The sequence below is a fragment of the Rhodococcus sp. NPDC056743 genome, assembly GCF_042790355.1.
In the GTDB taxonomy this organism is placed as follows: Bacteria; Actinomycetota; Actinomycetes; order Mycobacteriales; family Mycobacteriaceae; genus Rhodococcus_F.
In genome coordinates this window covers 747,142-802,949 of the sequence record NZ_JBHTZI010000001.1, presented here as the reverse complement: position 1 = coordinate 802,949, position 55,808 = coordinate 747,142, and the positions used below count along the sequence as shown (strand labels likewise).

At 62.5% G+C, this 55,808-nt stretch carries 58 protein-coding genes (2 of these 58 only partly in view); 13 read left to right on the top strand and 45 right to left on the bottom strand.

Features of this window, described 5'->3' with window-relative positions:
- On the bottom strand, positions 1-617 hold the 5' portion of the coding sequence (locus tag ACFRFQ_RS03605) for a lysophospholipid acyltransferase family protein (RefSeq protein ID WP_378653144.1). It extends 121 nt beyond the left edge of the window; 617 of the gene's 738 nt are visible here — the first part of the coding sequence; the start codon lies at positions 615-617; the stop codon falls past the left edge of the window.
- Positions 618-710: 93 nt separating this feature from the next.
- Here ACFRFQ_RS03605 and ACFRFQ_RS03600 point away from each other — a divergent pair, with 93 nt between their 5' ends.
- The gene (locus ACFRFQ_RS03600; RefSeq protein ID WP_378653141.1) at positions 711-1,247 is read left to right on the top strand and encodes a GNAT family N-acetyltransferase; all 537 of its coding nucleotides are present in this window, start codon (positions 711-713) and stop codon (positions 1,245-1,247) included.
- Here ACFRFQ_RS03600 and ACFRFQ_RS03595 read toward each other — a convergent pair.
- Together ACFRFQ_RS03595 and ACFRFQ_RS03590 are read right to left on the bottom strand one after the other, a co-directional pair.
- On the bottom strand, positions 1,213-2,316 hold the full coding sequence (locus ACFRFQ_RS03595) for a PLP-dependent cysteine synthase family protein (protein ID WP_378653138.1): 1,104 nt from the start codon (positions 2,314-2,316) through the stop codon (positions 1,213-1,215). The two genes, ACFRFQ_RS03600 and ACFRFQ_RS03595, sit on opposite strands and share 35 nt — an antisense overlap.
- Positions 2,313-2,651 (bottom strand): DUF4229 domain-containing protein, encoded by a 339-nt coding sequence (locus tag ACFRFQ_RS03590; protein WP_378653527.1) that lies wholly within the window; start codon positions 2,649-2,651, stop codon positions 2,313-2,315. The genes ACFRFQ_RS03595 and ACFRFQ_RS03590 overlap by 4 nt, the downstream gene beginning before the upstream one ends.
- A 285-nt stretch (positions 2,652-2,936) precedes the next feature.
- Here ACFRFQ_RS03590 and ACFRFQ_RS03585 point away from each other — a divergent pair, with 285 nt between their 5' ends.
- Together ACFRFQ_RS03585 and ACFRFQ_RS03580 are read left to right on the top strand one after the other, a co-directional pair.
- Positions 2,937-3,143, top strand: a complete 207-nt coding sequence (locus ACFRFQ_RS03585; protein ID WP_033235774.1) for a BldC family transcriptional regulator — start codon at positions 2,937-2,939, stop codon at positions 3,141-3,143.
- Positions 3,144-3,282: 139 nt separating this feature from the next.
- On the top strand, positions 3,283-3,489 hold the full coding sequence (locus ACFRFQ_RS03580) for a hypothetical protein (protein WP_378653135.1): 207 nt from the start codon (positions 3,283-3,285) through the stop codon (positions 3,487-3,489).
- A 70-nt stretch (positions 3,490-3,559) separates the two neighbouring features.
- Here ACFRFQ_RS03580 and ACFRFQ_RS03575 read toward each other — a convergent pair whose 3' ends face one another.
- The 7 genes from ACFRFQ_RS03575 to hemL form a co-directional block, all read right to left on the bottom strand.
- Positions 3,560-5,182: a MinD/ParA family protein gene (locus ACFRFQ_RS03575; RefSeq protein WP_378653132.1), complete on the bottom strand. Its 1,623-nt coding sequence runs from the start codon at positions 5,180-5,182 to the stop codon at positions 3,560-3,562.
- A gap of 181 nt (positions 5,183-5,363) precedes the next feature.
- Positions 5,364-6,326, bottom strand: coding sequence for a c-type cytochrome biogenesis protein CcsB (gene ccsB / locus ACFRFQ_RS03570; RefSeq protein ID WP_378653130.1), 963 nt, complete (start codon positions 6,324-6,326; stop codon positions 5,364-5,366).
- Positions 6,323-7,987: a cytochrome c biogenesis protein ResB gene (locus ACFRFQ_RS03565; protein WP_378653127.1), complete on the bottom strand. Its 1,665-nt coding sequence runs from the start codon at positions 7,985-7,987 to the stop codon at positions 6,323-6,325. The genes ccsB and ACFRFQ_RS03565 overlap by 4 nt, the downstream gene beginning before the upstream one ends.
- Positions 7,984-8,814 carry a cytochrome c biogenesis CcdA family protein gene (locus ACFRFQ_RS03560; protein WP_033235467.1) on the bottom strand — a complete coding sequence of 277 codons (831 nt, stop codon included), beginning with the start codon at positions 8,812-8,814 and terminating at the stop codon, positions 7,984-7,986. The genes ACFRFQ_RS03565 and ACFRFQ_RS03560 overlap by 4 nt, the downstream gene beginning before the upstream one ends.
- Entirely contained in the window at positions 8,811-9,422 is a 612-nt protein-coding gene (locus ACFRFQ_RS03555; RefSeq protein WP_378653124.1) for a TlpA disulfide reductase family protein, read from the bottom strand. The genes ACFRFQ_RS03560 and ACFRFQ_RS03555 overlap by 4 nt, the downstream gene beginning before the upstream one ends.
- Positions 9,419-10,078, bottom strand: coding sequence for a histidine phosphatase family protein (locus tag ACFRFQ_RS03550; RefSeq protein ID WP_138869740.1), 660 nt, complete (start codon positions 10,076-10,078; stop codon positions 9,419-9,421). The genes ACFRFQ_RS03555 and ACFRFQ_RS03550 overlap by 4 nt, the downstream gene beginning before the upstream one ends.
- A 53-nt stretch (positions 10,079-10,131) precedes the next feature.
- A complete protein-coding gene (hemL, locus tag ACFRFQ_RS03545; RefSeq protein WP_378653121.1) occupies positions 10,132-11,457 on the bottom strand; it encodes a glutamate-1-semialdehyde 2,1-aminomutase in 1,326 nt (441 codons plus the stop codon).
- Between the two features lie 110 nt (positions 11,458-11,567).
- Here hemL and ACFRFQ_RS03540 point away from each other — a divergent pair, with 110 nt between their 5' ends.
- Together ACFRFQ_RS03540 and ACFRFQ_RS03535 are read left to right on the top strand one after the other, a co-directional pair.
- On the top strand, positions 11,568-11,927 hold the full coding sequence (locus tag ACFRFQ_RS03540; protein WP_378653118.1) for a hypothetical protein: 360 nt from the start codon (positions 11,568-11,570) through the stop codon (positions 11,925-11,927).
- 31 nt (positions 11,928-11,958) lie between these two features.
- Complete coding sequence (locus ACFRFQ_RS03535) at positions 11,959-13,890, top strand: acyl-CoA dehydrogenase (protein WP_378653115.1); 1,932 nt, start codon at positions 11,959-11,961, stop codon at positions 13,888-13,890.
- A 41-nt stretch (positions 13,891-13,931) separates the two neighbouring features.
- On the opposite strand, the gene ACFRFQ_RS03530 is transcribed toward ACFRFQ_RS03535, so the two are convergent.
- Entirely contained in the window at positions 13,932-14,954 is a 1,023-nt protein-coding gene (locus tag ACFRFQ_RS03530; RefSeq protein ID WP_378653113.1) for a hypothetical protein, read from the bottom strand.
- A gap of 136 nt (positions 14,955-15,090) precedes the next feature.
- Between ACFRFQ_RS03530 and ACFRFQ_RS03525 the strand changes: the two genes are divergently transcribed.
- The gene (locus ACFRFQ_RS03525; protein WP_378653111.1) at positions 15,091-15,651 is read left to right on the top strand and encodes a TetR family transcriptional regulator; all 561 of its coding nucleotides are present in this window, start codon (positions 15,091-15,093) and stop codon (positions 15,649-15,651) included.
- Here the strand turns inward: ACFRFQ_RS03525 and ACFRFQ_RS03520 are convergent.
- The 9 genes from ACFRFQ_RS03520 to ACFRFQ_RS03480 form a co-directional block, all read right to left on the bottom strand.
- On the bottom strand, positions 15,642-16,517 hold the full coding sequence (locus ACFRFQ_RS03520; RefSeq protein ID WP_378653109.1) for a TIGR03619 family F420-dependent LLM class oxidoreductase: 876 nt from the start codon (positions 16,515-16,517) through the stop codon (positions 15,642-15,644). The genes ACFRFQ_RS03525 and ACFRFQ_RS03520 overlap by 10 nt on opposite strands.
- A 125-nt stretch (positions 16,518-16,642) precedes the next feature.
- On the bottom strand, positions 16,643-18,256 hold the full coding sequence (locus ACFRFQ_RS03515; protein WP_378653106.1) for an ABC transporter substrate-binding protein: 1,614 nt from the start codon (positions 18,254-18,256) through the stop codon (positions 16,643-16,645).
- 100 nt (positions 18,257-18,356) lie between these two features.
- Positions 18,357-19,418, bottom strand: a complete 1,062-nt coding sequence (locus ACFRFQ_RS03510) for a DUF1214 domain-containing protein (RefSeq protein WP_378653104.1) — start codon at positions 19,416-19,418, stop codon at positions 18,357-18,359.
- A gap of 52 nt (positions 19,419-19,470) precedes the next feature.
- Positions 19,471-20,616, bottom strand: a complete 1,146-nt coding sequence (locus tag ACFRFQ_RS03505; RefSeq protein ID WP_378653102.1) for a sulfotransferase family protein — start codon at positions 20,614-20,616, stop codon at positions 19,471-19,473.
- Positions 20,617-20,654: 38 nt separating this feature from the next.
- On the bottom strand, positions 20,655-21,446 hold the full coding sequence (locus ACFRFQ_RS03500) for an SDR family oxidoreductase (protein WP_378653100.1): 792 nt from the start codon (positions 21,444-21,446) through the stop codon (positions 20,655-20,657).
- Positions 21,440-21,799 carry a nuclear transport factor 2 family protein gene (locus tag ACFRFQ_RS03495; RefSeq protein WP_138869750.1) on the bottom strand — a complete coding sequence of 120 codons (360 nt, stop codon included), beginning with the start codon at positions 21,797-21,799 and terminating at the stop codon, positions 21,440-21,442. The genes ACFRFQ_RS03500 and ACFRFQ_RS03495 overlap by 7 nt, the downstream gene beginning before the upstream one ends.
- Before the next feature lie 66 nt (positions 21,800-21,865).
- Positions 21,866-23,767 (bottom strand): sulfate adenylyltransferase subunit CysN, encoded by a 1,902-nt coding sequence (cysN, locus tag ACFRFQ_RS03490; RefSeq protein WP_378653098.1) that lies wholly within the window; start codon positions 23,765-23,767, stop codon positions 21,866-21,868.
- Positions 23,767-24,672 carry a sulfate adenylyltransferase subunit CysD gene (cysD, locus tag ACFRFQ_RS03485; RefSeq protein ID WP_378653096.1) on the bottom strand — a complete coding sequence of 302 codons (906 nt, stop codon included), beginning with the start codon at positions 24,670-24,672 and terminating at the stop codon, positions 23,767-23,769. Before cysD ends, cysN begins: the two co-directional genes overlap by 1 nt.
- Positions 24,669-25,415, bottom strand: a complete 747-nt coding sequence (locus ACFRFQ_RS03480) for a 3'(2'),5'-bisphosphate nucleotidase CysQ (protein ID WP_378653094.1) — start codon at positions 25,413-25,415, stop codon at positions 24,669-24,671. Before ACFRFQ_RS03480 ends, cysD begins: the two co-directional genes overlap by 4 nt.
- A gap of 254 nt (positions 25,416-25,669) precedes the next feature.
- On the opposite strand from ACFRFQ_RS03480, the gene ACFRFQ_RS03475 reads away from it, so the two are divergent.
- Entirely contained in the window at positions 25,670-26,281 is a 612-nt protein-coding gene (locus ACFRFQ_RS03475) for a TetR/AcrR family transcriptional regulator (RefSeq protein WP_378653093.1), read from the top strand.
- 32 nt (positions 26,282-26,313) lie between these two features.
- Here ACFRFQ_RS03475 and ACFRFQ_RS03470 read toward each other — a convergent pair whose 3' ends face one another.
- The 11 genes from ACFRFQ_RS03470 to ACFRFQ_RS03420 all read right to left on the bottom strand — a co-directional run bounded on the left by ACFRFQ_RS03470 (position 26,314) and on the right by ACFRFQ_RS03420 (position 35,061).
- Complete coding sequence (locus tag ACFRFQ_RS03470) at positions 26,314-26,595, bottom strand: metal-sensitive transcriptional regulator (RefSeq protein ID WP_033235483.1); 282 nt, start codon at positions 26,593-26,595, stop codon at positions 26,314-26,316.
- Positions 26,596-26,626: 31 nt separating this feature from the next.
- Positions 26,627-26,884 carry a hypothetical protein gene (locus ACFRFQ_RS03465; protein ID WP_378653090.1) on the bottom strand — a complete coding sequence of 86 codons (258 nt, stop codon included), beginning with the start codon at positions 26,882-26,884 and terminating at the stop codon, positions 26,627-26,629.
- The gene (locus ACFRFQ_RS03460) at positions 26,877-27,398 is read right to left on the bottom strand and encodes a hypothetical protein (RefSeq protein WP_378653088.1); all 522 of its coding nucleotides are present in this window, start codon (positions 27,396-27,398) and stop codon (positions 26,877-26,879) included. Before ACFRFQ_RS03460 ends, ACFRFQ_RS03465 begins: the two co-directional genes overlap by 8 nt.
- Positions 27,391-27,852 carry a hypothetical protein gene (locus ACFRFQ_RS03455; RefSeq protein ID WP_378653086.1) on the bottom strand — a complete coding sequence of 154 codons (462 nt, stop codon included), beginning with the start codon at positions 27,850-27,852 and terminating at the stop codon, positions 27,391-27,393. Before ACFRFQ_RS03455 ends, ACFRFQ_RS03460 begins: the two co-directional genes overlap by 8 nt.
- A gap of 204 nt (positions 27,853-28,056) precedes the next feature.
- A complete protein-coding gene (locus tag ACFRFQ_RS03450; RefSeq protein ID WP_378653084.1) occupies positions 28,057-28,707 on the bottom strand; it encodes a hypothetical protein in 651 nt (216 codons plus the stop codon).
- Between the two features lie 51 nt (positions 28,708-28,758).
- On the bottom strand, positions 28,759-29,733 hold the full coding sequence (gene hemB / locus ACFRFQ_RS03445) for a porphobilinogen synthase (RefSeq protein ID WP_378653082.1): 975 nt from the start codon (positions 29,731-29,733) through the stop codon (positions 28,759-28,761).
- A 77-nt stretch (positions 29,734-29,810) separates the two neighbouring features.
- Positions 29,811-31,373 (bottom strand): bifunctional uroporphyrinogen-III C-methyltransferase/uroporphyrinogen-III synthase, encoded by a 1,563-nt coding sequence (locus tag ACFRFQ_RS03440; protein ID WP_138869760.1) that lies wholly within the window; start codon positions 31,371-31,373, stop codon positions 29,811-29,813.
- 60 nt (positions 31,374-31,433) lie between these two features.
- A complete protein-coding gene (gene hemC / locus ACFRFQ_RS03435) occupies positions 31,434-32,423 on the bottom strand; it encodes a hydroxymethylbilane synthase (RefSeq protein ID WP_378653079.1) in 990 nt (329 codons plus the stop codon).
- Positions 32,420-33,781 carry a glutamyl-tRNA reductase gene (locus ACFRFQ_RS03430; RefSeq protein ID WP_378653077.1) on the bottom strand — a complete coding sequence of 454 codons (1,362 nt, stop codon included), beginning with the start codon at positions 33,779-33,781 and terminating at the stop codon, positions 32,420-32,422. The genes hemC and ACFRFQ_RS03430 overlap by 4 nt, the downstream gene beginning before the upstream one ends.
- Entirely contained in the window at positions 33,778-34,659 is an 882-nt protein-coding gene (locus tag ACFRFQ_RS03425) for a redox-sensing transcriptional repressor Rex (RefSeq protein ID WP_378653074.1), read from the bottom strand. The genes ACFRFQ_RS03430 and ACFRFQ_RS03425 overlap by 4 nt, the downstream gene beginning before the upstream one ends.
- Positions 34,660-34,800: 141 nt before the next feature.
- Complete coding sequence (locus ACFRFQ_RS03420; protein WP_378653072.1) at positions 34,801-35,061, bottom strand: glutaredoxin family protein; 261 nt, start codon at positions 35,059-35,061, stop codon at positions 34,801-34,803.
- 201 nt (positions 35,062-35,262) lie between these two features.
- Here ACFRFQ_RS03420 and ACFRFQ_RS03415 point away from each other — a divergent pair, with 201 nt between their 5' ends.
- Entirely contained in the window at positions 35,263-36,258 is a 996-nt protein-coding gene (locus tag ACFRFQ_RS03415) for an HAD family hydrolase (RefSeq protein WP_378653069.1), read from the top strand.
- Between the two features lie 45 nt (positions 36,259-36,303).
- Here the strand turns inward: ACFRFQ_RS03415 and ACFRFQ_RS03410 are convergent, their stop codons facing one another.
- From ACFRFQ_RS03410 to ACFRFQ_RS03380, 7 genes are all read right to left on the bottom strand, one after another.
- On the bottom strand, positions 36,304-37,329 hold the full coding sequence (locus tag ACFRFQ_RS03410) for a lysophospholipid acyltransferase family protein (RefSeq protein ID WP_378653067.1): 1,026 nt from the start codon (positions 37,327-37,329) through the stop codon (positions 36,304-36,306).
- Entirely contained in the window at positions 37,326-38,417 is a 1,092-nt protein-coding gene (locus tag ACFRFQ_RS03405) for an NAD-dependent epimerase/dehydratase family protein (protein ID WP_378653064.1), read from the bottom strand. The genes ACFRFQ_RS03410 and ACFRFQ_RS03405 overlap by 4 nt, the downstream gene beginning before the upstream one ends.
- Positions 38,418-38,713: 296 nt before the next feature.
- Positions 38,714-38,815 carry a 30S ribosomal protein bS22 gene (locus ACFRFQ_RS03400; RefSeq protein ID WP_003402602.1) on the bottom strand — a complete coding sequence of 34 codons (102 nt, stop codon included), beginning with the start codon at positions 38,813-38,815 and terminating at the stop codon, positions 38,714-38,716.
- A 257-nt stretch (positions 38,816-39,072) separates the two neighbouring features.
- The gene (locus ACFRFQ_RS03395; RefSeq protein WP_003941845.1) at positions 39,073-39,309 is read right to left on the bottom strand and encodes a helix-turn-helix domain-containing protein; all 237 of its coding nucleotides are present in this window, start codon (positions 39,307-39,309) and stop codon (positions 39,073-39,075) included.
- A gap of 126 nt (positions 39,310-39,435) precedes the next feature.
- The gene (gene proC, locus ACFRFQ_RS03390; protein ID WP_378653062.1) at positions 39,436-40,251 is read right to left on the bottom strand and encodes a pyrroline-5-carboxylate reductase; all 816 of its coding nucleotides are present in this window, start codon (positions 40,249-40,251) and stop codon (positions 39,436-39,438) included.
- A 34-nt stretch (positions 40,252-40,285) separates the two neighbouring features.
- Positions 40,286-41,161 carry a thioesterase family protein gene (locus ACFRFQ_RS03385; RefSeq protein WP_378653059.1) on the bottom strand — a complete coding sequence of 292 codons (876 nt, stop codon included), beginning with the start codon at positions 41,159-41,161 and terminating at the stop codon, positions 40,286-40,288.
- Entirely contained in the window at positions 41,161-41,811 is a 651-nt protein-coding gene (locus ACFRFQ_RS03380; protein ID WP_378653057.1) for a MerR family transcriptional regulator, read from the bottom strand. The genes ACFRFQ_RS03385 and ACFRFQ_RS03380 overlap by 1 nt, the downstream gene beginning before the upstream one ends.
- Before the next feature lie 152 nt (positions 41,812-41,963).
- On the opposite strand from ACFRFQ_RS03380, the gene ACFRFQ_RS03375 reads away from it, so the two are divergent.
- The 4 genes from ACFRFQ_RS03375 (at position 41,964) to ACFRFQ_RS03360 (ending at position 47,931) form a co-directional block, all read left to right on the top strand.
- Positions 41,964-42,590 carry a TetR/AcrR family transcriptional regulator gene (locus ACFRFQ_RS03375; protein WP_378653055.1) on the top strand — a complete coding sequence of 209 codons (627 nt, stop codon included), beginning with the start codon at positions 41,964-41,966 and terminating at the stop codon, positions 42,588-42,590.
- Positions 42,591-42,718: 128 nt separating this feature from the next.
- Entirely contained in the window at positions 42,719-44,185 is a 1,467-nt protein-coding gene (locus tag ACFRFQ_RS03370; RefSeq protein WP_378653052.1) for a wax ester/triacylglycerol synthase domain-containing protein, read from the top strand.
- Between the two features lie 3 nt (positions 44,186-44,188).
- Positions 44,189-46,501 (top strand): glycerol-3-phosphate 1-O-acyltransferase, encoded by a 2,313-nt coding sequence (locus tag ACFRFQ_RS03365; protein ID WP_378653050.1) that lies wholly within the window; start codon positions 44,189-44,191, stop codon positions 46,499-46,501.
- Entirely contained in the window at positions 46,498-47,931 is a 1,434-nt protein-coding gene (locus ACFRFQ_RS03360; protein WP_378653048.1) for an HAD-IB family hydrolase, read from the top strand. Before ACFRFQ_RS03365 ends, ACFRFQ_RS03360 begins: the two co-directional genes overlap by 4 nt.
- A 15-nt stretch (positions 47,932-47,946) precedes the next feature.
- Here ACFRFQ_RS03360 and ACFRFQ_RS03355 read toward each other — a convergent pair whose 3' ends face one another.
- Genes ACFRFQ_RS03355 through ACFRFQ_RS03345 form a run of 3 tightly spaced genes read right to left on the bottom strand, consistent with a single transcriptional unit; the run spans position 47,947 to position 50,829 of the window.
- Complete coding sequence (locus ACFRFQ_RS03355) at positions 47,947-48,780, bottom strand: sugar phosphate isomerase/epimerase (RefSeq protein ID WP_138869773.1); 834 nt, start codon at positions 48,778-48,780, stop codon at positions 47,947-47,949.
- Positions 48,781-48,787: 7 nt separating this feature from the next.
- Positions 48,788-49,879, bottom strand: a complete 1,092-nt coding sequence (locus ACFRFQ_RS03350; protein ID WP_378653044.1) for a hypothetical protein — start codon at positions 49,877-49,879, stop codon at positions 48,788-48,790.
- The gene (locus tag ACFRFQ_RS03345) at positions 49,879-50,829 is read right to left on the bottom strand and encodes a hypothetical protein (protein ID WP_378653041.1); all 951 of its coding nucleotides are present in this window, start codon (positions 50,827-50,829) and stop codon (positions 49,879-49,881) included. The genes ACFRFQ_RS03350 and ACFRFQ_RS03345 overlap by 1 nt, the downstream gene beginning before the upstream one ends.
- A gap of 66 nt (positions 50,830-50,895) precedes the next feature.
- Between ACFRFQ_RS03345 and ACFRFQ_RS03340 the strand changes: the two genes are divergently transcribed.
- Positions 50,896-51,681, top strand: coding sequence for a hypothetical protein (locus tag ACFRFQ_RS03340; RefSeq protein WP_378653039.1), 786 nt, complete (start codon positions 50,896-50,898; stop codon positions 51,679-51,681).
- A 54-nt stretch (positions 51,682-51,735) separates the two neighbouring features.
- Here ACFRFQ_RS03340 and ACFRFQ_RS03335 read toward each other — a convergent pair whose 3' ends face one another.
- The 4 genes from ACFRFQ_RS03335 to ACFRFQ_RS03320 form a co-directional block, all read right to left on the bottom strand.
- Positions 51,736-52,425, bottom strand: a complete 690-nt coding sequence (locus ACFRFQ_RS03335; protein WP_138869777.1) for a response regulator transcription factor — start codon at positions 52,423-52,425, stop codon at positions 51,736-51,738.
- Positions 52,422-53,657 (bottom strand): sensor histidine kinase, encoded by a 1,236-nt coding sequence (locus ACFRFQ_RS03330; protein ID WP_378653036.1) that lies wholly within the window; start codon positions 53,655-53,657, stop codon positions 52,422-52,424. The genes ACFRFQ_RS03335 and ACFRFQ_RS03330 overlap by 4 nt, the downstream gene beginning before the upstream one ends.
- Before the next feature lie 162 nt (positions 53,658-53,819).
- Entirely contained in the window at positions 53,820-54,575 is a 756-nt protein-coding gene (locus ACFRFQ_RS03325; RefSeq protein WP_185993285.1) for a phosphoglyceromutase, read from the bottom strand.
- Positions 54,576-54,638: 63 nt separating this feature from the next.
- Positions 54,639-55,808 carry the 3' portion of an AMP-binding protein gene (locus ACFRFQ_RS03320; RefSeq protein WP_378653032.1) on the bottom strand. Its footprint extends 432 nt past the window's final position, so only the last 1,170 of its 1,602 coding nucleotides appear in the window; its start codon lies off the right edge, out of view; the stop codon is at positions 54,639-54,641.

Here is a 55,808-nt window from a genome sequence, read left to right as displayed (position 1 = left end):
GTGACGTGACCCGCCTCCGGCCCGTAGCTGATGCCGACCGACAGAAGCGCAGGCGAACATCCCAATTTCTCTGCACGCGAGACGATGTGGCCGATTCCACTGTTGACGTGCTGCAGCGTCCGAGGATCCGCGGTATTGCACGTCCCCTCGGGAAAAATCGCCAGAGAGTCACCGTCTTTCAGTCTCTCCGCCGCGACGTCCATCATCACGCGACCCGCGTCCGACACCGCGCGCAAACCGTGATTCTTACTGCGGAACACCGGAATACTGCCCATCATGTCGACCTTCTTGCGCTGGGCCGGATCAACGAAAAGCTCATCCTTGGCCAGTACGCGAGTCCGCCCGATCACCCGCCGCAGCGGCGTGCGCCACGCCGTCGCCGCAAGCGTGAATTGGTCACTCTCCGTGAGGTGATTGACAGCGATGACCAGTTGCGCCCCGCGCTCGAGTAGCGCTTTCAACGCCGCCTCCGCGCCGGGCGCATAGGTAACTCGGGGACGATACTTCAGTGCCAAGCCGGCGTACGCGAGCTTCGCCACAAACCGATTCTGCTGATGAACCCGGTAGTACTCGTACACGGCCTCATAGTTGTCGAGCGAAACCTCGGGAGCGTCCATCGCTCAAACGATACACAACCTACGGTTCCGTAGGTTTGGGTCTCGCGACAGGATCGGTGGGAAAAACTCGGCGCTCGAGGTACAACGGTTTCCGTGATCCGCTTGGCCGTCCCCACTGACCTACCGACGCTGCAACTGATCGAAACAGCCGCTGGTGAGCCTTTCCGAGACATCGGAATGGATGCGATCGCCGATGACCCACCACCGACTCTCGAGGAGCTCGCGAAGTACCTCGGAGACGAGCACATCTGGGTGATGACAGACGTCCACAGCACCCTTGTCGCGTATGCCCTTGTCGACATCATCGACGTCGGGGTCCACCTCGAGCAGGTTTCCGTGCACCCCGAGCACTCACGCAGACGCTTCGGGGCGCAGTTGATCGACTCGGTTACCGACTGGGCGACGACCCATCATCACGATCTGGTGACCCTGACTACGTTTGTCGACGTCCCGTGGAACGCGCCGTACTACGAGCGACTCGGCTTCGAGCGCATACCCGAGAGCACGCTCTCCCCTGATCTCATCCGGATCCGCGCGCACGAACAAGCGGCCGGACTGGATTCGTGGCCCAGGATCGCAATGAGCCGGCCCGCACTCAGGCGTCGGCCATCCACGTCGCGGATCGGATGAACTCGTCGAGCACCGCTGTCGGAGTCTCGAGTGAAATACCTTCGGACGCAACCCACTCGTCGTTGTAGTACGTCCCCGAATAGCGTTCCCCACCGTCACAGAGCAGGGTGACGATACTACCGCTGCGTCCTGCCGCCATCATCTCCGCAATCAAGGCGAATGAGCCCCACAGGTTCGTGCCGGTCGAGCCGCCGACCTTGCGTCCCAACGCGTCGCTGGCGTGGCGTGCAGCCGCAATGGAACCGGCGTCTGGCACCTTGATCATCCGATCGACGACCTGACCGACAAACGACGGTTCGACGCGAGGTCGGCCGATGCCTTCGATTCGTGACCCGCGAGTACCGACGACGGTCGGATCTCCGGCCCGCCAGGCGTCGAAGAACACGGAGTGCTCCGGATCGACCACACACAGTCCGGTGTCGAACTTGCCGTAGCGAAGAAAACGGCCGATGGTCGCGCCCGTTCCGCCGGTGCCTGCACCGACGACAACCCACTCCGGAACGGGGTTTTCCTCACGTTCGAGTTGAGTGAAGATCGACGCCGCGATGTTGTTGTTTCCGCGCCAATCCGTCGCGCGTTCGGCATGCGTGAACTGATCCATGTAGTGGCCGCCCAACTCGTGTGCGAGCCGTTGGGATTCGGAGTAGATCGACGACGGGTCGGTGACGAAGTGGCAACGCCCGCCGTGCGCCTCGATCAGGGCGATCTTCGCGGGACTGGTGTGAGCGGGCATCACGGCCACGAATTCGAGCCCCAACAACTTCGCGAAGTACGCCTCACTCACAGCTGTCGAACCGGACGAAGCTTCGATAACGGGCGTGCTTTCGGTAACCCAACCGTTGCAGATGGAATACAGGAACAACGAGCGAGCAAGACGGTGCTTGAGGCTGCCGGTGATGTGCGTCGACTCGTCCTTGAGGTAAAGCTGGACGGGCCAGTGGCTCGGTAGCGGGTACCGCAGGAGGTGGGTGTCGGCGCTGCGCTGAGCGTCAGCTTCGATCAGCCTGACTGCGTTGTCGACCCAACTTCTCGCACTACGGCGCGAGACGTCGACCACCTCCGACGTCACCGCTGGTCACCGCGTAGTTTGGCACGCAAATCGTCGCGATCTTCGCGGCGCTGAGCGTCAACTGCGGCAATGCCGACATTGACGCGTTTACGCAACTTGGCAAACAGCAGCAGCGAGAGTGGAAGTGCTATCAAGACGGCGAACAAGGCAGCTACGAGCAGGGGAACCTCTGCACCGACGGCCTTTCCACCGAACATGATGATGGCACCGATTACGACTACCAGCAGGAGTCGGGCAACCGAGTACAACACCACATCTCTCGCCAATTGACCCTTCGTGACAACCCCACCAGAGGCAATTGCTTGCCCAGAGTTAACGGGCTCCGACTTGGTCAAGTCAGGCTTAGAAGGATGGTTTTCCGGACTTTCAGACAACTTACTCACACTGCAAGGTTACCTACTCGGAGCGGCTAAAATAATCGGCCCGCTTTATCCGGTTTGTCCTTTACTTTTTCTTTACCTAAATATTAAGGATCGACTAACTGGGCAACTCTGTGCAAACATTGCGCTACCAATCCAAAAAAGGTCGAACGTGAGCAGCGGCCGCCGAAACAAACTCGGCGTAGGTTTTGAGCTACTGTTTCGAAACACATGTTCGACGCCAAGACGGAGGAACATCAGATGAGCGCACCAACATACAACGTAGCCGCAGACGCACTCATGACACCCGGCCAGGTCGCGGCTCTGTTTCACGTAGATCCCAAGACAGTCACACGCTGGGCTCACGCCGGCCGACTGGGATCACTTCGCACTCCGGGCGGACACCGTCGCTTCCGCGAGACCGAGGTCATGCAACTCCTGCGCTCATTGACCACCGAAGCCAACTGAAATACCGGAGCTAGCGCTCTACCCGAATGCTCTACCCAACTACAGCACGGCGCACCCAGCCGCACCCACGTCCCAGGGATTCTGGTGATCCAGACCCGAGACTGAGTAGGCTCTTCCTTGTACTTGAAGGAGGTGCGCCGTGCTGTATCTGTTGGCGTTAGTAGGTTTGGTGACATTGGTCGTCCTGATGTGGAAAGCATTCGGACCGTCCCCCGCTTCCCGGATTCCAGGTGGCGGCGTGAAGGGGCCCGACGACGATCCTGAGTTCCTGTGGAACGTAAATCAGCAAACTCGACGCAAGCAGCAGGGCGGCCCGGACGGCGCTCCGACTGATTCGTCGCAGTAGGTTCCGTCGTCGCAGTAGGTTCCGTCGTCACGTAGGTCCCGTCCGTTGCAGTAGGCCCCCTGCGCTCGTTTCAGCGCTGCAGCGGACGGCCGTAGTGCGAACGCGGGAAGTCGTCGGCAACGGCGGCAGCAAGTTCGAAGAGAGCGTCCCTGGTACCTGATCGAAGTCGATCGAGGTCAACCTCGGCGCCTTCTTCGAGGTGCGGATCGAATGGAATCAGCCGAACGGTGCGGCACCGCTGTTCGAAATGCTCCACTACCCGCGGTAGATCAACCTTCCCGGAACCAGGCCGCACTGCATTGATGACGGCAACGGCGTTGGAAACCAGCGCGCTGTGTCCATGTGCGTCGAGCCAGTCCAAGGTGGCGGAGGCGCTGCGAGCACCGTCGACGGAACCGGAGCTCACGACGATCAACGAATCTGCCTGTTCCAGAACCGCAGTCATGGCCGAATGCATCAATCCGGTTCCGCAATCGGTAAGAACAATGCTGTAGAACTTTTCGAGCATGGTGACGGTGCGGGTGTAGTCCTCCCCGCTGAATGCTTCCGAAACCGCCGGATCACTATCGGAGGCCAGCACTTCCAGACGGTGCCGACTCTGGGACGTGTAGCCACGAACGTCGCTGTACTTCTCGATGGTCGCTTCGTCACGCAGAAGGTTACGGACTGTGGCCGGGGTTTCGAGCGGAACCTTCTGGCTGAGCGTTCCACGATCCGGATTCGCGTCGATTGCAATGACACGATCACCGCGGACAGATGCAAACGTCGAGCCGAGAGTCGCTGTCGTCGTTGTTTTTCCAACCCCGCCTTTGAGGCTGAGTACCGCAACTTTGTAGCAGCCCTGCATGGGCTGATTGATCTTGTTCGTCAACTCGAGCATCTGCTGATCTTTGGCGCCGTTGCCGAGGTTGAGGCTTCGCCCCGACAACGTGTACACCGCCTTGCGCCAGCCGCCGACCGGAGCGGGCTTCACGGGTTTGAGCAACAGCGCATTGGACAGATCTTGCGCCGACATCGGCAGCGGTGACTCCGGCCGACCAGCCGCAGGCTGCGGTCCCACGATCGACGCTGGACCCGCGGCGGTCGGGCGCGGAACAGGCATCTGCGGATTTGGCATGTGCTGATTCGGCAGGGGCTGATTCGGCAGGGGCGGCGAAACAGGAACCCGGGCAGCAGGCGGCATCTGACCTGCCGGCGCGGGCGCAGCCGGAAAATACGGGCGGGGCGGCGGCACCTGTTGCGCCGCAGCGGGATTCACTGCACCGGGATTCACTGCCCCGGGATTCACTGCACCGGGATAGGCGGCACCCGCATTGCCAGTACCGTGATTCCGGCCGACACCGGGCGACGGTTCATAGGTTTGCGGCGGCAACGAGGCCGCGAATGGCCCGGACGCAAAGTGTCCGTTGGCCGGACCGGGAGGACCACCGGGGTACTGAATGGCAGGCGCACGCCCCGCGCTGGGGGCAGGCGGATTCGGGACAGGCGGATTGGGGACAGGAGCAGCAGTAGCGGGCGGAGTCGCGTTGTCCGTCGGCGCGACAAACAAGCTACGCATTCCCGGATCAACATCCTTGGGCGAGGCAGCAGTCGGTGCATGAACGGACTTCGGTGCGGCCTGCTGCTGTTGAGCCGGCGCCGGACGCACCGGTTCCCAGAGCCCCGCTCCCGCGTCGTCTTTCTTGTCAGCCATCGTCCGCCCCTGTCGAAATCTATTCCGTGTCGATCACCCAGCCCGGTACAGACACGACGATACAGCTATCGCGTAGCTAGTTTCCAAAGCTGGTACCCATCTGCTGCGTACCCCACCGCACATACATTGGGCGGACACAAAAGCCCGACCGGTCGGCGACAACCCACCGTACCGGATCGACTCAGGTCAGTCCCGCGTAGGAATGCAGGCCGGAAACGACCATGTTGATGATGAACAGATTGAAGAGCATCGCCACAAAACCTGCGATGTTGATCCAGGCGGCTTTCGTCTCACGCCAACCGGATGTTGCCCGGGCGTGCAGGTAGGCGGCGTAGATCACCCAGGCGATGAAGGACACCGTTTCCTTGGGATCCCAGCCCCAGAACCGGCCCCACGCCGCTTCCGCCCAGATTGCACCCAGGATTACTCCGGCACCGAACAGCGGGAAGGCGATGATGGTGCTTTTGTATGCCAGGCGGTCGAGCGTCTGGGCGTCGGGAAGCCGCTCGGCGATCCGGCCACCGATGCCTGAACCTTCTTCACCGGGCGGAAACTTCAGGCGCAGCAGGAACAAGATACTGGCGATGCCACCGATCATGAAGATGCCGGACCCGACGCTCACGATGGTCACGTGAATCGGCAGCCAGTAGGACCGCAGTGCGGGAACCACGGGTGCGGCGTCGGCGTAGAGAATGGTTCCGGCCAGGAACATCAGAATCAGCACCGGCACGAGGAGGAAGACCCACATCGACCGGTACGTTGCCTTCGCCAGCAGAACGTGACCGACCAACAACGCCGCAGCACACGCCATGGCAACGAACTCGTACATATTGCCGAGCGGGAATCGTGAGGTCGCAAACCCACGGAGCACGATCGACGCGATGATCAGGACGGTGCCGACAACCAGGACTGCACGTCCCATGCCACCGAAGCGCTCGGAAAGCGGCTTGGTCGGCTGCTCGGTCACGCGACCAGGCACAAGGGCGTCCCCACCCCCCGCGGCAATCAGTTCCTTCTCCTGAACGGATTTGGCGCGAGCCGACGCGTACTCCACGATCAGCAGCACAAACGCCAGAACCAGCACGGTAAAGGCTGATTTGAAGGCCCAGTCGCTGTACTGAGCGAGAGTCTCGTTGGTTGTCATCGGGCATTCTCCTGCACGTGCGGTGTGGTCACCGAGTTAGTCGAGTTGCTGTCTAGTAAACGATCTGCGAGACGATCGAACTCGTCGCCCCAGCCGGCGTGGTCGGTGCGGGCAAGTCCGCCAAGCTCTACTACCGTACGTCGTTCGTCATCGAGATAGATACGGGCCCAGATTCTGCGACGCTTGATCAGGAGTGAGACCAGCAGGCCCGCCATCATCGTCAATGCCGAGACGAGAACCCATTGCTGGGCCGGGTCGTGCGAAACCTGCAGGTTGACGAAGTCGACGGCACCGTCGAACCGTACCTGTGTACCGTCCGCCAATGTTGCGCTCTCGCCCGGAAACAGGTTGACCCGCTCCTGCTTGACCAGTCGGCCCTGATTGATGAGTTCGGTGTTGAGTTCGAACAGCGACTGCGGGTTACCGGTATCGAGGCCGGTGTCGCCCTTGTAGATGTCGATGGCGACTGCCGGATCGTTCATCGCAGGGAAGCTCGACGACAGCAGATTTCCGTGGAACAGCGCCGTCGGCGCGAACAGCCCTTCGATGGCGATCTGATTCTTGCGTCGCTCGTCGGCATCCGGGTACATACCGCCGGGCGGGTCGAAACGCATCGCACCACTGCTCAGGAAGGTGGTCGCGTCATCGGGTCGCCACTGAAGGGTCTCGGTGCGGGTCTCCCCGTTGGGGAAGGTGACCGTGAAGGTCGGCGCGTACCCGTGGCCCTGCAAGTACACGCGATCACCGGCAACACGCAGCGGGTGGTTCACCGCGATGGTGGTGTCGCGCCAGGTGTCGGAGTCGATGTCGTCGCCCGACTGGTACGAGATGTCCGAGGTGAACATCTCGGCCTGCCCGGTTTCCAGGTAGTCGGCCTCGAAGTTCTTGACCCGCACACACAGCGGCGTCATCCCGGTGCCGTCGAGGCTGAGTCCGGCAATGAAGGAGTCGAAGACGGCCGGCGACGTGGTGCAGAATCCCGGTCCGTCATTGGCGATCACAATGCGGTTGCCTTCGTAGCCGAACAGCTTTCCGGCCGCGATGGCAATCAGAAGCCCGACGAGCGATAGGTGGAAAACGAGGTTGCCGAATTCACGGAGGTACCCCTTCTCCGCGGAGATCGTGATTTCACCGTCGTGCCTCGACCGCTCGTCGTCGGTGCGGGTCTCGACGCGCCATCCTTTGAGCTCCTTGGACAGACGTGCAGCCAACTCTTCGGGCGTCTCGCCCGGAGCGACGCTCGACGTATGGTGCGGCAAGCGGGAGAGGTTGCGCGGGGCCGCCACGGGGCGGGTACGAAGAGCCTTCGCGTGCTCGACGCAGCGCGGCAGGATGCAGCCGACGAGCGAGATGAACAGCAGGGCGTAGATCGCGGTGAACCAGAAACTGCTGAATACGTCGAACAGTTCGAGCTTGTCCATCCAGGGACCCAAGGTGGGCCGCGCGGCGATGTAATCCGCAACCTTGCCCTCGTTGAGGGAACGCTGGGGCAACAGCGCGCCGGGAATTGCGGCGATCGCGAGGAGGAACAGCAGTACGAGCGCGGTCTTCATCGAGGTGAGACCACGCCACGTGTTGCGTCCGAGTGCGATGACTCGAGCGATCGGCGACTGCCGGGGCAATGCCGAAGTCGAGTTGTCGTGATTATCGTCAGCTGTCATATCGGCAGCGTCACCTCCGAGATAAATGCGTCACGGACCCAGCCGACGAACTGGTCCCACGCGCCCGTGACGAGGGCAATGCCCACTGCCACCAACATGATTCCGCCGAAAATCTGAATGGTTCGCGCGTTGCGGCGCAGCCAACCGACGCCGTTCAAGGCGCGGGCCGACCCGAGGGCCAAGATGATGAACGGCAAGCCGAGCCCGATGCAGTACGCCACGATCAACGTGACACCGCGAGCCGCGGTCATGCCTTCGGTTCCGGCGGCCACGGACATGACTCCGGCAAGCGTCGGGCCCAGGCACGGTGTCCAGCCGAGTGCGAACACACCACCGAGCAGCGGAGCGCCCACCAAGGAGGACACTCGACGCGGCTCGAAGCGGACATCTTTCTGCAGCGCGGGCACCAGGCCGATGAACACGAGGCCCATTGCGATCGTGACAACACCGCCGACGCGCATCAGCACGTCGCGGTTGATCAACAGTGTGGAGATGACGCCGAACACGGAAGCTGTCGCCAGTACGAAGACGACGGTGAAGCCGGCCACGAACAGTCCGGCGGCGCCGGCGACTCGCAGACGACTGCTGCGAGCGATAGTTCGCGTCCTGGCTTCGTCGGCCGTAATTGCCGGGGCGTCGGCACCGACAACCCCGGCCAGGTAGGACAGGTAACCGGGAACCAGCGGCACTACGCACGGTGAGGCAAACGAGACCAGACCTGCAAGCAGGCACGCCCCCAGTGCAAGAAATAGTGGCCCGGACGATGCCGCATTTTGAAATGCTTCTCCGACGCCCGCGCCGAGTGTTTCAGTACTTGCGAGTGTCATTGGTGCGCAGGCTCTTCCGCCGCTACTCGTTCGACAACGGGCAGGAGATCCTCGGCAAGCAATTCCTGCAGGAACACAGCGGCGACGCGATGCTGGCGGTCGAGAACGATGGTGGTCGGGATGACCGACGTCGGGTATCCCTTGCCGAGCGCGATCAGCGAGCGCATCGACGGGTCGTAGATCGACGGGTACGAGACCTTGTTGTCGATGACGAAGTCCTGTGCCTTGTTCTTGGTGTCGTCGCGAACGTTGATGCCGAGGAACTGCACTCCGGAATCACGCGTCTGCTCGTAAACCTGTTCCAAGTCGTCGGCTTCGGCACGGCACGGCCCACACCACTGGCCCCAGACGTTGAGGACGACAACCTGGTCCGGGAAATCACTGAGGCCGACAGTTGCGCCGTCCGTCATCAGATCCGGTCCGCTGAGCTTTCCGATGGTGCCTCGCTCGGACGGCGGATCGTAGAAGATCTTCGTCTGGCCACCGGGCGAGACGAAGTCGAAAGTGCCGCCCGTCTGAACGGCGTCGTCGCCGGTCGCGCAAGACGAGAGAACGAGCATCGCTGCGGCAGCCGTGGCGACTGCTGCTGCGACCTTGCGGAAAATCATGCTCCGGTCACTCTCGGATCGGATGCGCCCGCGGGCTCGGAGTAGATGATGTCGACGAGGGTGTCACCTTCGTAGACGAGCGAGGTGAGCGACGCAAGACCACACTGACGGTGACGCGGGTCGTGCCACAGGCGTTCGCCCTGCAGGAAGCGTCGCAGAGTCCACACCGGCAACTGATGACTCACGATGACGGCTTCGTGTCCGACCGCGGCAACGCGAGCGGCATTCACGGCAGCGAGCATGCGATGCGCAATCTGCAGGTAGGGCTCGCCCCATGACGGGGTGAACGGATCGCGCAACTTCCACCAGTGGCGCGGGCGCGAGAGGGCGCCGTCACCGACGGCAACCTTCAGGCCCTCGAACTCGTTGCCCGCCTCGATGACGTTGTCGTCGGTGGTGATGTCGAGGCCGTGCGCCTCGGCGATCGGGGTCGCAGTTTCCTGCGCCCGCTGCAACGGCGACGCGACAACATGAGTGATGTCGTGATCCGCCAGAACAGCCGCGACCGCCCGGGCCTGCGCCTCACCCGCTACCGACAACCGGAATCCCGGTAGCCGTCCGTACAGGATCCCGCGCGGGTTGTGCACTTCACCGTGGCGAAGTACATGCACGATCGTGCGGGTGGACGTGTGGTCTGGGTGATCGGCGTCGGTCACAGTCGAGGGTCCTAGCTGAAGTAGGTGTGGGCTGAAGAAGGTGAGTGCAGATCTCAGGGCTTGACGGCTGCCGCGGCAGCCTTTGCAGCGTGCGGCAGAGCGTCGGCGATGATCGAAAATGCCCGATCGTCGAGTGCAGCCGAGACGAACCAGGCCTCGAATGCGCTCGGCGGCGGGTACACGCCACGAGCGAGCAATTCGTGGAAGAACGCGGGGAACCGCCACGTCTGTGCGGCCTTCGCCTCGTCGTAATTCGTCACGGTGTTTTCGGAGAAGAACACGCTGACCAGTGTGCCCGCGTACTGCACCTTGTGGACGACGCCTTCCGCGGTGAGTGCGTCGGACATGAGCGTGCCGAGGGTGGTGGCGTTCTTTCCGAGCTTGGCGTAAACATCGGCGTCGGCAGCGCGCAGGTTCGCGAGACCGGCAGCAACGGCGACGGGGTTACCCGAGAGGGTGCCTGCCTGGTACACCGGGCCGTCTGGCGCAAGATGGCCCATGATGTCGGCGCGACCGCCGAACGCCGCGGCCGGAAGACCGCCGCTCATGACCTTGCCGAAGGTGTAGAGATCGCCGGCAACATTGTCGATGCCGTACCAACCGGACGCGCTGACGCGGAATCCCGTCATCACCTCGTCCATGATCAGCAGAGCGCCGTGCTCGCGGGTGAGTGCACGCAGTCCCGCGTTGAAACCGGGCAGCGGCGCAACAGCACCCATGTTTCCCGCAGCGGCCTCGGTGATGACACACGCGATGGCGTCCGGGTTGGCCGCGAATGCTGCGGCGACGGCGTCGAGATCGTTGTAGCGGACCACGATGGTGTCTTCGGCCTGCGCGCCGGTCACACCGGGTGACGTGGGCAATCCGAAGGTGGCAAGGCCGGATCCGGCGTCGGCCAGCAGGGCGTCGACGTGCCCGTGATAGCAACCGGAGAACTTGATGATCTTGCTGCGACCGGTGAATCCGCGGGCCAGTCGTACTGCGCTCATGGTGGCTTCGGTGCCGGAGTTGACGAGGCGAACCTTCTCGACCGGGGCGACCCTGGCAACGATTTCTTCCGCCAGCGCGATTTCACCTTCGGTGGGAGCACCGAAGGACAGGCCGCCGAGGGCTGCCTCGCGGACGGCTTCCACTACTGCGGGGTGGGCGTGTCCGAGGATCATCGGCCCCCACGACGACACGAGATCGACGTACTTGTTGTCGTCGACGTCGGTCAGTGTGTAGCCGGACGCCTCACGGATGAATCGAGGTGTTCCACCCACCGAACCGAACGCTCGGACCGGCGAATTGACGCCACCTGGAATCACGTTGCCGGCCCGCTCGAAGAGCCGAGCCGAGTTCGTTGCATGCACGTCGAAATCACCGGAAGACACAGTCACGACCTCCAGTGTCCCAGTTCTGTCGAATCTGACAACGACAGGGTGTAGGAGTTACGGCGCCGAAATGCGTTTTCCGGCCCCAACTGGCCAATTATGGGACTATTTGGGCCATGAGGCGACTGCTGACCACGCTGTTGATTCCAGTTGCGATTCTTGTCACATCCTGCAGCTCCGACGGGGAAACAGAGCCGCCGACCGCTACGACGGTGACATCCGCTGCGGGTTCGGCAGTCAGCTCGCCAGTCAGCTCGGCCCCGGCCACGCCCCGCACCGAGCCCGCCTTTCTGGGCGGTTGCTCGGCTGTCTCCGTCTACGTCACGCAGCAGACCCAGACCGGAGGTGCCCCGGCGGACGCGGCGGCGAACTTCCTGAAAATCGTGGAAAACGACCCGTCGTATCAAGCGATGCCCGACGCGGACAAAGAACTGTTCAGAGAAGGAATCGAAGCCGGCGCCGCCGGAAACTGCTGACAGGTTCCACGCTCGCGCTAGGGTCGATCCCATGGCCACCACAGCGGACCACCTCAGGATTACTCTCGACGGACGCTGGCGGGAGGTGCGGGAGCGAGTTCGCGGTGAACTGTCCGACGAACGTTTTGCCCCGCATTTCACTCCGAATCTCGCCATCGCCCGCACCAAGACCCTCGAACAGATGCGAGTTCTTGCCGATCTCGGTTATGCCGCAAACGGTTTCGCGGTAGCGCACGGCGGAACCGGAGATGCGGGCGGCGCCGTCACCAGCATCGAAATGCTCGCAATGTCCGACCTGTCCCTCATGGTCAAGGCCGGCGTCCAATGGGGACTGTTCGGCGGAGCAATCGAAAACCTCGGCACCGAACGCCACCACCAGGCCTACGTCAAACCCCTCATCGACCTGGAACTGCTCGGGTGTTTTGCCATGACCGAGACCGGCCATGGCAGCGACGTCCAGGAACTCGAGACCACCGCAACCTACGACGCGGCCACCGGCGAATTCGTGATCGACTCCCCCACTCCGTCGTCGCGTAAGGACTACATCGGTGGGGCTGCCGAACATGCCACCGTCGCAGCAGTGTTCGCACAACTGATCACCGGAGGCGAGAGCCAGGGCGTGCACTGCTTCGTCGTTCCGATTCGCGATGCCGCCGGAAACGACCTCCCCGGCGTCACGACGTCGGATTGCGGCTTCAAGGGCGGACTACCCGGAGTCGACAACGGGCGCATCATGTTCGATCACGTGCGCATCCCCCGCGACAACCTACTCAACCGCTACGCCGACGTTGCCGAGGACGGTACGTACAGCTCGGCAATCGAGAACCCGAATCGGCGGTTCTTCACGATGGTGGGAACGCTGGTTCGTGGACGTGTCACCGTCGGCGGTTCCGCAGCAGCAGCAGCACGGGTCGGCCTGGCCATCGCCAGCCGATACGCCCTGCAGCGCAGGCAGTTCAGCGCCCCTAAGAGCGACAACGAAGTCCTGATCATGGACTACCTCGTCCACCAGAAGCGCCTGCTCCCCCTGATCGCGCGGTCGTACGCTCTGCAGTTCGCGCAGAACGAACTGGTTGCCGCGATGCATGACATCCAGAGCAGCGAGAACCCGGAACCACAGGAGCAGCGCGAACTCGAGGGACGAGCCGCCGGACTCAAGGCAGCCAACACGTGGCATGCCACTCGCGCCATTCAGGAGGCGCGCGAAGCCTGCGGCGGCGCAGGCTATCTCGCCGAGAACCGTCTCACCGCCTTGAAAGCCGACACCGATGTCTTCACGACATTCGAGGGCGACAACCATGTGCTGACGCAATTGGTTGCCAAGGAACTGCTCACGTCCTACGCCGACGAAGTGCGCGGCATGAGCCCCGTCGACTGGATGCGTTTCGCCGCTACGACGGTCTCCGACGTGGTCAAGAAACGTACTGCGGCCCAACAGATCCTGCAGACCATTGTCGACACGCGACAGGACAACGAGGAGGACGGCAGCCTCTTCAACCGCGGTACTCAGATGAAGATGTTCGAGGATCGCGAGGAGTACCTGCTCTCCACGGCTGCACGGAGATTGCAAGCAGCGCAGAAGCGCGAGGAGAATCCGTTCGACGCATTCAACTTCGTGCAGGACCACGTGCTCGAGGCCGCGCAGGCGCACATCGAGCGCGTCATCCTGGAAGCCTTTGTCGCCGGTATCGATTCATGCGAGGACGAGGCGGCGAAGGAACTTCTCGGTGAGGTCTGCGACCTCTACGCGCTTTCCGTCATCGAAGAAGACAAGGCCTGGTTCATGGAGCACCGGCACCTGTCCGTGGAACGGTCGAAGGCCGTCACGCGCGGCATCAACGAACGCTGCCGCACTCTGCGCCCGCATATCGCGACACTGATCGACGGGTTCGGAATTCCGGAATCGCTGCTGGGCTCGGCGATGTTGGATGGTGACGGCACGGACGCCGTGCGGCTGAAGTAAAAAAATCAGGTGGGGCTGGTAAGCACCAGCCCCACCGATTCTTATTGTGCTACTGCTTTCTTCGACTGCCGCGAGGCAACCAGACCCGTGAGTCCGAGAGCCGCGACCAACCAGATACCGAGAACGATCAGGTGCGGGCCGGCGCCGTTGCCACCGAAGTAGATGACGGAACGAATGGGCTCCATGGCCGCCGATCCGAGCCAGAACGAGTGGATGTGCTGCCAGAACCCCGGCAGGAACGACACCGGAATCGCGCCGCCCGAACTCGGGAAGTTGATGAAGACCAACACCGTCAAGACTGCGAAGATCGCGGCCTGGCCGAGCAGTCGATTCAGCAGGATGCTCACGGCACCGACGGTGAAGGTGTACACCATCGAGATCCCCAGCAGTTGCAGGATCTGACCGAATGACGCCCCGAATGCGTGCATGAAGATGCTGGTAATTCCGAAGGCGATGAGCGGGGTGAGGATGGCCGCACCAGCCAGAATCGAATACTGCTCTTTGAGACGCATTCTCGGCGCGACCTGGCTGAGCACGGTGATGGTGAGGTATCCGCCGAGGGTGCAGACGATCAGGAAGTAGAAGAGTCCGACGGTCGACGAATCACGCGCGGTGACGGGTGCCGAGTCGACCACGGTGACCTGCTGCCCGGTCTGGTCCGCGATGGAATGGGCCAGATTCGTCACCACGGAAACCGTCGAGGCGCCCGCTCCGGTGGCGATGTGCGCGGTGACGGTGTCACCGATCTCGATTGCGCCGATGGCATCGCGATTGTTGATGCGATCGATGGCGTCGGCGACGTTGTCGGTGGCGACGATGTCGAACTTGTCGCCGGACGACGCTTCGATTCCGTCGATCAGGGGCGCCGTGACGGATGCGGGGCCGGCTACGACGATCGGCGCCTGATTCGGCATCGGCGAGTGGAAGGCACTGACGTAGCACAGGCAGAACATGATGACGAAGAACAGCGGGAAGGCGAGGCCACTTCCCACCATTTTCCAGTTCGTGGGTGGATCGACCGGCTGCGCCGTTTCGCACGGGATCCTGACGTCGGTTTCTGTCATATTTCTGCTCTTTTCCGCTATCTGCACCTAGTCTGTCAACACTGTTGACAGACTCAACAGTCAACACCGTTGACAGGCTAGAGTCAACAGTGTTGACAGTTAGGTCGGCGTGAGAACGAGCACAGAGGTCGATGTCGTGACGGAACACAAACGGATTTCAGAGCAAGAGCATCCCTCGACGCCTGAGGCGATTCGCGCTGCGGCATTCCAACTGTTCGGCGAGCACGGATTCGGCGGCACATCCGTTCGGGCCATCGCCAAACTCGCCGGGATCGATCCGGCACTGGTGATACGTCACTTCGGTTCGAAGGAATCACTGTTTCTCGAAACCACACCGGTCGAGGACTACTTCAAGGGGTCGTTCGACGGCCCCCTCGACACACTCGGCGAGCAGATCGCCACATTTATCCTGGGCAAAGCGGACGCCCGGATGCTGTCGGTCCACACCGCACTCATGCGGGCGTCCGACAGTCCGCGCATCCGCGAGCGACTCCGCGAGATGACAGGCACGTTTGCCACCAACCTCGCCGCCCGTCTACCGGGCGACGACGCCTACACGCGCGCACTCCTCGTCTCCGCCCAGGTTTCAGGACTGTTGAGCACGCTCAGCGCCGAGAGCATTCCACCGACGACCGATCGCGACCAGTTGGCAAAACTCTACGGCCGGGCGATGCAGACGCTGATCGATCAGTATTGAGTGATGACCTCGTCGGCAAATCGCCGAATCGAGTCGAGCCGTCCCTGACGATCTCCCGGGTCGACGCCGTAGCGATACCATGGCAACACTCTGATTTCCGTGACGCCGAGAGTTTCGAGTTCGCGATATCCACCGAGATCGCGAACATCCGTCGGCGAGACGTTGATGTCGAATGGGACGTCTGCGCGACCGAATTCAGCACGCAGCTGAGCGAGACGGTCAATGGCAGAAGCCAATTCAGCTTTGGTCGTGTTCACCGACATCCAACCGTCGGCAAGCCTGGCGGCACGGCGCAATCCAGGCTCACTGTGCCCACCGATGTAGATCGGGACGGAAATCTCCGGAGCCGGACTGATCATGAGTGCGTCGAAATCGTAGTGCTTGCCGTGGTATTCAACCCATTCCGGGCCACGACCGGCGCATACGGCCTTGATGATCTCGATTGCTTCGTCGGTACGCGCACCACGGGTACGCATCTCGGTGCCGGTGAAGGTGAATTCCTCGGGAATCCAGGACAACCCGGCGCCGAGCGCGATCCGGTTCCCCGACATCACCGCCATCGTCGATACCTGCTTCGCCGTCAACAACGGATCACGGAGTGGAAGCTTGAATACATTGGTGTAAAACCGAATTCGTGACGTCACTGCTGCCATTGCCGTCATGGCAATGAAAGGATCCGGCATCGGCGTCTCGGGTGCCCACATCCGCTTGCCGTCAGCGGTGTACGGATACGGCGCCGATACCTGCTCCGGATAGAACACGGAATCCGGCATCGCGATACTGTCGAACCCGGCTTCTTCCGCGGCCTGAGCCAACTCGCACAGTTCCAGAGCGTCGATCATCGCGCCCGCCAACGACCACTTCATCGTTCCACCATTTTCATCGCTACTCGACTGACATTGTCATACACGACCGTATTGTCTTGCAGCAAGCAATTACTCGACAGATCCTGATGACCGGGACGGCCATCAGGATCGCTCTCGTACCCAACTTAATTCGGCGAGATCCAGGCGTCGTCGAGGAACATGATGTCGGTGATGTTGCGTTTGACGCCGTGAATGTTGTCGTCCCACGCGGTCAATACCGATGCCGGGCCCCAGATTGCGTAAGGCACAGTCTGATTGGCATACTCCTGCACCTTGCTGATGGCGTCACGGACAGCATCGTCTGTCGGCGCAGTCTGCACAGCTGTGACCAGTGTGTCCATCTGCGGGTCCGCGAAGCCGGAAGGATTGTTCTTCGAATCACTGGCCATGCTGTTGTACAAGTTGATGTACGGCGCTTCTTCCCCGACCGGAGCACCGCCGCGGGTCATATCGAAATCATGGTCTTTGTACACCCGCCGGACCAGATCCGTCACGTCGGTTGCATAGTCGATTGCAACGTCGAAGCCGATTGCGTTCAGCGACGCCTGCACTGTGAGTGCGGTTGCCTGCTGGCCCGGCTCCGAGGTTGTGAGGTAGCGGAGTTTCCCGTCGTACCCGTCTGCTTTCGCTTGGTCGAGCAGCGCCTTTGCCTTCACCTGATCGAACGGAATACCCGCGGTGTTGTTGTACCAGCGCGACGTCTCCGGAACCAGTTCGGAACTGGCGGTACCTAATCCGTTGTTCGCACGGGTATTGATCGCTTCCGGATCCACCCCGTAGGCGATCGCCTGACGGACGCGAACGTCGGCTCCTGGCCGGCCCTCACGGTTGTTGATCGTGCCGATCCCGTTCTGCCCGGTGGGACTGAGATAGCCGGAGTACCCGTCATCGAGAGCTTGTTTGATAACAGCCTCGTCGCGAAGGATGTACGTCATGTCGATTTGACCACTCTTCAGCGATTCGTACTGAGATACTGCGCCCGACGTGGGAACAAACCGCACCGTGTCGAGCGGAGGTCTACCACCCGGATAATCCGTGCGCGCGGCGAGTATCAACTCTTCGTGCGGCGCGAACTTGGCCAAAGTGAACGGCCCCGCCCCGATCGGGGTGAATGTTCCACCGGCCTCGGAGCTTCGCGCAACGATCATTCCGGGCCCGAGCGACAACAACGCCGGAAATTGACGCCACGGTCGTAGGAGCCTGAACTCCACAGTGGTGGCGTTCGGCGTATCGACTCGGTCGACAATGTTCAACCATGTCTGCGACACATCGCCCTTGCCCGCAACGAATCGATCGATGCTCCACTTCACCGCCTCCGCGTCGAGTGGGCTTCCGTCACTGAAGGTCAGACCGTCTGCCAAAGTGACGGTGTACGACGTGAAGTCGGCGTTGTTCGTCAGCGACGTCGCGAGTTGCGGCACAAAGCTCCCACTTACGGAGTCGCTGCGCACCAGCGTGTCGTAAATTGCGGCCATTTCGGTTCCGCCGGTCGAGCCGGCGGCTTGGGTTTTGGTGGGATCCAACGAGGACGGGAACGAGTAGGACCCGAAGGTCACGGTCCCGCCGTCAACCGGCTCTCCGGCGTCCTGCGCGCCTACAAAACCCGCTGCACCGCTACTTGTTTGAGAGTTCGCGCTTGACGACTCGCCATTGCTCGACGCGCAGCCGGTCAACAACAATGCACCGGCAATGCCGAGCGCGATCAGTCGAGTTCCTGATCGAATTATTCTGGTGTGCATACGATTCCCATACTGAAGTTGCGCGCCGGATGTCGTACTACGCGGCCCATACGACCGCGTAGTACGACTGTTCACACCGGACCGAGTGAGCCTGCTTGCTTTAGAGCTTGATTACCTTCGACGTCGGGATCGGGTGCGAGTCCGCCTTGATCCAGCGCATCGCCCACGTCCCCTCCGCGTGCGAATCGGTGTTGATCCAGTTGCCGTAACCCGGATCCTTCGCCGCCACCACGATTGTCAGGGTGCCGTCGTCGTTGAGCTTCGCGGTGTGATTGTTGATGTAGATGTTCGTCCGGTTGTAGTCGAGCGACTCCACCCAGAAGTTCTGCAGCACGAAGTTGAAGTACTCGCAGTTGGGGACCTCGGTTTCGATGACCCACGCCTCGTCCTCGGCGAGCTTCCAGTAACCGTGCAAGTAGAAGATCGTCGGATCGCCGCCGGCGTTCTGGAAGTAGTCCTGTCCCCAGTCGAAGATCTCGTTGGTGTGCGGCTGGAACTTGCGCGACCATTCGAGGAAGGTCTCCGCCATCCCCTTCACGATCCCGACCGACTTACTCAGGCGCACGCCCAACTCTTCCGGACTCAGCGGCTCGAAGTCGCCGTCCGGGTTCAGGCACTCGATGTTCAGGTCACCGACAACCTCGTTGCGCCGATCCTGGTGGGTCTGCCGGACCGAGATGAGGTTGCTGTCGACGGCCAGCGGCAGCCAGGCACCCTCTGCCGGCTTGTCCACGCTTGCGATGAACTCGAAACGGCCGTTCTCGTCGACCTCGAGGTCGTGAATATGCAGGTCACCGGTCTGCAGCATTGTCCCGTCGATGTGGTACCGATTGACGCGGGAGCCGAAGGTGATCAGCGGGATCGTGCCGCGGGTGCCGATGATCCGGTAGCTGTACTTACCGGAAATGTTGGCGCGCATGTAGACATTGTCCGGGTTGTCGGCACCGATCTTCGTCATCATGTTGGGGTTCGGCGCCGAGGTGAACTTCGGCCAACGCGGATCGGTGTACTCGACGCAGTTGATCGTGCCGTAGCGGAGCAACCGACTCAGGTAACGGACGCCTTCGGCCTGGGTCAGCGGATCCTGAGGAACGATCTCGTCCTCGAGGACCTTTCCGACCTCGAGCAGCTCTGCGCAGAACTTTTCCCAAGTGGCATTCATACGAGTATCCCTGTTCTGGTTGATGTTTCGATGGTCATGACTGTCTTGGTGTTCAGGGCGTTGTGGCGAATTTCGCTTCGACGTCGGCAGCGCTCACGCCGAACTCCTCGAGGGAATAGCGGTGCGACGGACGACGGTGCTCAGCCAGGCTGGCCTGGTGCGACGCCTCCACCGCGGCGCGAGCCTCGTCGGTGAAGGGCAGGGCGAACTGTGCGTAGATCTTCTCGACGGTGCCGACTGCATCGGAGATGAAGTCCTTGTAGTCGACGTCGATGAACTGATCCGGGTTGTAACGGGTACGAGCACTGTTGAAGTTCGCATTCCCGCGCGCCCACAGGTCGAGTTGAGTGCGCCCGATGGCCGGACGGTCGAATGCCCTCGACATGTCGTGGCCGCCCTGCTCCGCGAGGCTGAAAGTGGACGCCATCGACGTCAGTGGGTCCCGGAAGGTGCGAACGAACAACGCGTCGGGATAGACCTTCAAGATCTCGTCGATCGCGAAGACATGGCTCGGACTCTTGAGCACCCACCGTCGGTCCGTGTCGTGGAGTCCGATCAACTGCAGGTTCTTCTTGTGCCGCGCGTACGTTTCGGTCCAGTCCTGCTTCGCCAGCCACTGGGTGTAACTCGGCACGTATGCGACGGTCTCGAAGGCAGTGGAGAGCATCGTCTGCTGCAGCAACCGCCAACATTCCTCGACTTCCTCCGCTCCCATGAAATGCACCTTCATCAGGTCCGCCTCGTTGCGCTGGCGGGCGCGGTAGAAGGCGTCGGCACGCACGTAATCCTCGTTCTCCGACCACTTGTCGCGATCGGGACGCGGCTGCGGCGTCTCCGCGAGCCACATCTCGGCACCCTGATGCGCCGGGTCCGCACCGAGCAACCGATGGAGCGCGGTGCTACCGGTTCGCGTCAATCCGACTACGAAGATCGGACGCTCGATCGGAACGTCGACGTGCTCGGGGTATTTCGCGAATCCGGCCTCGCTGGTCAGACGTCCCGCGAGCGCACCGATGATCATCTTGCGGGCGATCACCTTGCCGTGCGGAGTGAGGTCGGCCTCCTGTTGGAACGACTCGAGCAGAACCTGAAGGCCTTCGAGGTAACCGTCACTGCCGAAATCTTCGTAACCGGCCACCTCGCGCGCGGCCTGGTGCAGATCCTCGATCGAACCGATGCCGTCGTAATCCTGTGTCATCTGTAATTCCTGTGTCCGTAGTTGCGGGTGAGAGTGGTTCAGTGGTGGGTGTGACCGCAGTTGACGTCGAGACATTGCCCGGCGATGGCTCTGGCCGAATCGGACAAGAGGAAGACGACGGCATTGGCGATGTCGTCGGGTTCGGGTAGCCGGCGCAGATCGGCGCCCGCAGCAATCTCGTCGTAAATGACCTTGGGGTCGACTCCTGCTGCCGCCGCCTTCTTCTCGAACATGTTCTTGACCGAGTCCGCCCAGATGTAGCCGGGAGCAACAGAGTTCACTCGAATCCCCTTGGGGCCGAGGTCGATCGACAAACTGCGTGCCATTGCTAAGAGTCCGGCTTTCATGATGCGGTAGGCCCCGAACCCCGGAAGCTGATTGCGCAGCACCATCGACGTCACCATCACGACGGAGCCCTGCGCCTCGGTCAATGCCGGCACCAAGGCGCGTGTGACGTTCAACGCCGCAAGCAGGTTGATGTCGATACCCGACTGGATGGACGCCAAGTCAGCGTCCAGAAGCGGGACCTGTGCCGGTTGGACGAACGCGTTGTTCACGAGGCAGTCCACGGCACCGAACTCGGCGACCGCAGTCTCCGCCAACGACGCGATCGAATCGACGTCGGTGAGATCGGTCGGAACTGCCAACGCAATTCCGCCGCGGTCACGGATCTCGGTCGCCACCGATTCCAAACGTTCGGGCGTGCGGGCGGCCAGAACAACTTTCGCTCCGGCCGCCGCACTCTGCAGCGCGATCGAACGACCCAGCGCCGGCCCTACTCCGGATACCACCACCACTTTGCCGGCCAGCAGGCCGTTGGCGCTCAACACAGTGCCTGCGGATCGAGAACCACACTCAGAGAAACGATCTTGCAGTTCTCGTCGAACTCGAAGAGATCCGAGGCGGCGAAGTCGGGGATACCAACGCGCTGCACCCGCAGCTGCATGGCTGCATACTTTCCCGCCACCACAATCGGCCCGAGCAGGCTCACCGTGAAGTCGACCTGCGCGTTCGCCGTGTCGAATGCGCGAATCTCGTCGATCCCTCGGTAGGTCTTGACCCCCAGAGGTTCGTGTTGAACGGCGTCGGCGGCAAACAGCGCAACCAACTGGTCAACGTCGTGACTTCCGAGATACTTGACGTAATCTTCTACGGCAGAAATGATTTCAGCCCTGTCAGGCACAGCTACTCCTCGTTGTTCGGTGGGTGCGGGAAAGTAGTTCTACGGGTCAGGCGGCAGTTCTACGGGTCAGGAGATGGTTCCGCGGGCGCGGAGATAGTCGATGATCACACCCGCAGCATCCTCGGTCGTAGTCACAGCGGTGTCGATGTGAATATCCGGGTTCTGCGGCGCTTCGTAGGGTGAGTCGATGCCGGTGAAATTCGCCAACTCCCCCCGCCGAGCCTTCTTGTACAGGCCCTTGGGATCTCGCTCCTCTGCAACGGCAAGAGCGGTATCGACGAAGATCTCGACAAACTGGTTGTCGCCGATCAATTCACGAGCCGCATGACGTTCAGCCTCGAACGGCGAAATGAACGACGCGAGGACGATCAGGCCGGCGTCTGCCATCAGGCGAGTGACTTCGGTGACGCGTCGGATGTTCTCGACACGGTCGGCTTCGGTGAACCCGAGGTCTCGATTCAACCCGTGGCGAACGTTGTCGCCGTCGAGAAGGTAGGTGTGTGCGCCGAGAGCATGCAGTTGGCGCTCGAGGTCGTTGGCGATAGTCGACTTTCCCGACCCGGAGAGGCCGGTGAACCACAGGACTGCGGGCTTGTGTCCTTTGAGCCTGGTGTGCGCAGCCTCGTCGACGTCGACGGATTGCCAGTGGATGTTGTCGGACCGGCGCAGCGAGTGCGTGATCATGCCGGCACCGACGGTTCCGTTGGTGAGGCGGTCGATGAGGATGAAACTGCCGGTGTCGTGGTTGCCGGTGTACGGGTCGAACGGGACCGGCCGATCGAAACTGATGTTGCACACACCGATTTCGTTGAGCTCGAGGGTTGTCGTTGCGGTCTTTTCCAGTGTGTTGACGTTGATCTTGTGTTTCGGTTTCGTGATGCGCGCGGTGACGGTGACGGTACCGATCTGGCACAGGAACGGCCGTTCTGGCAGCATGGGTGCCTCGCCCATCCAGACGATGTGGGCTTCGAACTGATCGGCAACAGCCGGTGGATTGTCGCCGATGGACAGCACGTCGCCGCGACTGATGTCGATCTCGTCGGTGAGGGTGATGGTGACCGAGCGGCCGGCGCCGGCAACGTCGAGGTCCCCGCCCATGGTCACGATGCGCTCGACGGTGGACGTCTTTCCACTGGGGAGCACGCGGATGGGATCACCGGGAGAGACTGTGCCGGAGACGATCTGGCCGGAGAATCCGCGGAAGTCGAGGTCCGGTCGGTTGACCCACTGCACGGGCATCCGGAACGGAGCCGCGGCGGCGGCATCGTCGATGTCCACGCTTTCGAGATGTTCGATCAGACTCGGCCCGGAGTACCACGGGGTATTCGCACTGCGCTCGGTGAGATTGTCGCCCATGTACGCCGACATCGGAATCGCGACAAAACCGTCGAGACCGATTTCGTGAGCGAAGGCCGTGTAGTCCGCGGTGATGGCGTCGAAGACCTCTTGCGAGTAGTCGACGAGGTCGAGTTTGTTGACGGCGAGCACCACGTGCTTGATCCCGAGCAACGACACGAGATACGAGTGCCGACGGGTCTGAGTCAGGATGCCTTTGCGGGAGTCGACGAGGATGACCGCGAGGTCGGCGGTCGATGCGCCGGTGACCATGTTTCGGGTGTACTGCTCATGGCCGGGTGTATCGGCGACGACGAACTTGCGACGTTCGGTCGTGAAGTAGCGGTAGGCGACGTCGATGGTGATGCCCTGCTCACGTTCGGCTGCGAGACCGTCGACGAGGAGCGCGAAGTCGAGCCCTTCGCCCTGGGTGCCGCTCTTGCGTGAATCGGCTTCGAGTGCCGTCAGCTGGTCGTCGAAGACGAGTTTCGATTCGTAGAGCAGGCGGCCGATCAGGGTGCTCTTGCCGTCGTCGACGCTGCCGCAGGTGATGAATCGCAGCATGCTCTTGTTCGCGTGACGTTCGAGGTATGTCTCGATGTCGTCGGCGATCAGATCCGAGGAAACAGTCATCAGAAGTACCCTTCTTGCTTCTTCTTTTCCATCGACGCACTGGAGTCGTGGTCGATGACCCGTCCCTGGCGTTCGGAAGTGGTGGTGAGCAACATTTCCGAGATGATCTCGGTCAGGCTGGTGGCGGTCGATTCGACGGCGCCGGTCAGCGGATAGCAGCCGAGGGTGCGGAATCGAACGCTCTTGAGTTCCGGGGTTTCTCCCGGCAGCAACGGCATCCGGTCGTCGTCGACCATGATCAGTGCGCCGTCGCGTTCGACGACGGGGCGCTTGTCGGCAAAGTACAGCGGAACGATCGGAATCTCTTCCTGGCGTATGTATTCCCACACATCGAGCTCGGTCCAGTTCGAGAGCGGGAAGACGCGCAGGCTCTCTCCCGGTGCTTTGCGGACGTTGTACATCCGCCACAGTTCCGGTCGCTGCTGCTTGGGGTCCCAGCGGTGCGCTGCCGATCGGATCGAGAAGATCCGTTCCTTCGCCCGGGATTTTTCTTCGTCACGGCGAGCGCCGCCGAACGCGGCGTCGAACTTGTAGTGATCGAGGGCTTGTTTGAGGCCTTCGGTTTTCCACATGTCGGTGTGGACGGCGCTGCCGTGTGTGAACGGGTTGATGCCCTGTTTGACGCAGTCCGGGTTGGTGTAGACGATCAGATCGAGATCGCCTGCGGCCGCGGTCTCGTCGCGGAGCTTGTACATTTCGCGGAACTTCCACGTCGTGTCGACGTGCAGCAGCGGGAACGGCAGCTTCGACGGGTAGAAGGCCTTGCGCGCCAGATGCAGCATCACGGCGGAGTCCTTGCCCACCGAGTACAACATCACCGGGTTCTCGCTCTGCGCAACAGCTTCGCGCATGATGTGGATGCTCTCGGCTTCGAGCCGTTCGAGATGAGTCAGTGTCGTGGTCATCGGCCCAGTTCCTCCAGTGCTTTCGGGGCGAGTTCTGGTCGGCAGATCAGCAGATCCGGCAACCACGGGTTTTCCTGGTTGTAGCGAAGTTCGCTGCCATCGATACGTGAAACATGCAGTCCCGCAGCGCGTGCGACCGCGACAGGTGCCGCCGAATCCCACTCGTACTGCCCGCCCGCATGGGCATAGATGTCTGCGTCTCCGGATACGACCGCCATTGCCTTGGCTCCGGCGGATCCCATTTCGATCAACTCCGCGCCCATCGAGTCGGCCATGCGCATGACCGGTTCCGGACGACGCGTCCGCGACACCACAACGCGAACCGGCGTTGCGGTATCGCGTCCGGTTCGGTCGTCGCTGCTGGCATAGGTGACGCCGAGGGCAGGCATTGCAACCGCACCTGCTGTGAGCGCACCGTTTTCGGTCAGTGCAACATGCACGGCCCAGTCCGATCGGCCGGCTTCACCGTATTCACGGGTGCCGTCGAGCGGGTCGACGATCCATACCCGATCCGCGTTCAACCTCGCGAGGTCGTCAGCGCCTTCCTCCGACAACACTGCATCTGCGGGGAAGCGGCGGGCAAGTTCGGCGACGATGAAGTCGTGACTGAGCCGATCTGCGGCGTTCTTGAAAGTCACGGCATCCACGTCCGCCGCACCGAGGGATTTCCGGTGTTCGAGCAGAAGTTCTCCAGCCGCAGCGGCGATGTCGATCGCCGCGCGTTCATCGTTGGTGCGTGTCATAGGTACTCCACAACTGTGTAGACCTCCCGATGGATACGGGAAGAAACGTCAGGCCGACCGCAGAGTGTCCAGCGCTATGCACTGGTCTCGATGTGGTCTGCGCCATAGCGTAGCACCAGAATGAACGATGTTCATTCTAATTCGAACAATGTTCTTTCTGTGATTCATATCACTGAACAGCAAAACCTATGGTCAAGAACGAACGACGTTCATTCGCGATTGAGGTTGCAGCGCGACCCGACTACGGTGAGCAAATGAGCAGTACCAGCACTAACTCGATCTACGGCGACGCCGAAGCGCGCCGACGCCGTACCTTGGACGCAGCGATCGCACTCCTGGACGAAGGCGGCTACTCCGCACTCACTATCCGCGCGGTGGCGAAACGCTCGGGTACCAGCACCGGCCTGATCTACCAGTACTTCGTCGACAAGCAGGACATCTTTGCCGCCCTGCTCAGCGAGAGCCAACTGGAAATGGCGGACTTCGTAAGCTCGCTCCCCCGCGAGCAAGGATTGACTGCACTGCTCGAGTCCATGATTCCCGAATTCGCGCGGCATTGGGCACGGGTCGGCAGGCTCACGACTACGTGGCGCGACATCGAGGGAATGGCCGGATCCGACCGGGAGAGCATGCGGGAACTTCACGCATCAGTGGCGGTCTTCAACTCGGCATTGCTTGCGGCGCTTGCCGAATCAGCTGCAAGCGAGGGAAGTACATTGGTGGACGACCCCGCGCTGATCCATGTCGTGCTCTCCGGACTCAAAGGCCTGTCGGACACCATCGTCATCAACGTCGCCAAAGAAATCACACCCGAGCACTTCGTGAACTTCTCCGCCCGAGCGCTCGCGCGCTCGATCACGGAGTAACCGCACGGCGATTCAGGAACGAGCCGTGCTATTCAGGAACGAACCAGGCGAGCGATAGCCGCCTGAGCTTCCTTGATCTTGGCATCGGCTTCCGGGCCACCCTGCTTGGCAGCTTCGACAACGCACCCGGCAAGGTGGGCATCGAGAAGCTTCAGGGACACGGACTGCAACGCGCTGGTTGCGGCCGACACCTGCGTCAGTACGTCGATGCAGTACCGATCGTCGGCAACCATGCGCGAGATACCCGCAACCTGACCTTCGATGCGGCGGAGACGTTTGAGCAGATCATCCTGCTCGGGGCTGTAACCACTCATAAGGCCACTATACCCCCTACCCGTATGGCGCTCACTCGGATGCGACGCAAGCCATACGGAGCCGACGTGTCACATCGATCGCCATGAGCCCGGCCAGCAACAGAGCCAGACCGGCACCGGAAATCCACAGTCCGTCGTAGTGCGTGCCCTCGAATGACGGTGCGCCCTCGACAATCGGCGCGAAGGTCGACGTGGTCAGCCCTGATCTCCAACACACGACGGCCAGCGCCAGAGACGCGACCATACCGAGAATGCCTACTCCGGTCTTGAAGTCGACTTTTCTAGTCATCGGACACCCTCTCGGAATCTCGGGCACTTTCCGCTTCGCCGCGCCCCGCTATCACCTGATTCAACGCTTCGCGCAGCGCTACGTCGTCTTTCGCCCAGGCCCGGACCAGGCCGCCGGTTGTCAATCGCAAACCGATGCTGTGACGACGACGCGGCACTCCCGACAGTTCACCAAGTGCGCGGGCAGTTTCCCACGGCTCCATCTCGTCTTCGTACGCGGCGTCGTCCGATTCGGGAAACACCTCGGCGATTTCGTCGACCGGAACCTCCTCGGTGCCTTGACGCAACATCGCGCTGGTCAACTCGACGCTGACATGCCGACGCGCGGCAGTGACCTGCACGTAGACCAATCCCGTCAGAATCACCGCGAACATCGCCAATCCGAACCAGTGCACCACCGGCCCGGTGAACAGTTCGATCACCAATGCGACAAGGCAGAACGCCGGACCGAGCGCAACAGCTGACATCCGCGAACCGGGCTCGTAGAACAGAACCCCGGAAGCCTCGTCACCCATGGGCGAACCAGCTGCGCGTCGAGCCTCGATAAATCGACACCCCCGCGCTGATCAGCATCACCGGAACAACCAACGCCAGAACCGTACTGATACCCGCAATCACCAGCGCTATCTGAAGCACCGCAAAAACTCCCGAGTAGATCACGAGAATTTTCCGGCACAGACTCCGGCCCAACCGCGTCGGGCCGGCCAAGCCGCCGATGATCAATCCGCTGAGCAACAACGCCACCCCGGACACCCGAACGAACGTCACATACGTATCGATGTTGCCGGCCGACACACCTTGATCGGCGAACTGTTCCCGGAGTTCGTACGACGCGCTGGACAAATTGATCAAGCCGAACAGGATCAGCAGAAATGCACTTGCTATCCACAACCAGAAAGCAGCATTGACAGCCGTGGGGGGACGGACTTTCTTCGAAATCGTCACAGGCAGCGAGTCCGCGCTAGCCACTCACGAGTCCTGGCACGACAACCAGGAGCGCGGTGGAGATCACGGATATGCCCAACAGCAGAAATACAATCAACTCGGTGCGCGAACTGCGTCGCGGTCGTGGGGCGTCATGTGTGCCCTCGGCGTTCAAAGCGTCTCGAGAATGCACTGCGCTTGCCTCTCCCAACTACCGTCGTGACCTGATTCACAGTACCCGCCTGATGTTCACCGAGTCGACGGGGGGAACCTCAGGAAGTACGGATTCGAGTCCTTGCGATGCATCATCACGATGGCACCGACCGCCGCGACGGCCTGCAGGATCTGCGCTCCACCGAACAACAGTGTCGCGCCGTCACCGCCCCCGCCGAGACCGAGAATCACCGGAATCGCGGAGACCAGCATGAAGACCCCGCCAAAGGTCAGCAACATGCGCGCCCAGTTCTTGCCGCGACTCATCGATCGGACCACCAACAAGAAGAGCGCGGTGAAGATAACGATCATGATCACCGACACCACCACGGCCATCGGGAAGACACTCTCGATGTCCGAGCGCGTGAGACCCGCGTCGGCGGCGGCCGGATTGCTCATCATCTCGTCGATGAACGACGACTTCTGACCGAGCATCATCGCGATCATCGCGCCGCCCTGCACCACACCGAGTACAGCCACTGCCCAGCACAGCTGAATCGCCGTCACCACATCGGTCGGCGGTTCGGACTTCTGCTTGCCCGAGGGATGCGACGACGGATTGGTCGGCATCGGTCCGAGCGGATGGAACTGATTCTGGAACTGCTGGTTCTGATACTGCTGGTTGTCGTACGAGGGTTGGTTGTCGTACGGCGGTTCCTGGCGAGGGGGCTGCCACGGCTCGGTCATAGTGACAGCCTATCTGTCCGGGACTTGATGATCATCAGGCTTGGTTCGAGCTCACAGCCAACCGGCGACCTCGGACGCCCAGTATGTGAGAACGACGTCGGCCCCGGCCCGCCTGATGCTGGTCAGTGATTCGAGAATTGCGGCGTCACGATCGATCCACCCGTTCTGCGCCGCCGCCGTGATCATCGAGTACTCCCCCGAGATCTGATACGCGGCTACCGGCACCGGCGAACGGTCCGCGGTCTCGCGCAGGATGTCGAGATACGACATGGCGGGCTTCACCATCACCATGTCCGCGCCCTCGGCAATGTCGAGATCGACTTCGCGCAACGACTCACGACGGTTCGCGCCGTCCTGCTGATAAGTACGACGGTCCCCTTGTAGCGAGGATCCGACAGCTTCACGGAACGGCCCGTAGAACGCCGACGCGTACTTCGCCGCGTACGCCAACTGGCCCACCTCGGTGTACCCCGCAGCGTCGAGTGCGCCGCGAATCGCCCCGACCTGGCCGTCCATCATTCCGCTCGGCCCGAGGAGATGCGCACCCGAATCGGCTTGAGCCAACGCCATCTCGACATATCGAAGCAACGTTGCGTCGTTGTCGACGGTGCCGGTCGGTGTCAGTACGCCACAGTGTCCGTGATCGGTGAACTCGTCGAGGCACGTGTCGGCCATGATGACCGTCGAATCACCGAGTTCGTCTGCGAGAGCGCGCAATCCGACGTTGAGAATTCCGTCGGGGTCGATGGCACCCGATCCCTGGGCGTCCTTGTCCTCCGCCTTGGGCACACCGAACAGCATCAGACCGCCGACGCCTGCGCTCACCGCCTCGGTGGCCGCTGCGCGCAACGAGTCAAGAGTGTGCTGGTACACGCCGGGCATGGAGGAGATCTCACGCGGGGCGGCGATCCCGTCTGCAACGAACATCGGCAGCACGAGGTGCCGCGGTTCGAGTGTCGTCTCCGCTACCAGCCGCCGAAGCGCCGGGGTTCGCCGGAGTCGGCGCGGACGATGGGTGGGAAACACGAGACGGGTTCTCCTTCGTCGGACCTTGCTGTGCGCCTTTATCAACCGCGGGGGGTTGATAAAGGCGCACAAGCGGGTTAGCGCCTACGGGACTTCTTGCGCGGAGGAGGCAATGCACCCTCGGCGCGCAGGCGAGCAGCATGCTCTGCCAGTGCCTCGACCAGCGGTCCCACCTGTGAGGTTTCAGGCTGTACGTCGACGCGCAGTCCGAACTCGATAGCGGTTTCGGCGGTCTTCGGGCCGATGCACGCCACCAGAGTGCGAGCGTGCGGCTTGCCGGCGATGCCGACGAGGTTGCGCACCGTCGAGGACGACGTGAAGCACACGGCGTCGAAGCCACCGGTCTTGATCATCTCGCGGGTCTCGGCGGCCGGCGGAGCGGCACGCACCGTGCGGTACGCGGTGACGTCGTCGATTTCCCAGCCACGTTCACGCAGGCCCTCGGCGAGAGTTTCGGTCGCGATGTCGGCGCGGGGCAACAGAACTCGGTTGACCGGGTCGAAAACGTCGTCGTACGGCGCGAATTCGGCCAGCAGCCCTTCGCTGGACTGATCACCCTTCGGTACCAGTTCGGGGTTGATACCGAACGAGCGGACCTTGGCCGCGGTGGCTTCGCCGATGCAGGCGATCTTCACGCCGGAGAAGGCGCGGGCATCGAGGCCGAACTCTTCGAACTTCTCCCACACTGCGCGAACAGCATTCGTGGACGTGAAGACGACCCACTGGTAGCGACCGTCGACGAGACCCTTGACGGAACGTTCCATCTGAGCGGGGCTGCGCGGCGGTTCGACGGCGATGGTCGGAACCTCGATCGGGATGGCGCCGTGGGTGACCAGACGGTCACTCATCTCGCCGGCCTGATCCTTGGTGCGCGGCACGAGGACGGTCCAGCCGTACAGTGCGCGTGATTCCCACCACGACATCTTGTTCCGCTGGCTCACAACCTTGCCGACGGTGATGACCAGAGAGCCGACCAGTTCGGAACCGGCCTCGTTGAGCGTCGCCAGCGTTGCTTCGACGGTGCGCTGCTGCCGGGTGGTGCCGCGCACGGTGATCGCTGCCGGGGTCTGCGGAGCCATGCCGTTCTCGACCAGCGCGCTGGCGGTCTCGGCGAGGTGTCCGGACGTTGCGTGCAGTACCAGCGGTCCCGGTGCTGCGGCCAGTGCGGCCCAGTCGACCTCGCCGCGCACGTCGGCTTCGGTGTGTCCCGAACCCAGTGCCATACCGGCGTAGCTGGGAACAGCTGAGCCGGAGGGCAGTCCTGGCAGGACCTCGAACTGAACCTGGGTACGTGCGACTGCGGTGACCTCGGCGATCACGGAATCCGTGGTCAGCGGATCACCCGATACGAGACGAACGACGTCGTGGCCGTTCTTGGCTTCGTGCACAAGGGTTTTGGCGACCTCGGCCGGTTCCCCGAGCGCGGGACGCACGTCGGCGATCAGTTCGCCGGTTTCCTCGTCGCGACCCATGTCGATGCCCACGAGAGCGACGACGCCCTTGTCCACATCAGGATCGGTGAATGCCAAGGCTGCGCCGGTGAGGACGTCACGTGCGCGAACGGTGAGCAGGGCGGGGTCGCCCGGTCCCGATCCCACGAACAGGATCCGTCCGGGAGTGTTCTTTCGGACTCGGGTCATCGGTGATTCTCCAGTGCGCTGTATCGAAATGGGAACTTGGTGCAAGTGCAATAGGTTGTGTCAAACATCGGCGGCCTCGCCTGTGGTCACGTTCATCAACTCTCGGGCGCCGAGTTCGAGTAACTCTCGGGCCACCGCTCTGCCGAGTTCCTCGGCGTTGCCCGGCGCACCGACTGCGCCGGTACGGATGACGTCCGAACCGTCGAATGCGGCTGCGCAGCCGCGGATCGACAGTTCGTCGAAAATTCTGCCGTTGTCGTCGATCGATTCGACAACTTCGGCGAGTGCCCCTACGGGGGCAGTACATCCCGCTTCGAGTTCGGCCAGCAGAGCACGTTCGGCGATGACCGCCGCACGAGTGTCCGCATGGTCGAGCTCTGCGAGTATCGCCACCAATTCTTCATTGGCAGAGAGACATTCGACGGCCAGCGCGCCCTGCGCCGGCGCCGGCAACATCTGAACGGGCTCGATGTTCTCGGTGATGAGATCAAGGAGACCGATGCGAGACAAGCCGGCGCGAGCAAGGATCACAGCATCGAGTTCACCGGATTCGACCTTGCCCAGCCTGCGCTGCAGATTTCCGCGCAACGGCACGATGTCGAGACCGAGACCGAGGGCGGAGAGCTGCGAAACACGTCGCGGCGCTGAGGTACCGACCTTGGACCCGGCCGGAAGTTCACCGAGCACCAGGCCGTCGCGGGCCACCAGCGCGTCACGCGGATCTTCGCGAGGCGGGATCGCCGCGATCACGAAACGCTCGTCCTGCGCGGTGGGCAGATCCTTGTACGAATGCACGGCAACGTCGACGCGGTTGTCCGCCAACGCTTCTCGGAGCTCCGCCGTGAACACGCCGACGCCGATCTTCTGCACGGGATCGGTGGACTGATCACCCTTGGTCTTGATGATGACCAGTTCAGCCGGATGCCCAGCCGCGATGAGTGCGTCGCGCACGGTTCCGGCTTGTGTGGTGGCGAGAAGGCTTCCCCGAGTACCGATCCGCAGAGTGCCTTCGGAGTGCAGTGATTCGGAGTGCGATGCTGTGGCGCTCATGCCTGGTTGTCCCTTCCGGCGCGATCGCCGTCCACCCGGTCGGTGGGTGCGGCCACTGCCGCAGGCAATGCCGGGCTGAGTTCGAATAGTTCACGCAATGCCGCCGCGTAGGAGTCTCCGCCCGGCGCCGACGCCAGTTGCTTGACGCGCACGGTGGGTGCGTGGAGCAGTTTGTCGACGACGCGTCGCACGGTGCGGGCGACTTCGTCACGTTGCGGATCACCGAGATCGGGCAACCGCGAATCGAGGCGCATCAGTTCGGATTCGACGACGTCTGCGGCGCGCTGGCGCAGGGCTGTGACCGTGGGAGTGACTTCTGCGAGTCGCTGACCAGCGAGGTACATTGCCAGCTCACCGGCGACGATGGCGCGTGCGGCATCGGCGTCGGATGCGGCTGCGCCGGCAGCCGGATCGCGTTGCAGCGCTTCCATGTCCAGGACGGTGACGTCGGGCAGACCCGCTACTGCGGGATCGATATCGCGGGGCAGACCGAGGTCGCAGATGACGAGATGCTTGTTCGGGTGGCGATCGGGTTCGGCGAGTGCGCGATGCGCATCGGCCAGTGTCACTACTGCCCCGACCGCGCCGGTACAGGTCACCAACACGTCCGCCTGAGCCATGACCGTTGAAAGCTGCTCGAAATCAACAGCTTCGGCGACGACTCCGTTGGAACGAGCGGTGTCCGCCAGGTGCTCGGCACGCTCGCGGGTGCGGTTGACGACAATGATGCGATCGATTCCCGCGCGGGTCAGATGCGCGACCGACAGTCCGCCCATCGCTCCGGCGCCGACCACGACTGCGGTGCGTCCGACCAGTCCACCGTCACCGAGGATTCCGGCAGCGCGGTCGAGCGCCACTGATACCACTGATGCTCCGGCAGAATCGATCCCAGTTTCGGAGTGAACCCGCTTGCCGACCCGCAGCGCCTGCTGGGCAAGCTCGTGCACAACTCGCCCTGCCGCCTGCTGCGCGTCGGACGACGCGTAGGCAGTGCGAATCTGGCCGAGGATCTGCTGCTCGCCGATCACCATCGAGTCGAGGCCGCTCGCGACGGCAAAGAGGTGCTCGACGGCAGCTTCGCTGTACCGCACGTAGGCGTGGGCATGCAGGGCTGTGAGGTCCAGACCTGAATGGTCGGAGAGGATCTCGCCGACCTCGGTGAGAGCGCCGTGGAATGCGTCCACGACTGCGTAGACCTCTACCCGATTGCAGGTGGAGACGATCATCGCCTCGGTGATGTGCGACGACGCCAGAAGCTTGTCGATCAACTTCGGACGGTCGGTGTCGGTCACCGCCACTCGCTCGAGAACCGGCACGGGCGCAGTTCTATGCGAAACCCCGACAAGCAAAACACTCACGGCGCGATCACTGATCCGTTTCTTGTCGAACCTGCTCCGACCGGAGCGGGTGAACTTGTGGAGGGACGGGACGAAGCGGGTGCCGCATGAGCGACGCGCACTCTTGGTGCACCAGACGCCTGATCTGCGTTGCGTGCACTGTTGAACGAAAGAACCTGCATTTCCACGGCCAGGTCTACGCGTCGCAGTTCCACGTGATCCGGAACGTCGAGCGCGATCGGCGAGAAACTCATGATGCAGAGAAGTCCGGCGCGAACGAACTGATCGCACACTTCCTGAGCGGCCTCGTCCGGGGTGGAGATGACGCCGATGGTGGCCTTCAGTTCGCGGCACGCGAATTCGAGTTCGGCGGTGTCTCGCACGGTCAGATCCCCCACCTGGGTTCCGACGCGAGCGGAATCGCTGTCGAAAAGTCCGACCATCTCGAATCCACGACGACTGAAACCGCCGTAACCGACCAGTGCTTTTCCGAGGTTTCCGACGCCGACAAGAACGACCTTGTGTCCGCGGTCCAGTCCGAGCGCACGCTCGATGCGGATGCGGAGTTTGGTGACGTCGTATCCGACACCGCGAACACCGTTAGGGCCGAGGAACGACAGATCCTTGCGTAACTTCGCTGATCCGACGCCTGATGCCTGGGCAAGTTCTTCGCTGGAGACGATGGTCGTACCGCGGTCGGACATGACTCCGAGGACCCGCAGGTATGCCGCCAACCGGGTCACCGTAGCCTGGGGGATGACGCGATCCTGAGTGGTTGCGGAATCGACCTCAGCAGTAGTAGCGACAGGACGGCCCGCAGCGCCGGTGACGCGCTGAGCCAGTGGCTCGTGCGTCTGGTGCGGTTCGGTCACGTCGTTGGCTCCTCGTCCGACCGACACAGTTGTCGACCTCCACGATGCTCCGGGGGGAATGTTCACACCACGGTAACCGCTTGTGAACCCATGCACAAAGTTGCTTGGAACGGGTTCGATGTGCCTTTAACCTGCAGAGCGGCAGATTTCCCCATATTTAGCGTTGCCTTACTTGCGTAAATCGGCTCGAAGTCTCTCTTCGTCGACTTCCCAATAACCGTGCTCGCGCCCGTCGAGAAGAATGACCGGTAGCCGATCGCCGTACTCGGCTCTCAACTCGGGGTCGCTCGCTGCGGCTTCGTCCACGTCGATGCACGTCACTTCAAGCTCGAACTCGCTGCAGACCCGCGCCAGCACCTCCGCGGCGCCTACACAGGAGGCGCATCCTGCACGGGTCAACAAGGTCACTTCATGGGCGTTCACAGTCATCGAGTAAGGACCCTTCCTCAGGCGCGATGTTCATCTACTTGTCGGTCAAGTCTGCCTTCTGCGCCCGCCTCGATACCAAATCACCCGAGAGGAAGGTCACACACACGCACACTCATCGCCATCCACACCTTGGAGCCTCACCGCGGAGGATAGGCTGACTTCAAGAGTTCTCTGCTCAACGGTGCAACACGGGAGGTGCGGGTGCCTGCGCGATCACTACCGAACGGTTCCGGATTCGGGTCGGGGCTGGCCGGGGTCATTCTCCCCGGTCGTCGCCGGGCCAAGAATCCGCTGGGACCGAGCGAATCGGAAGTTCGAGCCAACCTCGCCGGCGAGGCCAGCGTGGACGCGGCGCTTGCGCTCACCGCGGCCGCCCATCCAGAAGAGCCCACGGTCGACGACGCCGTGCCGGCGGTGCCTCGAGACCTCACTGCTGCGGCGTTCTTCGACGTCGACAACACCATGGTTCAGGGTGCGTCCATCATTCACTTCGCCCGTGGGTTGGCCGCCCGGAAGTACCTGAAGACGTCGGACCTGGTGGATTTCGCCTGGAAACAGGTCAAGTTCCGGGTCACCGGACGCGAGAGCAGTGACGACGTCGCCGAGGGCCGTGAGAAGGCCCTCTCGTTCGTTGCGGGCCGGTCCACGGCCGAACTTGCCCGTCTCGGCGAGGAAATCTACGACGAGGTGATCGCGGACAAGATCTGGCCGGGTACCCGGGCGCTGGCTCAGATGCACCTGGACGCCGGCCAGCAGGTCTGGCTGGTGACGGCCACTCCCGTCGAACTCGCGCAGGTCATTGCCGAGAAGCTGGGACTGACCGGAGCCTTGGGTACCGTCGCGGAAAGCGAGGACGGCGTCTTCACCGGCCGTCTTGTCGGTGACATCCTGCACGGAATGGGCAAGGCGCATGCTGTCCGTACCCTCGCGGTTCGTGAGGGACTCAACCTCAAGCGGTGCTCCGCGTACTCCGACTCTCACAACGACGTCCCGATGCTGTCCCTGGTCGGAACCGCCGTTGCTATCAACCCCGACGCCGATCTGCGTGAACTCGCGAAGAACCGCGGCTGGGAAGTGCGTGATTTCCGCACCGCCCGCAAAGCGGCCAAGATCGGAGTTCCCACCGCGCTGGTGCTCGGGGCGATCAGCGGGGCACTCGCGGTCATCCTCGCGCGTCGCAAAGAACAGAGCGCCTGACGGAACGTACTAGGTCCGGATCGAATCGATCCGGACCTAGTACGTTCAACCGAGGAAAATATTGCGGCGCTTGGCCAGCAACCGGTAGAGCGTCTGCTGGATAGTCTCGCGCACGTGGTCGGTCACTTCGAAGAGAACCATCGGATCCTCTTCAGCCCCTGCGTCGTACGTGTCGGTGACAATCGGCGTTCCGAATTCGATGTGCCATTTCGACGGCAGCGGAACCAGCCCGAGCGGTCCCAGATGCGGAAACAACGGAGTGACCGGGAAATAGGGAAGGCCCAACAACCGCGACAGCGTCGTCAGGTCGCCGAATTTCGGGTAGATCTCTTCCGAGCCGACAATCGAGCACGGGATGATCGGAACTCCGGTACGCATTGCGGCCGACACGAATCCGCCGCGGCCGAACCGCTGCAACTTGTACCGTTCGCTGAACGGCTTCCCGATTCCCTTGAACCCTTCGGGGAACACTGCCGCCACTTCACCCTCACGCAGAAGCCGCTCGGCGTCCGGGTTGCAGGCCAGGGTATGCCCGGCTTTGCGTGCGAGTCCACCGACCAGCGGCATCTCGAATGCCATGTCCGCAGCCAACATTCGCAGTGGCCGGTGCGCCGGGTGGTGATCGTGGACGGCAACGGACGTCATCAACCCGTCGATCGGAATCACGCCGGCATGATTTGCGACCACAAGCGCGCCGCCGGTAAGGGGAATGTTCTCGATTCCGCTGACCTCGACACGAAACCACTTCTCGAACAGTGGCCGGAGCATCGGCATCACGATGTGGTCCGAAAAGTGCGGGTCGAACCCGAACTCGTCGACCTCGTAGTCACCGGCCATCCGGCGACGCAGGAACTCCGCCGTCGACGCGATCTGGTCGACAAGTCCCGAGCGAACGGTGTCGACAAACGACCCGTCATTGGGAGTCTTGGGCGGCAACGTCGAACTCGACGGATGCCGGCGCTCGCTTTGCTCTCGCACCAATCGCTCGGCGCCGGTTACCGATTCACGCGAGCGGGCTTCACTTCGGGCCGGGTGCGGCCGCAACGGAATTACCTTTGCCACGTCACTCATCGCTCCACTACACCTCGGTCCGGGGTCATCATCGACATCACGTCAGCGCTCGGCGACGCACTGGCTCCGTTGCCGCCGACGATTGCGGTCAGTGTTTTCTCCGCCCGGTCGATCCACTCGGACCCGATGATCCGCCGCGTCTGCATGGCCCGGACGAAGTCGTCGAGCGCTTGCATCGTCGTCCACCTCGGCTCGAACCCCATCTCGCTGCGCATGCGTGTGGTGTCCAGACCGCAACCGAACCGGAAGTACTCGAGTTGTTCGTCGGTGTACAACCGCATCGACGAACCGACCAAGGCATTGCCGACGCTCCGGAACAGCGCCAATGGCATCGGAACTTCGATGCGTCCGGCTCGCCTGATGGCCTGCGACATCATCACGACGCCGTCTGCGGCGATGTTGTACGTACCCGACACCGGGGTGATGGTGGCGCATTCGAGCGCGGCAAGCGCGTCCTCGGCGTGCAGCAACTGCAGGCGCGCGTTGCGTCCGACGATGGTCGGAACCACCGGCGCGCTGACGTAGTGCCCGACCGTCGCGGTGAGTTGGGGTCCGATCAGCGGGGCAAGCCGCAGAATTGCGACGTCGATGTCTGGCCGGCGACGTCCCATGCCGCGGAGATACCCCTCGATTTCGAGGGTGTCTCGGGCGTACCCGCCTGGCGGGCGCCGACGCGCGCTCATCTCCTCGGTGAACTGAGCCGGATCCTTGGCACTGCACCCGTACACCACCGACGCGGATCGGAGCACGACTTTGCGAACGGTGGGGGCCTTCTGACACACAGCGAACAACTGCATGGCGCCGATGACGTTCATGTCCTTCATCGCTGCGCGCGAACCCGATTTGGGGGCCTTCTGCAGGGTCGACGCGTGTACGACGGTATCGACTTCGGCGCCCCGGATGACCTTGCCGATGAGAGGATTGCGGATGTCGGCGCGCACGAATTCGGCACGGCCCATTCTGCGCAACATGTCTTTGCTCGGACTCACAGAGTCAACGGCGATCACTCGCTCGATGGCCGGATTCTGCGCCAGTCTGGTTACCAGATAACCGCCCAGAAATCGGCTTGTGCCGGTTACGAGAACCACGCGGGGAACTACATTGTCCGATTTCGTGTCGCCTGCTGATTTTTCGTCGGCTGCTGTGTCACGAACTACCACCAAGTACCCCCATATCCAGGACGGACGAGCGTTCCCGAATCACTTTTGTGACAAGTTTCCCCCACCATACGGCCAGTCGGGGTCTCGCGCTGTTTACCCGCATCGCACTCAATCAAGACATATCTCCCACCTAGTGGGACGGCGTGTCCATAACCCCGAACAGACAGCGATGCCCGCCGCTTCCGAAGAAGTGGCGGGCATCGACGCTTAGTGCACAGTACTGCTTATTTACCGAGTTTCCTGCGCTGCACTCGGGTACGACGAAGCAACTTGCGGTGCTTCTTCTTGGACATGCGCTTGCGACGCTTCTTGATCACTGAACCCATAGCGGGTGTCCCTCACGTTCTTCTATAGCGTTCCTGCGCACGCCGGTCACGTACGCCTGCGCCAAGCAACTGGCGCCTGGCCCTCGTTTTAACTAGCTCAGCGCCTTACGACACCAGCTTGCTGGTACGACAGTTGATCATCGTACCGGTGCGGAGTCACACGACATAAACCGAGCCTCCGGCACAGCTTCCGCTGTGCCCGCGACAGGGCTTACGCCGAACTCATCCTCCCGAATCGGCTGGCCAGCATTGGCTGGTCAGCCTGCATCGAAGTACGAGGTTTCGAGATAATCGTGCACGGCTTTCGCGTGTACACGGAACGAACGTCCCACTCGAACAGCGGGCAGTTCGCCGCTGTGCACCAAGCGGTACACAGTCATCTTCGACACCCTCATCAACGTTGCCACTTCGGCAACTGTGAGGAATTGTGTTCCGGCCACAGCCGGTTTTCCGTCGTGGGACGAACCCATGGACGGCTTGTTTGCAGACACCATAAATCCACATACCTCCAGTACGACTCGCGCCGCCGGCTTCCCCTCCGGCGGAACAGACACGTACGTACTAACCCGAGCTTAGCTGTACTTGTGGGGTTAAAGCGACGGGTGTGGCGTAATGGGCGACTATTCGACGGCCGCACCCATGGCCACGGAACGCGCCTTTGCAGCGTCGAGAGCGTTGTAGAACGCGGTCCGGATGCCGCCTGCCTCGAGTTCGCGAACGGCAGCGGCCGTCGTCCCACCGGGTGAGGTCACTGCAGCCCGAAGATCCCCGGCAGTGTCGCCGGTGCGATCGAGCATCGCGGCCGATCCGACCATCGTCTGAACAACCAGTTCCGACGCCACCGCGCGAGTGAGTCCGAGACTGACGCCGGCATCGATCATCGCCTCGGCCACCAGGAACATGTACGCCGGACCGGAACCGGAAACCGCCGTGACAGCGTCGATCTGCGATTCGGGCACGGTGACGACCTTGCCGACGCTGCCCAGAATTCCGCGCACCAATTCCAGGTGCTCGGGCTTGACGTGCCGGCCAGGCGCCAGGACGCTCACACCTTCACCGACCAGCATCGGAGTGTTCGGCATGACCCGAACCACCGGGAACCCCGCAGGCAGACGCGTTTCGTAGAACCCGACCGGGATACCCGCGGCGAGCGAGACGATCAGCTGTTCGAGGTCACCGTCGAGATCCACCTTCGACAGCGCGGTCAGAGCTGCCTCGACGTCGTTCGGCTTGACGGCGATCACGATGACGTCAGCACCCTCGGCCGCGTCCTCGATCGTGGTGACACGGATGGAGTACTCGGCGATCAGTTCGTCAACGCGCGGCTGATACTGCTCGGCAACAACCAGATCCTTGATCGCATGGCCTGCTTGCAGCAACCCGGAGATCAGCGCCTCGCCGATCTTGCCGCCACCGATAATCGCAATTCTTGTCATGCCGTCAAGCCTGCCACGACACCGTCGAACGGGATTACCGGGGCATCATGGCCAGCTGCCTACTCTGCACTACCACTGCCCCGGTGGAATCGAGGATGTCGTGGTCCTCTTCGAACCACGTGCTGCCCAACACATCCGAACTCGCCCGAACCCGCAGCCAGCCCGGCGCAGGCAGCCGGCGCAAGTACGTCGTCAACTGCACGGTCGGTGCCCATCCGAAAAGCCCACGGTTCATAGTCACCGGAGCGCTGATGTCCCCGGCCATGATCGCGAACAGCACCGCGGTGTCGACATCCGCTTCGTCGTCGGGCCGAGCGCGCACCCACATCCGGACCTCCGGCTCTCCCTGAGCGCCGGTGAGAAAGTGCGCGGACGTCGTATCGATGCGCATATCGCACCCCTGACCGACATGCACGATCTGCGCCATCGGATGCTCGCCCTCAACTGCGGCGGCATGCTCCGACGGTTCTGCGGGCATGTCGTCGATCGACGAGGCGCTCACGAAGGCAGGCACGTCACCGTCGGGAATGCCGAGGGTGACTGCGGCACGGACGGCGATCCGTCCCCCCTGACTCAACTCGACGTCGACCAGCGACACCTGGCGCCCTTGCTTCTGCACTGTCACTGCCAGATCGACGTCACCAGGATCGGGCGCGGCAAGGTAGTTCGCGCTGACGGCAATAGGTTGCATTGCGCGTACGGCGTTGTCGTCAGCACCACTGTTGTCGGCACCACTGTTGTCGGCACCGGCGGCTCGCAGTGCCGCTCTCGCAGCCGCCGCGCACACGGCCATCATGGACCCGCCGTGAACCTTGGGACCGATGGTCCAGATGGGGTCGATCGTTGCGCGGAAGCGGCCGTCGCCGAGCGATTCCAGTCGGTTCAGATCACGAAAAGGGCTGCTGCTCATCAATTTTCCTTCATCTGGGTTGTCACATGCTGTGCCGGTGGCGTGAACTTTGTGGATCCTGATCCAAGGTCTTGGTGCGCCAGGCGTCGTAGCGCCGCCAGGACGGGTTCGTACATCGCTGTCCCGAGGACCGCGTACCGGACTGCTTCCTCCGTCGACTCGACGGGCATCAGATCGATTTCCACCTCGGCGATTCCCCGAATGTGTTCGCCGTAGGCGCGCAGTCGTTCCTCGCTCAATGTCAGACCTGCGTCTTCGAGACCGATCAGCGCTTGCTCGAGATGCGCGACGGCGACGTAGCGCGGGTCGTAGACCTGTCCGAGAAACTCCAGAACCTTCCGCGCCCGCGGAAATTCGCGTACCGGATCAGGATCGACGTGAGGTGGCAACTGCGCGATGGCCCGTCCGATCCGCTCGAATTCGGTGAGGTCCGTCGCCGAGATCAGATCGAGAATCGCGCGAATACGAGGAATGGAGAGGCCCGCCCCGGAGAGCGCTCTGATCAGTCCGAGCCGACGAACGTGGTCGTCGCCGTACTGCGCCCCGGTCGCGCTGGTGGGTGCGCCCGCCATCAGCAGACCCTCACGCAGGTAGTACTTCACGGTGGGCAGAGCCACGCCGGACCTGGCCGACAGTTCGGAAATCTTCATGGCTCTCTTCGTTCTCGCATTAGATACCGATACTATCTAACTGAACTCCGCCCCTGATCCAGACCCCTGCGTGGACTATCGTCGGACGTTCTAGCGAACACTAAAAGACGCGAATACCAAGACACGATTGTCGAGCGGAGCTCACAGACACAATGGCAAGAAAAACTTCGGCAGCCTCGGACGAGGCGTGGCGCACCGTGGAACCGTTGACACTCACACCGCTCCTCACCGCGGCCCTGGCCACCTTCCACGAGTTCGGGTACCACGGCGCCTCCGTCCGCGACATCGCCAAACGCGCCGGCGTCACCGTTCCGACGCTGTACTACCACCACGAAAACAAGCAGGGCATCCTCGTGGCCTTGATGATGACGGGCATCGAAGCGGTCACCGCCCGGGCGCGCGAGGCGGTTGACGCTGCCGGACCCTCTCCTACTCGACAGTTCGGAAACCTCGTCGAAGCCTGTGTCCTGCACATGACGAGTCGAACGGACATCGCGTTCCTCGATTCCGAACTGCGCTACCTCGAAGATGCAGAGCGAAAGGCCTATGCGGCCAAGCGAAAGCACCTCGAGAACCTTCTTGCCGACGTGCTCACCGCCGGTGTCGAACAGGGCGAGTTCACCGTGACCGACATCGCCGGCACCGGGCGCGCCATGCTGGGAATGTGCCAATCGGTGGCGCTCTGGTTCCGGCCCGACGGTCCTCAGACGCCTTACGAGGTCAGTGTCTTCTATCGAGAAATCGCACTCAACGCAGTGGGCGCGGTCGCCCCTGCCTGAATTGGCCGAGTCAGTCGAACGTCACATCTGTTCACTGACACCGAAACCGGGACGCGCCGATGGTCTCGGGTCCACACTTGTAGATAGAACGACGGGGTGGACCCGAAGACCGAGGGAGTTCTTGAAGTATGGCCGACAACAATCCATTTGTTCCTCCTAGTGCGGTCGACGTCGACCTCTCTGCGGTCGCGTGGGGCGCGAACCGGACGATGTCCGATTTCGAGACCGGGATGTGGCGGATGGAAGAAGCGCAACCACAATTGCGCTCACCGATCGTCGCGGTAGAAGTCCTCGACCAGGCTCCCGACTGGGATCGCCTCCTCGAGGCCGTCGAATGGGCGTCGCACGTCGTACCCCGCATCCGGATGCGCGCTGTCGACCCTGCCCTGAACCTGGGCAACCCGGTGTGGTCGGTAGACCCCGAATTCGACATCGGGTACCACTTGCGGCGCGTCCGTCTCCCCGCTCCGGCAGATTTCGATCACGCACTGCGCATGTGCCGGCACCTCGCCACCGAACCGTTCGACAAAGCTCGACCGCCGTGGAGCGCACTGCTCATCGAAGGACTGGACGACGGCCGGGCCGTCTTTGTCGTCAAGACCCATCATTCCATCACCGACGGCATGGGCGGCATCCAGATGATGACGCTCCTGCACAGCAGACGCGCTGATCCCACACCGAACAAACCTGATCGCACTCCGCCGCCGGCAGAGCATCTGTCCTCGATCGGCGCTTTCGGCGAAGAAGTTGTCGGCGAGATCCGTCGTGCGCCGTCCCGTGTGGCACGACTCGTCCGCGGCGCCACCAACATCGCGGCCACCGCGATCACGCAACCGATCAGCACTGCCACCGAGGTCTTGGATTACGCCAACTCGTTGCGCCGAATTGTCACGCCGCCCGCTCGTTCCGGTTCTCCGCTACTACGCGAACGAGGCCTCGGCCGCTGGTTCGGTACCTTGGAAGTTGGTGTGCCCGAACTCAAAGCAGGCGCAAAAGCAGCCGGCGGTTCACTCAACGACGCGTACGTCGCAGCGCTGCTCGGCGGATTCCGTCGCTACCACGACGCGTTCGGCCAATCGGTACAGAGCATTCCCATGGGAATGCCCGTCAGCATGCGCACCGGTTCGGATCCGTCCGGCGGCAACAGATTTGCCGCCGTGCGCTTCAGCGGCCCGATCTCCGAAACGGACCCGGCCAAACGAATCCGGCAGGTCCGCGAAATCGTCCTGAACCTTCGCGAGGAACCAGCGCTCGACGCGATCGACCTGGCTGCGCCCGTCCTCGCTCGCCTACCAAATCAGCTCCTCGCGAGCTGGTATCTCTCCCAGTCCACGGGACTGGATCTGCAAGCGAGCAACGTTGCCGGCGTTCCCGTCCCGGTCTATCTTGCCGGCGCGAAGATCGAGCGGATGTTCCCGTTCGGTCCGGCACCTGGCTGCGCGGTGATGGCAACGCTCGTCTCGCACGTCGGAATCTGCTGCATCGGAATCAATATCGACACCGCGGCCGTCACCAAACCTGCATTACTCGTGCAGTGCATCCAAGACAGCCTCGACGAGATCGTGGCCCTCGGAACCACCGCGGAAGGTGTGTGAGTCATGACCACCGACGTGACGCAACAGAATGTCTACCTCACCGAACCGATGACCGAAGCCGAAGCCGGTGTTCTCCGAAAGTGGTTGGCCGACAGAGCTCGTGGCACGGCACAGCCGTCCACCACCGTCGCGATCACTGATCGCACCCTCGGCGAACTGTCCCGCCGCACCGATGACCCGATGCTCGCGCCGTTGCGAGTGGTGTGGCTACCGGGCACCCAGACCGAACAGAATGTGGTCGGGCGCCTTCGCAACGCACTGGCCCCGCGAGATCCGTTGCACCCCGGACGAAGCGCACAGCGCCGCACACTGCGCACCGACCCCGACCGGTGCCGGGTCATCGAGGGTCAACCCGCCCCGCTCAGTGACCTGTCGCGCCGTCTCGACGAGAGCGGCGGCGGATCGCTGCCCGAGTTCATCCGCCGTCAGGCCGCCCTGTCCCTCGAGCGAGCAGAACTCGACTTGATCGGCGGGCAATACAAGGTGTCTCGCTTTGTCGTCGACGAAATCACCGACACCCGGCGCTTCACCACCGAGACCATGGCCCTTGCCGACCGCCTCGGTATCGCCGTCGCCGAAGTGGACCGGCGTGCGCGCGAAGCCCTCGAAGAAATGGTTGCCACCCAGAGTCGCCAGGCAATCGCGGTGTGGGATCGCTTGGGGCGCTACTTTGCTCGCGCGTACACGATCGACGTTGACACCAGCCGATTCGAAGAACTACGAGAGCTCAACAAGGAACATTCGCTTGTCTTCCTACCCAGCCACCGCTCCTATCTCGATCCGCTGGTGCTGCGCCCCGCACTGATCAACAACGGACTCCCGCTCAATCACGTGATGGGCGGACTCAACATCAGTTTCTGGCCCATGGGCTCCATCCTCAAGCGCAGCGGCACGGTCTTCATCCGCCGCAGTATCGGCGACGACGAGGTCTACAAATGGTCGATGCACGAGTACATGCGGTACCTGCTCACCAAACGATTCAATCTCGAGTGGTACATCGAGGGTGGCCGTGGACGTACCGGGAAGCTGCGTCCGCCGCGTTTCGGGTTGATGACGTATCTGGCCAAGGCCTTTCACGTCAGTGGCGCCTCCGACGTCTATCTGGTCCCGGTGGCGCTGAGCTACGACCAACTCTACGAAGTCGGTGCCATGGCCGCCGAGGCCCTCGGCGCCGAGAAGAAGCCTGAAGGTCTGCGCTGGATGTTCGGATACGTACGCGCGCAGGGCAAGCGAGAAGGCGTCGCGCACGTGACGATCGGGCGGCCACTCTCCTTTGCCGAAGCACTTCGACAAGAACCAGACCAGCGCCTGGCCATTCAGAAGGCCGCTATCGAGGTGTGCCACCGCATCAACGAGGTAACACCGATTACCGTGTCTTCTCTCGCGATGCTCCCCTTCCTCGGAATCGAGGATCGCGCGCTCACCGTCACCGAACTGACCCTCATCCTGACTCCGCTGTTCGAATACATCACGGCCCGCAAACTGCCGCTCGCCGGCGATGTCGAACTCGGCGATCCGCATGTCATCGAGAAGGCACTGCAGACGCATGTCGACTCGGGCGTGCTGATGCACTTCGACAAGGGCGGCGAGAAGGTCTTCTACCTAGGCAAGGATCAAGGGCTTGTTGCAGCGTTCTACCGCAACAACACCATTCACTTCCTGGTTGTCCGAGCAATCGCGGAACTTGTCCTGCAGGCTGCGGTGGACGAGCAGTTCACCGACCCGATCATCGACGGCTGGAACGAAGCCAAACGCATTCGGGATCTGATGAAGTTCGAGTTCTTCTTCAGCGACCGGGACACCTTCGAAGAAGAGATGCGCACCGAACTGGACTTGATCGACCCCAGTTGGATCTCGGTCACCGCCGACCCGAACCGCACAGCGCACATCATCGAAGGCGTTCGCCCCTACCTGGCGCACCGGGTACTGCAACCGTTCCTCGAGGCATACCAGGTGGTGGCCGATCAACTGGTCCTCGCACCGGTATCGAAGTCCTTCGACGAAAAGTCGTTCACCCGCAACTGCATCGACGTTGCTCACGAACGCCGGCTCCGCCAGCAGATAGCCAGCAGCGAATCGGTATCCGGCGAATTGTTCGCCACCGCACTCAATTTGGCGCGCAATCGCAATCTCGTGGAAGCCGAAGACGACGGAGTCACCGCGCGTCGGATTGTCTTTGCCGAAGAACTCCGGGTACTGGTCGACCGGTTGCGTCGAATCCGCGAACTCGCCCATTCCCGCCTCGACGCGGCAACCAGATCCTACGGTGTCACAACGACTCCCAACCCAACCCCCCACGAGGAAGCAGGACCGTGACCGGACTCGAGCGTCTGCATGCCGCGATCAAAGCGGCACCATCCGGACCCGACACCATTGCCGCGTTCGACCTGGACGGCACACTCATCAGCGGGTACTCCGCCAGCGTCGTCTACCGCGATCGACTGCGGCGCTTCGATATCAGCCTCGGTGAACTGTTGCGAACCACCGGCGCCGCCATCGACACCCAGTTCCGCGGTGCCGACGTCGGCGCCCTCATGGACATCGCTGTCCGCGCGCTTGCAGGCCGCACCGAGGAAGAATTGAACGACTGGGGCGAGCGGCTGTTCAAGCAGGACATCGCCGCGATGATCTACCCGGACGCTCGCGGAATTCTCGCGGCTCACCGAAAGGCCGGTCACACCATCGTGATGGCGACATCGGCGACGCCGTTCCAGGCCCGCGGCGTTGCCGCGGATCTCGACATCGAAGACGTACTGTGCACGGAAATCGAAGTGATCGACGGCATGCTCACCGGCGAACTGTCGTCGCCGGCGCTGTGGGGTCCCGCGAAGGCCGACGCACTCGCAACCTACGCCGAGAAGCTCGGCGCTGATCTGCGGAATGCTTTTGCGTATTCCAATGGTGCCGAAGATGTCCCGATGCTCCAATCCGTCGGCCGCCCCGTCGCCCTGAATCCGGATCGCACCCTGGCGAGTGTCGCACGGCGAAACGGCTGGCCGTCCGTCACCCTGCGCAAACCACAACGCGGCGCAACTCCCCTCTCGACGGTGCGCACCGCCACCGCAATGGGTGCGCTGGCCGCCACGGCCATGGTGGGTGCGTCTGCCGGATTGGTCACCGGCAACCGGCAACTGGGAGCCAACCTCGTGGGCACCTACGGCCCGGACATCTCCCTGTCACTACTGGGCATCGACGTCGAGATCGACGGTGAGCACAACGTGTGGGATCACCGCCCCGCCGTCTTCATGTTCAATCATCAAAGCTCACTGGACCTGCTGGTACTGGGCACCGTCATCAAACGCGACGTGACGGGGGTGGCGAAGAAGGAAGCTGCCAACGATCCTCGCTTCATTCCGATCGGCGCACTGTTGGACGTCGCGTACATCGATCGATCCAACACCACCAAGGCAAAGGCGGCATTGCAACCGGCTGTCGACAAGTTGAAGAACGGCGTCTCGATAGTCATAGCACCCGAGGGAACCCGTTCCGCCACACCAAAACTCGGGGCATTCAAGAAGGGCGCGTTCCACCTGGCCATGCAAGCGGGCGTTCCCATCGTGCCGGTCGTGATCCACAATGCCGGTGAACGCATGTGGCGCAATTCCCTTGTCGCCCACCCTGGCCCGGTCTACGTTTCGGTTCTCGACCCGATCTCCACCGCTGACTGGCAACTCGACGACCTCGATTCCCACATCGAGGAAGTCCGCTCACAGTTCGACGCAGCACTGTCTGCCGGGCACCGCTGAACGCCCGGAGCTAACTCACCGGGCCAGGTGCTCGCGTGCAAACGCGAGTGCCTGCGCCAGCATCGAGGACCGCTCCCGCCGGGTGCGCGCATTCTGGGTATTGATCTCGAGGACGGCCTGGCCGGTGAAGCCTGTTGCGGCCAGGTGCCGGCAGATCTCGGCACAGGGCTGTGATCCGTGGCCGGGAATCAGGTGCTCGTCCATCGACGCGCCTCGCCCGTCCGCGAGATGCAGATGCTGGAGTCCCTTGCCCATTCTCGCCGCCAATTCGAAAGCGTCCATGCCGGCCGTAGCCGTGTGCGACAAGTCGAGTGTGTAGTGGGAATGATCGGAGTCGGTGGGATCGTACGACGGACTGAACGCCGACAACGCCGCTCCCGGGCCACCGCGCTTACGTAGCCGCTCGGCCGAGCGATCCTTGCCGCCGAAAAAGCTGTCGGCACGCATGGGGAACATGTTCTCCACAGCTACGACGACGCTGCTTCGTGATTCCAGATCAACGACCTGATCGGCAAAGCCGTCGGCGTACTTGCGTTGCCACCGAAACGGCGGGTGCACCACCACGGTGGTGGCTCCCAACGTCTCCGCAGTGCGGACGGACCGCTCGAGCTTCTCGATCGGATCGGCGCCCCACACCCGCTGCGAAATCAGCAGACACGGCGCATGAACTGCCTGCACCGGAATCCCGTACTTGCGGACCAACGCCGCAACGCCACCGACATCCTGGCTGACCGACTCGGCCCACACCATCAACTCGATGCCGTCGTACCCCAAGTCCGCCGCGTAGCGGAATGCGGCTTCGGTGTTCTCGGGATAAACCGATGCCGTCGACAAGCCCACAGCGATCATCGTCGGATCAACCCGAGGTCAACAAGAACGCCAGCGGACCCAAGGTCACGATCATGCCGACAACGACCGCAATCACAAAACTCGTGATGTCGTCCGTTTTCCGCAGAACCCGAACTACCGCCACCAAGCCGACGATAACGATCAGCGCGAGCACCAGAGCCACCCACGGCAGCATGTCCCAGAGCTTCTCGAAACCCTTGAACATCGCGCCGCCGATGATGAGCGCAACAACAACCTGGCCGGCCAGGATCGCCCATTCACGGATCGAGTTCCGATCGCCGGTGTCTTCTGCGGCGGCAGGTTCGGTCGATGCAATCTCTTCGGAAGCAGCGGGCTCACGTTCCGGAGCTGCGGTGGCGGATTCCGATGAACCGGTCTTGTTTACCGCGGCAGGCTCGGCGGGATCGTCGCTGATCGAGTCCATCATCTCGGTACTGACATCAGCGTCACTGGCATCAGCGTCAGCCGAGCTCGGCGCCACTCGCGGAGGCAGGATCGGCCCACGCATCGACGGATTCTGGTCAGCCTCGCGTTTTTGCCGCATGAGGTCACCCGCCAACGTCTGACCAGACAGCAGCGCCGGCTCTTGCGTCACCTTCGGCGGCCCGGCCGGAACCGACTTCCTGGCTGGGGTCGGCGCGGGAACCACCGGAACAGCCTGGGTCGGCGCGGGAACAACCGGAACAGCCTGGGTCGGTGCGAGAGGCACGGCCTTCTTCGGCGTGACGGGTGCCCGGCTGACCCACTGACCCGGCGCGTTCTTGGAGATCGGCTTGTGAAGGTCGATCCTGGTGTCGTCCGACTCGTCGCTGGTGACCGGCGGCTTGGCGTCGGTCACAGGAGCCGGGCTGGGCTGAGCAGACTTGGGCTCGTCAGGCTTGATCTCGTCAGGCTGGGTTTCCGGCGCTTCCGGGGGTGCGTCCGATTCTGCTGCTGAACGTGAACCGGCAGGCCGAACGATCGGAATTTCGCCGGTGAGCTCAGCTACGGAGATACCTCCGGCCACGCCCCTACGACGACGCCCACCGCGGGACTCGACGGTCTGACCGTTCCGCTTGAGCAGTTCCGCTACGGAAATCTGCTGACTGTCCTCGGCCATCAAGCACTCACCACCAATTCACCGCCCATTTCTGTGTCGAGCTTCCGCAGAATCAGACCCTCGCGCAATGCCCACGGACAAATTTCGAGTTCGTCCACTCCGAGCGCTCGCATGGTTGCTTCTGCGATGAGTGCGCCGGCCACAATCTGCTGTGACCGATCTGCACTCACTCCTTCCAATTCTGCACGGTCCGACGCCGTCATCCTGGATATGAAGGCTATGAGTTGCCTGAGTCCGCTGGCTGTCAGGGTCCGTTTGGCACGTGGTCCGGCTGCTGATGGGGCCGCGCCGGTGAGCCTGGCCAGGGAGCGGAAGGTCTTCGAGGTGCCGACGGTCCGGTCCCAGTCGCCGGCTGCGCGGAGTTCCTTGGCTGGTCCGAGCAGTTCTGCGTCCAACCAGTCGCGGAGTACGGCGACGCGGCGCTTGCCGGGCGGGTCGGCGTGAAGCCAGTCGCGCGTGAGTCGGCCTGCGCCGAGTTGGAGTGAGAACGCGACGTCGGGATCCTCGTCGCCGCCTGCGGTGAGTTCGAGTGAACCGCCACCGATGTCGAGGTTCAGGATGCGTCCGGCGCTCCAGCCGTACCAACGGCGGACGGCAAGAAAGGTCAGTCGGGCTTCGTCGACACCGGACAGCACCTCGAGTCCGACGCCCGTCTCGGCACGCACGCGGGCGAGCACGGCTTCGGAATTGTTGGCGTCGCGCACGGCGGAGGTGGCAAACGCCATCATTTCCTCACATCCGGACATCTTGGCGATACCAGCGAATTCCCCGACCGTGGAGACCAGTCGATCGGCTCCGACGACGGTGATATCTCCGCGGTCGTCGGTGTTTTCCGCCAGCCGCAAAGTCGCCTTGGTGGAGCTCATGGGTGTTGGGTGGCCGCCACGGTGGGCGTCCACTACCAGTAGATGAACGGTGTTGCTTCCGACGTCGAGTACCCCTAGTCGCACATCGCCACGTTACTGGGTCTACGGTCTGCCCTTGTGACAGCAGGTAACCCAGACCGGTCCCACAAGATGACTCCTAGCCCCGAGGTCGACCTCGATTTCCCTCGCGAGTGGGTCGAATTTGTCGACCCCGACAACTCCGAACACCTCATTGCCGCTGATATGACGTGGCTGCTCTCGCACTGGACCTGCGTGTTCGGCACTCCGGCATGCCAGGGCATTCTCAGCGACCGCCCAGACGACGGATGTTGCTCACACGGCGCGTTTCTCTCCGATCAGGAGGATCAGGACAAGCTCGATGCGTCAGTGAAACTGCTCACAGCCGAGGACTGGCAGTTCATGGAGAAGGGTCTCGGCAAGAAGGGCTACGTCGAGGAAGACGACCTCGAGGACGAGCCTGCGCTGCGGACCCGCCGCTACAAGGGTGCGTGCATTTTCCAGAACCGGCCGGATTTTGCGGGCGGTCCCGGCTGCGCGTTGCACTCGATGGCGATGCGGAAGGGCATCGAGCCGCTCGAGGTGAAGCCCGACGTGTGCTGGCAGCTTCCGATCCGCCGTACCCAGGACTGGGTGGACCGGCCGGACGGGGTACAGATCCTCAAGACCACGATCACGGAATACGACCGCCGCGGCTGGGGTGAGGGCGGCGACGACCTGTCCTGGTACTGCTCGGGGTCACCCGACGCTCATATCGGCCAGAAGCAGGTGTGGCAGTCGTACGCCCCCGAACTGACCGAGCTACTCGGGAAGGCCGTTTACGACGAGCTGGCTCGCCTCTGCAGGCGCCGGGCGGGGCTCGGGCTTATAGCGGTCCACCCGGCAACCACGACCGCTCAGAACAAAGCTCAGGCGTGAAAACGAGTTCGGCCGCCCACAGTGCGTGGGCGGCCGAACTCGTCTGTACGTTTCTCAGGCTTCGAGCTTGTATCCCAGGCCGCGCACGGTCACGAGATGTTCCGGCTTGGCCGGGTCCGCCTCGATCTTGGAACGCAGCCGCTTCACGTGTACGTCAAGGGTTTTGGTGTCGCCGACGTAGTCCGCTCCCCACACGCGATCGATCAACTGACCGCGGGTGAGCACGCGCCCGGAGTTGCGGAGCAGGTACTCGAGGAGATCGAACTCCTTGAGCGGCAACGTGATCGGATTTCCACCTACCTGGACGACGTGGCGTTCGACGTCCATACGGACCGGTCCGGCTTCGAGCACACCGTTGTCCGAAGCCAAGTCTGCCTCGTTCTCGATGCCGCGGCGCAGGACGGCCCGGATGCGGGCGATGAGTTCGCGGGCCGAATACGGCTTGGTCACGTAGTCGTCCGCACCGAGTTCCAGACCGACGACCTTGTCGATCTCGCTGTCGCGTGCCGTCACCATGATGACGGGCACACCGGAACGAGTGCGCAATGCCTTGCACACGTCGGTACCGCTCATACCGGGCAGCATGAGGTCCAGCAGGACGATATCTGCGCCGGAACGATCGAACTCCGCCAACGCCGACGGACCGTCGTTGACGATGGTGGTCTCGAACCCTTCCTTGCGGAGCAGGAACGCCAGCGGATCCGCCAACGACTCCTCGTCCTCCACGATCAGCACCCTCGTCATCGTTTGGCCTCCATGCCTGTGTCTTTACTGCCTGAGTCTCGTCTACCGCTTCGCCCGGAACCGGTGGTTCCCGCGTCGCCGTCGTCGAGGTCGTCGGTCTCCTCCACGTGCGCTGGTATCTGCAAGGTGAAGGTGGACCCGGTTCCTGGTTTGCTCCATACGTCGATGGAGCCGTTGTGGTTGGCCGCAACATGTTTGACGATCGCGAGTCCCAGTCCGGTGCCTCCGGTCTGGCGCGATCGAGCTTTGTCGACGCGGAAGAATCTCTCGAAAACGCGTTCCTGGTCGGCTTTTGCGATTCCCTCGCCGCGATCGGTCACGGCAATGGCGACGTTTCCGGCGCGCATCGAGCGACTGACCGACACCGGAGAGCCCTTGGGCGAGTAGGCAATCGCATTCTCGATGAGGTTGGACAATGCGGTGACGAGCAGGGTCTGATCGCCGAGCACCTCCAGCCCACTCGGATGATCGGTGGTGACGGTAATCTCCGCAGCTTCAGCCGATAGCCTCGATCGCGACAATGCTTCGGAGACAACGGTATCCACGTCCACGACATCGAGGTCTGGAAGTTTCTCCGCTCCCTGCAGTCGCGAGAGTGCGATCAGCTCCGTAACCATCTTGCCGAGGCGAATCGATTCGCTGTGTACTCGTTCACCGAAGTGCCGCACCGATTCCGGATCGTCCGCGGATTCGAGCAACGCCTCCGCGAGCAAACTCATGGCCCCGACCGGGGTCTTGAGTTCGTGGCTGACGTTCGCAACGAAGTCGCGTCTCGTCGCCTCCATCCGAACCTGCTCGGAATCGTCATCGGCAAACAGGACGACGAAGTTTCGCTCGTCCTTACTGAGCAAACGCGCAACCCCACGGACCGCGATCTTGTCGCGTCCCCGTTGCGCGGTTGTTGCCGTCAGATCTACTTCGACGGGTTGGCCGGTCTCGAGAACTTTCAGAGCCGCCTGCCACGCCCGCTCGTCGACGCGACGATTCTTGACCAGCCCCAACTCTTCCGCGCGAGGGTTGAAGAGCACCACGTCGTGATAACCGTCGACAACGGCGATGCCACTCTCGGATGCCAGAACGATCAGGTCCAGGACCTGCGACATGGTCAACCCGGTCTGTTCTGCAGCCCGTTCCCGGTGCCGTGAACTCAGCCTCGGAATCAGCACACCTCCGACGAGGTATCCGATCAAGCCGCCGATCACGATCAGCAGCACTGCAGTTGCGACACTCACGGCGTAATCGTACGTTCGCGCGTCGGGTGGGTTACGGCGGGTTCGAGCATTTCCGCCCGCGTCATCCACCCGGCGGGCGGCGTTGGCGCCCTGTTCACCTGTTGTTTGCCGGAGCCCCTCGAACACGCAGTTCGAGGGGCTCCGGAGGTAACCATGTGAGCGCTACTTCGCGCCCTGATTCGCCACCGCGGCGGCGCCTGCTGCGGCCGCCTCGGGATCGAGGTAGGTACCGCCCGGGTTGAGCGGCTGCAGGTTCTCGTCGAGGTCGTACCGCAGGGGGATGCCCGTCGGGATGTTGAGACCCGCGATGTCCTCGTCGGAAATACCGTCGAGATGCTTGACCAATGCGCGCAGCGAATTGCCGTGAGCGGTGACCAGAACGTTCTTACCTGCCAGCAGGTCCTGGGAGATCGTGTCTTCCCAGTACGGGATCAACCGCTTGACGACGTCGAGCAGGCACTCGGTCAACGGAACCTCGTCGAGGTTTGCGTAGCGAGGATCGGTGTCCTGGCTGTATTCGCTACCGGCTTCGATGGCCGGCGGCGGGGTGTCGTAGCTACGACGCCACAGCATGAACTGCTCGTTGCCGTACTCCTCTTTGGTCTGAGCCTTGTTCTTGCCCTGCAGGGCGCCGTAGTGGCGCTCGTTGAGGCGCCAGTCGCGAACGACGGGGATCCAGTGGCGATCGGCCGCATCGAGCGCGAGATTGGCGGTGCTGATCGCGCGGCGAAGCAGCGAGGTGTAGAGGACGTCGGGCAGCAGGCCGTGCTCGGCGAGCAGTTCGCCGGCGCGCTTGCCTTCGGCCATGCCCTTGTCGGTCAGGTGTACGTCCACCCAGCCGGTGAACAGATTGAGTGCATTCCATTCGCTCTCGCCGTGGCGAAGCAGGACCAGTGTTCCGATACTCATGCCGTTCATCCTGGCATGAGTATCGGAACCCGTCTTGATCAACCCTGTGTCGAAATCAACCCTGTGTCGAAATCAGCTTTGCGCTGCTTCTGCGGTGCGCAGATCCTTGCGGAGAATCTTTCCGGCCGCCGACTTGGGGACGGTGCTGATGAAGGCGACCTTGCGAACCTTCTTGTGCGGTGAGACGCGCTCGGCGACAAACGCGATGACATCGGCCTCGGACAACGTGGCACCGTCCTGCAGGACGACAAACGCCTTCGGCACCTCCTCACCCTCGTCGTCGAGGACTCCGATGACGGCGGCGTCGGCGATCTGGGGGTGAGTGAGCAGCAGCGCTTCGAGTTCTGCCGGCGGTACCTGGTAGCCCTTGTACTTGATCAGTTCCTTGAGACGGTCGACGATGGTGACGACACCTTCGGCGTCGACGGTCGCAATGTCGCCGGTACGCAGGTAACCGTCGGCGTCGAGGGTGTCTCTGGTGGCCTGTTCGTTTCCGAGGTACCCGGCCATGATGTTGGGGCCCTTGCACCACAGCTCACCGGGCGCGCTGACCGCACCGGAACCGGTGGCCGGGTACGCGACCTCCTCGCCGGTGCCCGGATCGACGAGCTTGCATTCCATGTTCGCGATGGTCGGGCCGCACGAGTCGAGCGCGATGTCGTCGCGGTCGAACGGAATCGCGTGGCTGACGGGGCTCATCTCGGACATTCCGTAGCCCTGACGGACCCGGCAGTTCAGACGCTCGGCGACGGCCTTGCCGAGTGCTGCGTCGAGCGGAGCGGCGCCGGAGAAGATGGTGTGCACGCTCGACAGGTCGTACTGGTCGATCAGCGGATGCTTGGCCAGCGCGACGGCGACAGGCGGAGCGACAAAGATGTACGTCGACTTCTGCTCCGCGACAATCCGCAGGAACTCCACGAGATCGAACTTCGGCATCGTGATCAGGCTCGCGCGTGCGTAGAGCGCGGCGTTGAGCAGCACCGTCATGCCGTAGATGTGGAAGAACGGCAGGACAGCGAGGATCTTGTCGTCGGCGCCGATGCCCATCCGCGGCATGATCTGGCACACGTTGGCGACCAGATTGCGGTGGGTGAGCATGACGCCCTTGGGGCGCCCGGTGGTGCCGGACGAGTACGGCAGCACGGCAAGTTGGGTGGCGGGATCGAAGGACACGTCCGGTGCCTGTGCGCCTTCGCCGAGCAGATCGCGCAGGGAGAGGTGGCCTTCGGCGCCGTCGAGGAC

Bases quoted from the DNA above. Each gene is read 5' to 3' on its own strand.
- ACFRFQ_RS03585 (WP_033235774.1), top strand. From the start codon at position 2,937: ATGAGCGCACCAACATACAACGTAGCCGCAGACGCACTCATGACACCC.
- ACFRFQ_RS03575 (WP_378653132.1), bottom strand. From the start codon at position 5,182: ATGGCTGACAAGAAAGACGACGCGGGAGCGGGGCTCTGGGAACCGGTG.
- ccsB (WP_378653130.1), bottom strand. From the start codon at position 6,326: ATGACAACCAACGAGACTCTCGCTCAGTACAGCGACTGGGCCTTCAAA.
- ACFRFQ_RS03565 (WP_378653127.1), bottom strand. From the start codon at position 7,987: ATGACAGCTGACGATAATCACGACAACTCGACTTCGGCATTGCCCCGG.
- ACFRFQ_RS03560 (WP_033235467.1), bottom strand. From the start codon at position 8,814: ATGACACTCGCAAGTACTGAAACACTCGGCGCGGGCGTCGGAGAAGCA.
- ACFRFQ_RS03555 (WP_378653124.1), bottom strand. From the start codon at position 9,422: ATGATTTTCCGCAAGGTCGCAGCAGCAGTCGCCACGGCTGCCGCAGCG.
- ACFRFQ_RS03540 (WP_378653118.1), top strand. From the start codon at position 11,568: ATGAGGCGACTGCTGACCACGCTGTTGATTCCAGTTGCGATTCTTGTC.
- ACFRFQ_RS03535 (WP_378653115.1), top strand. From the start codon at position 11,959: ATGGCCACCACAGCGGACCACCTCAGGATTACTCTCGACGGACGCTGG.
- ACFRFQ_RS03530 (WP_378653113.1), bottom strand. From the start codon at position 14,954: ATGACAGAAACCGACGTCAGGATCCCGTGCGAAACGGCGCAGCCGGTC.
- ACFRFQ_RS03520 (WP_378653109.1), bottom strand. From the start codon at position 16,517: ATGAAGTGGTCGTTGGCGGGCGCGATGATCGACGCTCTGGAACTGTGC.
- ACFRFQ_RS03515 (WP_378653106.1), bottom strand. From the start codon at position 18,256: ATGCACACCAGAATAATTCGATCAGGAACTCGACTGATCGCGCTCGGC.
- ACFRFQ_RS03510 (WP_378653104.1), bottom strand. From the start codon at position 19,418: ATGAATGCCACTTGGGAAAAGTTCTGCGCAGAGCTGCTCGAGGTCGGA.
- ACFRFQ_RS03505 (WP_378653102.1), bottom strand. From the start codon at position 20,616: ATGACACAGGATTACGACGGCATCGGTTCGATCGAGGATCTGCACCAG.
- cysN (WP_378653098.1), bottom strand. From the start codon at position 23,767: ATGACTGTTTCCTCGGATCTGATCGCCGACGACATCGAGACATACCTC.
- cysD (WP_378653096.1), bottom strand. From the start codon at position 24,672: ATGACCACGACACTGACTCATCTCGAACGGCTCGAAGCCGAGAGCATC.
- ACFRFQ_RS03480 (WP_378653094.1), bottom strand. From the start codon at position 25,415: ATGACACGCACCAACGATGAACGCGCGGCGATCGACATCGCCGCTGCG.
- ACFRFQ_RS03475 (WP_378653093.1), top strand. From the start codon at position 25,670: ATGAGCAGTACCAGCACTAACTCGATCTACGGCGACGCCGAAGCGCGC.
- ACFRFQ_RS03470 (WP_033235483.1), bottom strand. From the start codon at position 26,595: ATGAGTGGTTACAGCCCCGAGCAGGATGATCTGCTCAAACGTCTCCGC.
- ACFRFQ_RS03465 (WP_378653090.1), bottom strand. From the start codon at position 26,884: ATGACTAGAAAAGTCGACTTCAAGACCGGAGTAGGCATTCTCGGTATG.
- ACFRFQ_RS03460 (WP_378653088.1), bottom strand. From the start codon at position 27,398: ATGGGTGACGAGGCTTCCGGGGTTCTGTTCTACGAGCCCGGTTCGCGG.
- ACFRFQ_RS03450 (WP_378653084.1), bottom strand. From the start codon at position 28,707: ATGACCGAGCCGTGGCAGCCCCCTCGCCAGGAACCGCCGTACGACAAC.
- ACFRFQ_RS03440 (WP_138869760.1), bottom strand. From the start codon at position 31,373: ATGACCCGAGTCCGAAAGAACACTCCCGGACGGATCCTGTTCGTGGGA.
- hemC (WP_378653079.1), bottom strand. From the start codon at position 32,423: ATGAGCGCCACAGCATCGCACTCCGAATCACTGCACTCCGAAGGCACT.
- ACFRFQ_RS03420 (WP_378653072.1), bottom strand. From the start codon at position 35,061: ATGACTGTGAACGCCCATGAAGTGACCTTGTTGACCCGTGCAGGATGC.
- ACFRFQ_RS03410 (WP_378653067.1), bottom strand. From the start codon at position 37,329: ATGAGTGACGTGGCAAAGGTAATTCCGTTGCGGCCGCACCCGGCCCGA.
- ACFRFQ_RS03400 (WP_003402602.1), bottom strand. From the start codon at position 38,815: ATGGGTTCAGTGATCAAGAAGCGTCGCAAGCGCATGTCCAAGAAGAAG.
- ACFRFQ_RS03395 (WP_003941845.1), bottom strand. From the start codon at position 39,309: ATGGTGTCTGCAAACAAGCCGTCCATGGGTTCGTCCCACGACGGAAAA.
- proC (WP_378653062.1), bottom strand. From the start codon at position 40,251: ATGACAAGAATTGCGATTATCGGTGGCGGCAAGATCGGCGAGGCGCTG.
- ACFRFQ_RS03385 (WP_378653059.1), bottom strand. From the start codon at position 41,161: ATGAGCAGCAGCCCTTTTCGTGATCTGAACCGACTGGAATCGCTCGGC.
- ACFRFQ_RS03380 (WP_378653057.1), bottom strand. From the start codon at position 41,811: ATGAAGATTTCCGAACTGTCGGCCAGGTCCGGCGTGGCTCTGCCCACC.
- ACFRFQ_RS03375 (WP_378653055.1), top strand. From the start codon at position 41,964: ATGGCAAGAAAAACTTCGGCAGCCTCGGACGAGGCGTGGCGCACCGTG.
- ACFRFQ_RS03370 (WP_378653052.1), top strand. From the start codon at position 42,719: ATGGCCGACAACAATCCATTTGTTCCTCCTAGTGCGGTCGACGTCGAC.
- ACFRFQ_RS03365 (WP_378653050.1), top strand. From the start codon at position 44,189: ATGACCACCGACGTGACGCAACAGAATGTCTACCTCACCGAACCGATG.
- ACFRFQ_RS03355 (WP_138869773.1), bottom strand. From the start codon at position 48,780: ATGATCGCTGTGGGCTTGTCGACGGCATCGGTTTATCCCGAGAACACC.
- ACFRFQ_RS03350 (WP_378653044.1), bottom strand. From the start codon at position 49,879: ATGGCCGAGGACAGTCAGCAGATTTCCGTAGCGGAACTGCTCAAGCGG.
- ACFRFQ_RS03340 (WP_378653039.1), top strand. From the start codon at position 50,896: ATGACTCCTAGCCCCGAGGTCGACCTCGATTTCCCTCGCGAGTGGGTC.
- ACFRFQ_RS03335 (WP_138869777.1), bottom strand. From the start codon at position 52,425: ATGACGAGGGTGCTGATCGTGGAGGACGAGGAGTCGTTGGCGGATCCG.
- ACFRFQ_RS03325 (WP_185993285.1), bottom strand. From the start codon at position 54,575: ATGAACGGCATGAGTATCGGAACACTGGTCCTGCTTCGCCACGGCGAG.